Genomic DNA, 56,783 nt, shown 5'->3' with positions numbered 1-56,783 from the left:
AGGCGAATCTCCTGCGTTTCACCTGCAGCAAGATCGAACTCCCACGCCAGCACCCCGTGCTTGTCGTCAACGAGCTTCTCGGTCGGGACGGGCGTCGCTTCCCAGGCGATCTTCAGGTCTTCCTGCTCGGAATAGGGCACCCGGTCCAGCACTCGCAGCGGCCAGGCCTCGCCGGTCAGGTTCTCGACCTCGATGCGCACTGTCTCGGATATCCGGTTGGATTTCGAGATCACGCCGCGGTCACCCTCGGCCCGGTCCTCGACCGTGCGGGACAGGCGCAGCCCTTCGATCGGACCAAAGGACAGCTCCGCCTCCTCACCCGCCGGAATCATCTCAAAGTAACGCTGTCCCACGAACCGCCCATCCAGGTAAAAGCTCGCCTCGGCGGTGGGCAGGATCAACTCGCCCATGTCGTTGGTGAACTCCGCCACCAGGAAGGCGCTGGGGTCGTTCAGCGGCACCGCCTTGGCCACCGTTTCGGCCTGCGTCTCCAGCGTCCCCAGCGCAAGGCGCACGCGGTCCGCCCCGGTGGCGACCGACACCGTGCCCGGATAGCTGTAGGTCACTGACAGCCCGTCGAAATCGGCGGCGGCGGTGACAGGCTCGGGCATGACCGCCATCGCCTCTTCCTTGGCAGCCCCCGCCGTCATGTCGGACTCGGCGGCACCGCGCGCCAGCGGCATGGGCGGTTGCGGCACCGGCTCCTCGTAGATCCGGCGCAGCCATGGCCAGACCTCGCTGGGCGCGGTCTGCTCGCTGGGGCGCACGGTCGACAGGGTCAGTTCCGCCGCCTGCCAGTTCTCGCCGGTGGACTGCGCGACATACGCGCCGCGCTCCAGCGTCAACGCACCGCTGGCGCGGTCAAGGCGCAGGTCGTAAACCGGCTCCCACCCCGCCGCATCGGTATTGTAGGTGACGGTCACCACGCCGTCGGCTTCGGTGTCTGCCGTCACGGCCACGGCCAGCATCGCGCGGTCCTCGTCCTCGGGCACCAGCGCGGCTTCGGCCTGTTTCGCGCGCTCCAGTTCTTCTTTCAGATCCTCCAGAGACCGCGCCACGGCATCGGCCCGACGCTCGGCATCCTGGGCCGTGCGAAGCGCCGCCAGGGTCTCTTCGCCGATCATCGCGGACAGGTCGCGCAGGGCGGCAATGTCCAGCTCGGTCACGCCCTCGCCCTCGCCCAGCTTTTCCAGAAACGCCACGCGGGCCCGGGCCGCCTCGGCCTCCAGCCGGATGGTCTCGACCGCCGCGCGCGCGTCCCGCAACTCGTCCTCCAGCCGCTCCACCTCGGCGCGGGCCGCCTGCAACGCGACGGTTTCCTCTTCCGTGCGCGGCGGCACGAAATCGCGCCGCGCCGTGACGCTGCCCATCGCCGCGCCCTCGACCGACACGCGCACCGAGGCCAGTGGCGTCGACCGCGGCAGATCGGTCAGAATCAGCTGATGCTGCCCCGCCGGGATGCTGTAAGGCACCTGCCGCGTGATCGTGGCGCCTTTGGGGTACAGCGTGACGGCGTCCACCTCGCTTGTAAGCGCGAAGTCTTCGGCCAGTGCGGGAAACGGCAGGGCGGCAAGGATGATAAGGGAAAGAGAACGCATGGTGTCTACTCCAGGATAGTTGGCCGGATGATCGGTCTCTATTGGGACGCGTGCAAGCGCGGCGTTCTTGGGCGACGATCGAAACTTGTTTGCAAAAAGAAACCGCGCCACCCTTTGTCAGGGGCGGCGCGGCCGGAATTTCAAAGCTGCTGAAAGGGCTTAGCCCTTCTGAAGCACCCGGTTGCCCAGCGTTTCCGCGATCTGCACCGCGTTCAGCGCAGCACCCTTGCGCAGGTTGTCGCTGACGCACCACAGGTTGATGCCGTTGTCGATCGTGCTGTCCTGCCGGATGCGGCTGATGAAGGTGGCGAAGTCGCCCACACATTCCACCGGCGTGACGTATCCACCGTCTTCTCGCTTGTCGACGACCATGATCCCCGGCGCCTCGCGCAGGATGTCGCGGGCCTCGTCCTCGTCCAGGAACTCCTCGAACTCGATATTCACCGACTCCGCGTGCCCCACGAAGACCGGCACCCGCACGCAGGTCGCCGTGACCTTGATCGACGGGTCCACGATCTTCTTGGTCTCGACCACCATCTTCCACTCTTCCTTGGTCGATCCGTCCTCCATGAAGACGTCGATATGCGGAATGACGTTGAAGGCGATCTGCTTCTGGAACTTCTTCGGCGGCACTTCCTGGGTGGGGTTGTAGATCGATTTGGTCTGATCCCACAACTCGTCCACACCTTCCTTGCCCGCGCCCGAGGTCGCCTGGTAGGTGCTGACCACCACGCGCTTGATCTTCGCGCGGTCATGCAGCGGTTTCAGCGCCACGACCATCTGCGCGGTCGAACAGTTGGGGTTGGCGATGATGTTCTTCTTGGAATAGCCCGTAATCGCATCCGCATTTACCTCCGGCACGATCAGCGGCACATCCGCGTCATAGCGGTAAAGCGAGGAGTTATCGATCACCACGCAGCCCGCCTTGGCGGCGATCGGCGCGTATTTCTTGGTGGCCTCCGAGCCGATGGCGAACAGCGCCATGTCCCAGCCGGTGAAATCGAACCCCTCGATGTCCTTGGTCTTGAGGGTCTTGTCGCCAAAGCTGACTTCTGTACCGATGGAGCGGCGACTTGCCAAAGCCGCGATCTCATCGACAGGAAACTGGCGCTCGGCCAGGATGTTCAGCATTTCGCGGCCCACGTTGCCCGTGGCGCCCGCGACGACGATCTTGTAACCCATCTTGGGAAATCCTCTTCGTTTCGGGTTTCAATAGCGCCGCTCATACCGCAGTGCAGCGCGATGTTAAAGGGTCTGAACAAGGCGCGGACAGGCTGTCATTTCGATATTTCTAGAAATATGGCTTGCAAGCGGCCATAATTTCGATAATTCTAGAAACATGAAACAAACCTCGATTCCCGACCTCGATCTCGCCCTCACCGCCTCGACCTTTGCCGCACTGGGCTCCGAGCAACGCCTCGCCGTGCTGCGCACCCTCGTGCGCGCCGGTCCCGAAGGGCTGCGCATCGGCGAGTTGGGCGAACGCGCCGGGGTTGCGGGCTCGACCCTGACCCATCACATGAAGATTCTGGCGCAGGCCGGGCTTGTCCGGCAGGAAAAACAGGGCCGCAGCATCATCTGCGCCGCCGTCGCCTATGACGAGCTGCACGCGCTGGCCGACTTCCTGCTGCGCGAATGCTGCGCCGACAGGGACCACTGCGCCCACGAGGACACCGAGGACCACGACCATGGCTGACATCACCGCTCCCACCCTGCGCCGCAGATGGGCCAGCCTTGACAAGGCGTGGCTGGCGCTGGCGCTGATCCTCGCCGCCGTGGCCGTGCTCGACCCGCCGCAATTCTGGCCCACGGTCATCTTCACGGGGGACGCGCTGCTGCACACCGCGCCGTTCATACTCTTCGCCGTCCTCGCCGTGGCCTACATGAAGGCCACCGGGGCCGAGACCCTGCTGGCCAAGGCCTTCGAGGGCCGCCAGATCCGCATGATCTTCCTCGCTGCCCTGCTCGGCGGTCTCTCGCCCTTCTGCTCGTGCGAGGTCATTCCCTTCATCGCCGCAATGCTGGCCCTCGGTGCGCCGCTGGGGGCTGTCATGGCCTTCTGGCTGGCCTCGCCATTGATGGACCCGGCCATGTTCCTGATCACCTCCGGCACCATCGGCTGGGATTTCGCCGTGGCCAAGGCCATCGCCGCGGTGGGTGTCGGCCTCTTGGGCGGGTTCGCCACCATGGCGCTGGCCCGGTCACCCCTCTTCGCCGATCCGCTGCGCGAAAACCGCCGGACCGGCGGCTGCTGCAGCGCGAAGAAGCCGTTCCAGGGCCGGCCCGTCTGGCGATTCTGGTCCGACCCCGCCCGAAATGATACATTCCGCGAGACCGCCATCGACAACGGCATCTTTCTGCTGAAATGGCTGACATTGGCCTACGTGATCGAGGCGGTGATGCTGGAATACATTCCGGCCGACGCCATCGCCAAGGTGCTGGGCGGCGATGGGATCGGCACGATCCTCCTCGGGGCTCTCGTGGGCGCACCTGCCTACCTCAACGGCTATGCCGCCGTACCGTTGATCGACGCGCTGCTGGATCAGGGCATGAGCAATGGCGCCGCCATGAGCTTCGTCATCGCCGGCGGCGTCAGCTGCATCCCCGCCGCCATCGCCGTCTGGGCGCTGGTCAAGCCGCGGATCTTCTTCGCCTATTTCATCTTCGGCCTCTCAGGCGCCGTGCTTGCCGGCATTGCTTGGCACGCCGTCGCCTGACCCTGCGCGCACCGGCACCTCAACCATGCGGCGCGAGAGCTTCCCCGGCTTTCGCGCCACTTCCTCGTTTTTTCTCATCAAGCACACAAATTTGCCCCGATTTGTTGTCACATCGTGGACAATTCCGACATAATGCGCGGGATCAGGGCTAACAACGCCTTAAGAAAACCTCGATAAACGAGGGTAAGAGCAGCGACGGAGCTTTGAGATGCTCGAGTTCGACAATGTCAGCAAGTCCTTCTGGACGGGCACGCAGCGCAAGGTGATCCTTGACCGCGTCTCGTTCCGGGTGGAGCTTGGCCGCTCGCTCGGAATCCTTGCGCCCAACGGCACCGGCAAGACCACGCTGATCAAGATGATGGCAGGCCTTGAAAAGCCCGACGAGGGCGAGATCCGGCGCGGCTGCCGCATCTCTTTCCCGCTGGGCTTCATGGGCGGGGTGATCAGCCGCGTCTCGGCCAAGGAAAACGCGCGGTATATCGCCACGCTTTACGGGCTCGATCCCGACTATGTCGAGGCCTATTGCCGCTATGTCTGCAATCTGGGCGAATATTTCGACCAGCCGCTCGGCACCTATTCTTCGGGCATGAAATCGCGTTTCACATTCTCATTGATGCTGGCGCTCGATTTCGACATGTACCTCATCGACGAGGGTATGCCCAGTTCCACGGACGTGGAATTCAACCGGCGCGCGGGCGACATCCTTCGGGAACGACTGCGCACAACCACAGTGGTGATCGTATCGCACCAGCCTTCAACGCTTGAGAAATTCGCGCGCGAGGCCGCCGTCCTGATGGATGGCAAACTGCATCTTTTCGACACCTTGGAAGAGGCGAAACGGCTTTATGACTACGAAACCCAAGGCTAGGAAATTCCGCATCCGCCGCACCACCCCGGGGAGTGGGCAGGCCACCGCGCCCGACTCTGACACCCGGGCCGAGGAGGACGTGCAGCAGACGCCCGACACCACGCCGCAGCCGCCGGCAGAGGATACCCCACAGCACGAGACCGTGCACGAAGGCGAAGTATCCTCGGCGCGCGAGATGTCTGTGTCTCAGAACATCGACGAGATCCGCAAGGAGGGTCTGACCGGCCGACAGTTGCGCATGGCCCGCCGCATGGCCCAGAAACACGGGCTCGCGCCCACCTCGGACTTCGACGCGGTGCGCCTCCTGCGCGCTCGCGGCATCGACCCGTTCCAGCGCTCGAACATCGTCGAGCTTGTCTCGGGCGGCGAGAACACCCAGCCGGCCGAAACCCCGTCCGAACGCATCCAACTGCCCCAGACCGTGCCGGTAGGCCAGATCGCCTTGCCCTCGACCGAGCTCAGCCCGGCCGATCGCCGCGCCAAGGAAATCCATAAGATCCAGCGCGACATCGCCTCGCGCCGCCGCAAGAAGATGCTGCTGCTCATGTCGCGGCTGGCGGCCTTCGTCATGCTGCCGACGCTGATCGCGGGTTACTATTTCTACACCATGGCGACGCCAATGTATTCCACCAAGTCCGAATTCCTGATCATCACCGCCGACGGCGGTGGCGGCAGCCAAGGCGGCCTGGGCGGGCTCTTGCCGTCGCAATTCGCCACCGGGCAGGATTCCATCGCGGTGCAGTCCTACCTGGAATCCAAGGATGCCATGCTGCGCCTGAACGAGGATGTGGGTTTCAAGGCGATGTTCAGCGGCGACGAGATAGACCCGATCCAGCGGCTCGATCCCGATGCCACGAACGAGGCCGCCTACAAGGTCTACGAGAAATACGTGAACCTCGGCTATGACCCGACCGAGGGCGTGATCCGGCTGGAGGTCGCCACCGCCGATCCCGAGACCAGCCGCGAGTTCTCCGAAAAGCTGATCGAATATGCCGAGGAACGCGTCGACGCGCTCAGCCAGGAAAAACGCTTCGATGCCGTCAAGACCGCCGAGGCCGCCTTGCAAGAGGCCAAGGATGAACGCCGCGCCGCCCAGCGCCGGCTGGTCGAACTGCAGGAGGGCTCGATCCTCGATCCCGAGGGCGAAATCGCCAATATCCGCCAGCTGATCGGCAACGTGGAACTGCAATTGCAGGAAAAGCAGCTGGATCTGAACACTCAGCTCGCCAACGCCCGCCCCAACACTGCCCGGGTCGAGGCCCTGCGCTCCGAGGTGCAGGTCCTGTCACAGGAATTGGCCAATCAGAACGCCCGCCTGACCGAGGCGACCGAGGAAAACGCCTCGCTCGCCAGCCAGGCCGCCGAGATCCAGATGGCACAGGCCGACCTTGCCACCGCCGACCTCGTGCTGCAATCCGCGCTGGAAACCAAGCGCCAATCCGAGATCGAGGCGAACAAGCAGGTCCGCTACCTGACCGTCGCGGTGAAACCCGTCGCTTCGCAGGATCCCTCCTATCCGCGCAAGTTCGAGAACACTTTGCTTGCCTTCCTGATCTTCGGCGGTATCTACCTACTCCTGTCGCTGACCGCATCGGTGCTCAAGGAACAGGTTTCGTCGTAAGACATGAAAACAGTTGAAATCGCAGACCTGCGCGTCGGGAACGACGCGCCGCTCACCGTCATCGCCGGCCCCTGCCAGCTGGAAAGCGCCGACCACGCCCAGATGATCGCGGGCCAGATGCAAGAGGCCTGCGCAGCCGCCGGCGCGCAATACGTCTTCAAGGCCTCCTTCGACAAGGCCAACCGCACGTCGCTGTCGGGCAAGCGCGGTATGGGCATCGACGAGGGCCTCAAGGCGCTGCAATCCGTCAAGGACGCGCTCGGCGTGCCCGTGCTCACCGACATCCACCTGCCCGAGCAATGCGCCCCCGTGGCCGAGGTCGTGGACATCCTGCAAATCCCCGCCTTCCTCTGCCGCCAGACCGACCTCTTGCTCGCCGCCGGCGAAACCGGCGCCGCGATCAACGTCAAGAAGGGCCAGTTCCTCGCACCCTGGGACATGCCCAATGTCATCTCCAAGGTCGAGAGCACCGGCAATACCCGCATCCTGCTGACCGAACGCGGCACCTCCTTCGGCTACAACACGCTCGTGGCCGACATGCGGTCCCCTGCCGCAGATGGCCGCGACCGGCTATCCAGTGGTGATGGACGCCACCCACTCGGTGCAACAGCCCGGCGGCCAGGGCGGCAGTTCCGGCGGTCAGCGCGAGTTCGCCCCCGTCATGGCCCGCGCCGCCGTCTCCCTGGGCATCGCCGCCGTCTTCATCGAGACCCACGAGGCGCCCGACACCGCGCCCTCGGACGGCCCTAACATGATCCCGCTGGATCAAATGCCCGCCCTCTTGCAGAGCCTCATGCAATTCGACAGGCTCGCCAAGGAACACCCCTGCCGCATTGATCCAACGTAAAGGTATTTCCGTGACCAAACCCGCTGCCACCGTGACCCAGAACACTTGGGAATTCCTGCGCGACCCGATGATCACGCCCACGGGCTTTCGTGAATACGACGCCCGCTGGAAATACCCCGACGAGGTCAACCTGCCCGGCATCACCGCCCTCGGTCTCGGCCTCGGCACTCAGATGCGCCGCCGCGGCATCGACCCTGTGATCGCGGTCGGAAACGACTACCGCGACTATTCGCTCTCGATCAAGAACGCGCTGATCGTCGGCCTCATGCAGGCCGGCATCCACGTCAAGGATATCGGCCCGGCGCTCTCCCCCATGGCCTATTTCTCTCAGTTCCACCTCGACGTGCCCGCCGTGGCCATGGTCACCGCGTCGCACAATCCCAACGGCTGGACCGGGGTCAAGATGGGCTTCGACCGCCCCCTGACCCACGGCCCCGACGAGATGGGCGAGTTGCGCGACATCGTCCTGAATGGCGAGGGCGAGCCTCATTCCGGCGGCGGCTACGAATTCGTGAGCGGCGTGCGCGAGGCCTATCTCGACGACCTCGTCGGCGACTTCAAGATGACCCGCAAGCTGCGCGTCGTCTGCGCCACCGGCAACGGCACCGCGTCGGCTTTCGCGCCCGAATTGTTCGAGCGTCTGGGCGTCGAGGTCATCCCCTCGCACAACACGCTCGACTACACCTTCCCCAACTACAACCCCAACCCCGAAGCCATGGAAATGCTGCACGACATGGCCGCTTCGGTGAAGGAGTCGGGCGCCGATTTCGCGCTCGGTTTCGACGGCGACGGCGACCGTTGCGGCGTGGTCGACGACGAGGGCGAAGAGATTTTCGCCGACAAGATGGGCGTCATCATGGCCCGCGATCTCAGCAAACTGCACCCCAATTCCACCTTCGTGGCCGACGTCAAATCCACCGGCCTCTTCGCCGCCGACCCCGAACTGCAGAAAAATGGCGTGAAAGCCGACTATTGGAAAACCGGCCACAGCCACATGAAACGGCGCGTGAAGGAACTGGGAGCGCTCGCCGGGTTCGAGAAATCCGGCCACTACTTCCTGGCCGAACCCGTGGGCCGCGGCTATGACTGCGGCATGCGCGTCGCCGTGGAAATCTGCAAGCTGATGGACCGCAACCCCGACATGTCCATGTCCGACCTGCGCCGCGCCCTGCCCACCACGTGGTCCACGCCGACCATGTCGCCCCATTGCCCGGATACCGAGAAATATCAGGTCCTCGACCGGCTGGTGCAGAAACTCGTCGCCAAGCATGAGGCGGGCGAGACCTTCGCCGGCCAGCCCATCAAGGAAGTCGTCACCGTCAACGGCGCGCGGGTCATCCTCGAAAACGGCAGCTGGGGCCTGGTGCGTGCGTCGTCGAACACGCCCAACCTTGTCGTGGTCTGCGAAAGCGCCACCTCCGACGACGAAATGCGCGCGATCTTCAAGGAGATCGACACCGTCATCCGTACCGAGCCATCGGTCGGCGAATACGATCAGAGCATATAGGAGGGGCACTGCCCCTCCGGCCGAAACCGGACCCAACCACGCGCGCAGCGCCCGGACAATCAAGCGTCACATCCGCAGTTCGCCCGAAGCCGAGGCCAAAGGCCGTCGAGACAAACCTGCGCGGCAACGCCGTACCGCCTACCTGCCGTCATAACCTTTCTTCTGCGCCTGGTAGAGTCGTGCATAAAGTCCGTTTTCGGCCAACAGATCCTCGTGCCGCCCCTGCTCCACCAGTTGACCGGACTCCAGTACGAATATCCGGTCCGCGTCCGCGACCGAGCTCAGCCGGTGCGCCACCACGATCGTCGTCTTGCCTTTCGTCAGCCGCGCCAGTGCCGACTTGATCCGCTCTTCCGTCGCCTGGTCCAGCGCCGAGGTCGCCTCGTCCAGGAGCAGGATCGGCGCATCCCGCAGGAACGCCCGCGCAATCGCGATCCGTTGCTTCTGCCCGCCTGACAACTGCGCGCCCTTGGGCCCCACCGGCACATCGCCGCGGGCGCGGATCAGGTCGGCGATCTCGGCATCCTCGGCCGCCTGCCAGACCTGCGCCTCGGTCGCCGCAGGATTGACGTAGCGGATATTGTCCCAGATCGACGCGTTGAAGATGACGATATCCTGCGCCACCACCGAAAACGCCCCGCGCAGGGCTGCCACCTGCAACTCCCTTATGGGCCTGCCCCCAAACGTGATGTCACCGCCCTTCACATCGTATAGCCGCGACAGAAGCGACAGGATCGTCGTCTTGCCCGAGCCGGTCGAGCCGACGATGGCCGAAACCTTTGCACCTTCGAAACGCATGTTCAGCCCGTCGAACAACGGCTGGTCGTCGGAGTACGAGAACGTCACATCCTTCAGCACGATATCCCCGCCGGTGTCGAACGCGGTCTTCGCACCTTCGGCATCCCTGATGCTCGGCTCCTGGTCGTAAAGGTTCCGCACCCGGTCCAGCAGCACCAGATTCGATTGCAGCCCGCCAAAGAACTGCGCCAGCAGGCGCGCCGGGTCGAACACCATCACCATGCCCAGCAGGAAGGTGATGATCCCGGCCCCGTCCACCTCGAACTCCGGCGACAGCACCATGTATCCGCCACCGCCGATCACCAGCACGTAGACAAAGGCCGAGCTCAGGTCGATCGACGGCATTACCAGCGCCTGGGTCACCTGCACCCGGTTCATCAGCCGCCGGATCGCATCCGTGCCGCCCATCAACCGGTCCTTTTCGACTTCCTCCTGCCGGGCGATCTTGACAGTGCGCATTCCGTTCACCGTCTCCTCGATCCCGTTCATGTAGCCGCCCAGCGCCTCCTCGGCCTCGCCTTGCGCCTGCTTCACCCGGTCCGAGACGAAATTCATCACCATGATGATGAAGGGCAGCACCACGATGGCCGAAACGAACAGGATCGGGTTCTTCCAGATCAGGTAGCCCGAGACCACCACCACAGTCACCGCATCCCGCAGTGCCCCAGCCACACCCAGCCCCACGAACACGCCGATTGCCTGCGTCTGCGTGACCAGCTTCTGGATGATCTCGCCCGACTTGGTGCGCTCGAAATAGGCCAGATCCAGCGACATCAGGTGCCCGATCAGGTCCCGCCGCATCTCGTAAATCGCCTGGTTCGAGACCTTCACCGTGATCATCGGCGCAAGGAACGACACGACACCGCGTACCGCGAACAATCCGAACACCACGATGCAGACCTCGATCAGCTCCCGCATCGCGCCAGACTCGAAAATCACCCGCAGGCCGTCCTCGGTCATCGCCAGGAACTGCTGATAGACCAGCCCCTGCACCAGGATCAGCACCAGCACCAGCAACAGCTTGCCCGAATGCTTCCGCAGGTACCCCTGCCAGAACCACCGCATGTTCCGCTTGTCCGCCGCGCTGTAAAGCGGCTGACGTGTCTTTCTTGGGGTATCGCTCATGTCAGGTTCAGTCCGATCACTTCTCACCCGACGCCTATAGAGGCTTCATCACCAAAGGTCAGCCCCCCGCGCAGACGCCCCTTTTCCTCTGGCCAAAAATATCCTGGGGGAGGCCCGGGCCTGCCCGGGACGGGGGCAAAGCCCCCAATACCTTCAGCGCAACCCGTCCTCGCCCTTGACCTCGTCCACCGTCAGCCCGCCCATCCGGTCATGAATACGCCCGCCGCGGCTCATGGCCAAAACGAAAAGCAGCTCATCGGAGCGGGGTCCATCGGGCAGGCCCACTTCCATCCCGTCGAAATGGCTGCGAACATAGGCGGCATTGATATGGCCCAGCGGCACGTCGATCCGGGTGCCTGGCCCGCCCTGCTTCATCGAGGACGGTACGATCGCCTTCGCCTCGCCCAGCCGCGCGCGCATGGCATAGCCCCCCGGTACGTGCCACAGCGCCGTATGCTCCAGCTCCCCGGCCTCACCCGCCATGGCGGCCTTGCCATAGCCGTCGATGCCCTCCGGCCCGCTCATTGCCTCGATCAGCCGGTCGGTCATCATCAGCCCCAGGGGTTTCAGATCGTCCATCGCCGATTGCAGATCGGCGGCATAGGCGCCCGCGAACGGGTTCTTCACCAGCGCCGCCATTGCGGCGCGGCGGCGGGGCCGTTCCGCGACCGGCCCGCCGTCATGGTGGATCTCCTCGACAAAAAGCGCGGTCTTGCGCAGCGTAAATTCAGGCATGTTCAGGGTCACTTTCTTCGATCATCAAAGTCTCGCCGACGCTCACGCACTGCCCACGCAGCGTCAGGCAGGCGGCATGGACCACACCCCGCGCCACCAGTCTGTCGGCATAGGCGCGTCCCGCGTCCAACGCTTCGGCCACCTCGTCCGCACTTAGCGCACCGACTGCCCGGGTCACCGCGCGCGGCCCAAGGTCACTGTCCGGCGACACCTCGCAGGCCGGAACGCGGTCAATCGCCGGATGCCCCGGCAGGTCCACGGCATTGGCAATCATCGTCGCGGCGGCATCCGCGGGCGCGGCACCACGCGCCAGTACCGTCACCGCATCGGCGATCCCCAGCGAATGGCTGCGCCCGCCCGCGCCCGAGGTCGCCACGCCGCGTACCGGGTCACCATGCCGTACCGTCACATGCCCCGGTACCGGGCTTGCAATCGCCACCCGCATCACCTCTCCCGGACCGATGTGAAACGCCACGTCGCCGCCGTTGTTCACATAGGCTCTGCGCACGTCCGGCCCGTCCAGCACCGCCTGCAATATCGTCTCGGCCCCGGCCCCGGCCACCGCCGCCATCGGCGTGATGAACTCCGGCGCAAACGGCGCCACCGCCGACACCATGCGCCGTGCGGCCCCGCCCGTAACGCCGCTTCCATCGTTGCTGCGCAATCTCGGCAACTCCGCCACCAGTTCCTCCAGCAGTGTTTCGAACCGCGCCACCGCTCTCTGAAACGCCGCGTTGCGCCCCGCGCCCTCGATGCCCAGGATCATGTCGATCGGCCCGTGATGCAGGTGCAGCCTTTTCCCGTCGGGCAGCCACCGCGCCTGTGCCCTTTGCATCAGTCGCCCTCCAGCACGCGCACCGCGCCGCCGTATTCGCCGCCATGCTTCAGGATATCCGCGATGGTCCGCACCGCCGAATCATGCCCCCCCAACGCCCGGTAATCCTCCCGGCTCAACGTGAACTCCAGCGGCGCCACCAGCGCGGGCGTCGGCACATGTCCGAACGAGCCCTCTGGCATCTTCAGCACATCCACCATCAAAGTGATCCCGCCCCCGGGCCAGACAAACGCCGGCGCGCCGCCACAGGTCACCCGCGTCTTCAGCGCCTGCACCGACCGGGTCAGCTTCACCGGGTTCTGCGTCACGCCCGACCGCAGCGACCCGCCCGCGCCCGCCTGGAACATCACCGTGCACAGCGCCGGTTCGCAATTCTCCGCGATCAGGTCCACGGATGGGCGCAAAGCCTTCGGCAACGCAGCCTTGCGCGGCTGCAAATCATCGTCCAGCACATAATACCCGTGATGCTCGCCCGTGGTGCTGACCATCAACAGGGTCAGTCCCGGTCTTGCGCCTTTCTTCTCCAGCCACGGGTTCAGGATCGCCAGCGGATCGTCCAGATCGGTCCCGCCCCAGCCCTGGCCCGGCTCGGCCACCTTGAAATACCGCCCCGGCGTCGACCGACGCCCCTTGATGCGAATGCCGGTATCGGCCCAGCCCAGCACCTTGCCCGCCTGGTGTTCGCTGACCACGCCGGTGATGTGGTCGTCCACAACCACCACCTCGTCCACCAGCCCGTGCCACTGGCTGGCGAACATCCCGATCGTGGCCGAGCCACAGCCAACGCGCATCCGCTCCTCGCGCTGGCCATTCACCACAGGCGCCTGCCCCGCCTGCACCACCACCGTCGCGCCGTCGTCGATCTCCAGCTCCACCGCCTCGCGGTTGCACAGCCGCATCAGCGCATCGCAGGTCGCGCGCCCCTCGGGTTTGCCACCGCCGGTCAGGTGATCCACCCCACCCAAAGACAACATCTGCGAGCCATATTCCGAGGTGGTCACATGCCCCACCGCTTCGCCATTGCTGCGCACGGTGGCCGCCTCGTGGCCCAGGTGCCGGTCGGTGTCTATCTTCACCTTCACCCCGCAATAGGAATAGATCGCCTCGGTCACCACGGTGACGAAATCCGCGCCCTCCACCTCGCGACTGACGATGAAGGGTGCGGGCTTGTAATCGGGATAGGTCGTGCCCGCCCCCACGCCACTGACGAACACCTCTTCGCCACCCAGGATCTCGCCGTCCCATTCAGGCCCAAGAAACGGGTTCACCGCGTCCCCCTTGGCAACCCTACGATCAAGTATGGTCAGCGGATCACAGCGCACGATCCGGCCATCCTCGTTGGCATAGCGATCACATGCCCCGATCTTGCCCGGCGCGATGTAACACATCACCGGACACGCATCGCAGCGGATCTTCTCCTCGCGCCCGCGCTCAGCCATCTCGGGCCTCGCGGATCGCCGCCAGCACGCGATGCGGCAACGCGGGCAGGCGTGTGACCAGCGCCCCGGTCGCATCCCGGATCGCGTTCAATATCGCGGGCGCGGTCGGGATCAGCACATGCTCTCCCAGCCCCTTCGCGCCCATCGGCCCCTCGGGGTCAGGCACCTCCAGGAAAATCGTCTCGATTTCCGGCATGTCGCCCGTCGTCGGGATCAGGTAATCGTGCAGGTTCTCCGTCCGCCCCGGAATGAACTCCTCCATCAGCGCCAGCCCCAACCCCTGTGCGATACCGCCCTCGACCTGCCCTTCGGCCAGCTGCGGGTTGATCACCCGGCCCAGATCATGCGCCGCGGTGACCTTGTGAACCTCCACCGTGCCAAGACCCATGTCCACCGACAGCTCCACCAGTTGCGCGCCATAGCCATAGACGGCATAGGGCACACCCTGCCCGTCCTCGTCCAAGGGCTGCGTCGGCGGATCATAGCTTTCCTCGGCGCACAGGACATAGCCATGCGCCTGCTCGGAAAGCGTCGCCAGATCAATCGCTTGCTCCCGCGCGCCGTCACTCACGCGCAGAATGGTGCCCTCAAGGTGCAGAACCGCATCCGGCCCCATATTCGTCTGCTTCAGGATCAGCGCCCGCAACGCCTGAGCGGCGCGCAACGCCGCACTTCCGGTCACATACGTCTGGCGCGACCCGGATGTTTTCCCGCAATCCGGCGTCAACGCGGTATCCGCCCCGATGATCTGCATCTGCGCCAGCGGCAGCCCCAGTGCATCCGCCGCGATCTGCGGGATCACCGTGTTCGACCCCTGCCCGATATCCACCGCGCCCTGGTGCAGGCACAGACGCCCCTCGCGCGTCAGCCCGATCCGAATGGTCGACGGATTGGCAATCGCCGTATTCCCGCAGCCATACCAGCAGGACGCGATGCCAACCCCATGCCGCACGCGCCCGCCCCCGGCATTGGCCCGCTCGGCCCGTTCCAGCGCTTCTGTCCAAGGCCCGTCCAGCGCCTCCAGACAAGCCGCGATGCCAACCCCATGAAGAGTTTGGCCGAACACCGTCGCCTGTCCGTCGCGCAACGCGTTCAACTTGCGAAAGGCCAGCCGGTCCATTCCCAGCTTGTCCGCCATATCGTCGAACAGCGTCTCCTGCATGATCGCCGCCTGAGGCACGCCAAAGCCCCGGAACGCGCCCGAGATCGGCGCGTAGCTGTAATTCGCCCGCGCCTCGGCGTGGTAATTCGGGATGAAGTACGGCCCCGACGCGTGCACCGGCACGCGTCCCGCCACGGTGGGTCCCCAACTAGCATACGCTCCCGTATTGAAATCCCCGTCGAACTCCATCGCCACGATCCGCCCGTCGCCGTCGGCGCCAAGGGTACAGCGCATGTCAGACGGATGCCGCTTGGTGGTCGCGGCCATGCTCTCGGCCCGGCTATAGACCATCCGCGCCGGCTGTCCGGTCTTCAGCGCGACCAGACCCACCAGAGGCTGCAACGACACGTCCAGCTTCGATCCGAAACCGCCCCCCGTCGCCGCCGAAATGATCCGAACGGCCTCCGGCGGCAGGCCCAGCACGGCCGCGGTATCGTCGCGATCCATGACGGGCGCCTGCGTGCAGGCCCGGATCACCAGCGTCTCGCCATCCATCCAGGCGACACCGGCCTCGGGTTCGATATAGGCGTGCTCGACATAGCCCGTCTGCATCGCGCCACTGACAGTGACGGCGGCGTCCTGCATCGCCTGCCGCGCGGCCCCTCGTCGGACCTTGCCGGCGATCAACAGGTTGTCGGGATGCGCGTCATGCACGGGCCGATCCGCCGGGTCTTCGCGCCAGGTGATCGGAAAGTCCGACAGGTCCAGAGCCTCCACAACCGAAGGTTCACCGGCGACCAGCACCACCGCTTCGCCCGCCAACCGCGCCCGGTCCTCTGCCAGCGCCGGCTGGTCCCGAAACGCCGGGATCACGCCAAAGCGGTTGGTCCCGCCGATGTCCTGCGCCGTGAACACCTGTACGCCCCGCGCCGCGGCCCAGTCCGAAATTTCTCCAAACTGAAAGGATACGGGTGCGTATGGCACGCGTACCGCCCGCACCAGCAAGGCACCCTCCGGCACGTGATCCGCGCCATAGGCCTCGGTCCCATCCACCTTCGCGGCACCGTCCAACCTTGCGACGGCCGCGCCCACGGCCTGTCCTGCATCGGGCATCCTCGCCACGTCGCCGGGGGCGGCATCCAGCACCGCGTCGATGATCTTGGTGTACCCGGTGCACCGGCACAGCACGCCCCCCAGTGCCACCTCGACCTCGGCCCGCGTCGGCTCCGGCGTCTCGCGCAGGAACGCCTCTGCCGTCATCACCATTCCGGGCGTGCAGATCCCGCATTGCGCCGCCCCATGCCGCAGAAAGGCCTGCTGCAAAGGCGTGTGGACCTGCCCCTCGATCGTCTCGACCTTGCGCCCCATGGCCTGGCCCAACGGCGTCAGGCAGGCACAGACCGGGGCGCCGTCCAGCAGCACGGTGCAGGCCCCGCAATCGCCTGCGTCACAGCCCACCTTCGTGCCGCGCAGGTTCAAACCGTCGCGCAGCACCTCCGACAAGCGCCGTGCCGGATCGGCGGGCAGGACGCGACGCTGTCCGTTCACCATCAGAGTGCACGTATCCATCGGGCGGTTCACCACACACCCTCTGCGCCGACCGCATCCGTCACCGCCCGGCGCAACAGCTCCGTCGCCGCGTGCGCGCGATAGCCGGCCGTCGCCCGGATATCGTCCAGCGGCGACAGGGCCGCGCAAACCGCATCCTCGGAAATGACATCCGCCAGCGTATGGTCTGCCGCACACCCCGTCAGCGCAGCCGCCACCTGTGGCAACCGCGTGGCCACGGCACTGCACGCACCCACGGCTAACGCCGCGCTGCTGACGCGCCCGTCTTCCACCACCAACCGCACCGCCACCATGGCGATGGAAATCACCAAGTACCGCCGCGCGCCAAGCTTGAGAAACCGCGACCGTCCTTCCAGCGCCGATCGCGGCAGGTGAACACCTGTCACTATCTCGCCGGGGTTCAGCGTCGTGCGGCGCGGCCCCACAATGAAACTCTCCAGCGGCAATCGCCGCCCTCCCTGCGCCGAGGCCAGTTCCACCTCTGCATCAAGCGCCAGCAGGCACGGCACCCCGTCCGCCGCGGGCGAGGCGTTGCACAGGTTGCCCGCGATCGTCCCCGCGTTCTGTATCTGGACCGAGCCGACCTCCCGCGCCGCCTGTTTGAGCATGTCGCAGGCCGGGGGCAGCTCCGCTTTCAGGATATCCGTCCATGTGGTCGCCGCCCCGATACGCAAACCCTCATCGGTCACGGCGACCCCGCGCAACCCGGCCAGCCCGGTGATATCCACCACCGGCCCCTGCAACGCCCGCGCGCCCGTCGCCGGGAAAAGGTCGGTACACCCCGCCGCCACGCGCCCGCCTGTCTGCGCCAGCAGTGCCAGCGCATCGTCCAGGGTTTCGGGCCGTGTGTATCCGGTCACGCCGCTCTCCATGTCGGGGTGCGGGTATCGTGCGACGCGGCGTTTCGTCCTGTCAACTCAAAGCGTTTTGCCTTTGACCTGGGGCATCAGCGAAACGCGAAACACGTGCAACATTTGACTGATGTGCCGCCTTTCAGACCCCCACGTAGCGGTCCACGATCGAATGATCCTGCCGCAACGCCTCCGCGCTCAGCACCTCGCCGTTGCACCCGTTCTCGATAAACGCTACCCGGTCGGCCACCGACAGAACCGCGTCCACCCGCTGCTCCACCAGCAATATCGCCACGCCCTGCGCGCGCATCCTGACGATCACCTGCCGGATCGCCTCGATCATCGAGGGCTGCAACCCCTCGGTCGGCTCATCCAACAGCAGCGCCTTGGGCTGGATGCACAACGCCCGCGCCGTGGCCAGCATCTGCTGCTCTCCGCCCGACAGCGTTTGCGCCGGTTGGTCCATCCGCTCCCGCAACCGGGGAAAGAGGTCCAGCACCTCGTCCAGAACGTCCTTGCCCGCGCCACGCACCTGCAGCCCGATCTCCAGGTTCTGCGCCACGCTCAGGCCGGCAAACAGCCGCCGCCCCTGCGGGATATAGCCAATCCCGGCCCGCGGCACCTCGTGCGGCGGCAGGCTGCCGATATCCTGCCCATCCAGCGTGATCCGCCCCGACATCAGCGGCAACAGCCCCATGATCGTCTGCATCGTGGTGGTCTTGCCCGCGCCATTGCGACCCAGCAGGCACAGGATCTCCCCCGCCTCGACGCGCAGTGACAGGTCCCGCAGCACCTGCGCCGCGCCATACCCCGAATTGACCGCATTCAGCTCCAGCATCATCCGGTCCCCAGGTAAGCCGCCTGCACGTCGGCGTTCTCGTGGATCTGCTGCGGCGTCCCCTCGGCCAGCATCTCGCCGAAGTTCAGCACGCTCACGGTGTCGGCGGTCTCCATCACGACCTTCATGTTGTGCTCGATCAACAGGATCGTCGTCTCGCCCGCCAGCTCGCGGATCAACGCCTTGAACGCGTCGATCTCGCCTTCCGACAGCCCCTGAGTCGGCTCGTCCAGGATCAGCAGCCGCGGCGCCTGCACCAGCCCCATCGCGATCTCCAGCAGGCGCTGGTGTCCATAGCTGAGGTTCCCCGCCTCCTCGTCCGCCTGCCCCTCCAGCCCGACGCGGTCCAGCGCCTCCGCCGTGGCAGCCTCCACCGCGCGGCCCTGCAACCGCCGCCGCGCCGCCAGCGCCACGTTCTCCTGCACCGGCAGACGCGGAAAGATCGAGGTGATCTGAAACGTATAGGCCATCCCCTTCAGGATGCGCTTGTGCGCCGGCAGGCGCGTGATGTCCTCGCCATCGAACGTCACCGTCCCCGAGCTCGGCGGGATCCGCCCGCAGATCATCCCCACCAGCGTCGTCTTGCCCGCCCCGTTGGGACCGATCAGCGCCCGCACTTCTCCCTGCGGCAGGTCGAAGTCAACATCGGTCACCGCCTGCAACCCGTCGAACGACTTGGAAAGCCCCCGCACCTTCAGCAGCATCACGGCAACCCTTTCCACAGCCGCCGCCGCACTTCCCCGGTCAGACCCTGCGGCGCGAACAGCGTCAGCGCCACCAGCGCCACGCCCGCGATCAGCATATAGGCCGAGGTCACGCCGGAACTCAGGTCGATCAGGTAGAACATGAAGAGCGTGCCCACGAACGGCCCCAGCACCGTGCCAGCCCCGCCCAACAAAACCCACAAGAGCGGAAAGATCGAATACTGCACCGACCCGAATGTCGCCCCCGCATAGCCGAACAGCAGGCCATAAAAGGCCCCCGCCGCCGCCGAGATCGTACCAGACACCACCATCGCCCCCAGCTTGTGCGCATAGGTGTCGTACCCCAGCATCCGCACCCGCTCTTCGTTCTCACGGATGGCGATCAGCGTCCGCCCGAACCGGCTCTGCACCAGCCAAAGCGACAGCACGAAGCAGACCGAGAACAGCCCCCAAGCCGCGAAATACCGCGCCGTCGGGTCGCTAAGGTCGATCCCCCACAGCGCCCTCTGCGCCTGCTGGATCACGAACCCCTCGTCGCCCCGCGTGTATTCCCCGAAGTAGAGGATCGTCAGGTACCCCGCCTGCGCGAACATCAGCGTCACGATCATGAACGCCACGCCCGCCGTGCGCAGCGCCAACAACGCCAGCCCCCCGGCCACCAGCGCCCCCGCCACGATCCCCACGATCAACGCGGGCGCGGGCGTGAACCCCGCGTGCTGGATGGTCAGCCCCATCCCGTACATCCCCGCCGCAAAGAACAGCGCATGCCCAAGGCTCAACAGCCCCGTATAGCCAAAGAGGATGTTGTACCCGACAGCGTAGGACGCCAGCACCATGATCCGCGCAATATTCCCGTGATGGTACGCCGGCAGCACGAACTGCAACGCGAACAGCACCACCAGCAGACCCAGGTGCAGCCCCAGAACACGCCCGCCCATGCTCATGCCGTCCGCGTCCCGAACAGGCCCTGAGGCCGGAACACCAGCACCAGCCCCACCAGCAAAGTGGCAAGAATCTTCGCCAGTGTCGGCGAGAAGAAGACCGAGATGATCCCGTCACTCAGCCCGATGAACAAGGCCGCCAGCACCGTGCCCGGCAGGCTCCCCAGCCCCCCGATGATCACCACGATGAAGGCCAGCAACAACGGCTCGACCCCCATCAGGTAATGCGCCTGCTGAATGGGCACGATCAGCACGGCGCCAAGCGCCGCCAGCCCCGCGCCGATCCCGAAGACCAGCGCATAGACCCGCTCGACGGGGATGCCAAATGCCAGCGCCATGTCCCGATCCGCCTGCGTCGCCCGCATCAACAACCCGATCCGCGTCCGCGCCATCATCGCCCAGACGCCGCACAGCACCGCGCCCGCGGCGAAGATCACGAACAGCTTGTACGAGGTGATGCTCCACCCCCAGGGCTGCGCCATGCCGAACAGCGTCTCGAACCAGTCGAACCAAGGCAGCTCGACCCGGCCACTGAACGGCGCCTCCACGGGCCGCGCCTCGGGGCCGTAGGTCATTAAGGTCACTTGCTGAATGATATAAAGCAAGCCGATCGTCGCCACGATCGTCCGCTCCGGATCATACTCGATACGCTTCAGTATGGTCACATCCGCCGCCGCCGCGAGCACCCCCACGACCAGCGGCGCGATCACCAGTGCTGCGACAAACCCCAGCGCCGGGTGCCCGCCCACCATCTGCGCCACGTACCAGGCAATGACCGCACCCAGCATGTAGAATTCGCCATGCGCGATATTCACCACCCGCATCACGCCGAACACAAGGCTCAGGCCCACGGCAGTCAGCGCCAGCACCGCCGCCGTCACCGCGCCTTCCAGCGTGGCGAGGATAAGATGAGGTCCGAATTCCATCAGGTCAGGTCACACGCCCCAGCGCGCCTCACAATACGTCAAAGCGGCTGCGTGGTATAATCCACCTCGTCGGGATACATCGTGTCCTCGATCGACGTCGTGTGCACCTTCACCAAACGCCCGTTCTCGACCCGGCTGATATGCTGATGCCCGAACACCTGGTGCGTCTTGCCGTTGAACCGCTTGGCCCCCTGCGGATGCGCCCGGCTTTCGGGCATCTCCTCCATCGCCTCGACGGCCTCGATCAGCTTCGCCCGGTCGTCCGGCCCGGCATAGCCGGCCTCTTCCATCCCGGCCTTGATGATGTACAGCGTCTCCCAGCATCCGAACATATGCGCATAGGTCGACACGTCGTTCGGGTCGCTGACAGATGCGCCGTTCTCGTCCACGCCCACGGCCTCGCGATAGAATTTCTCGTGCTCGCTCTGATCCTCCTGCGCGTAACGCGGCATCCCTTCCCAGAAATACGTGCCTTCCAGAAATTCCAGGCCCGGGCTGGAAATGTCCACCGCCTCCAGGCTGTCGATGAATCCGAAAATCTCCGGACCCTGGTCGCCGAAGAATTCGCCCAGCTCCTTCACGAAGGTCAGCACCGCAGGGCCGACCATCACGTGGTACAGCACCTCGGTATCGCGCGGGATCTGCGGGAAATACTTGGTAAAGCTCGTCTCGCTCGGCGGGATCGCGATCTGCTCCAGCACCTCGCCCCCCTGTTCCTCGATCGCTGCGGTAAAGAAATCCCGGTGATCGTGACCGAAGGCGAAATCGGGAAATATCATCGTGACCTTCTTGCCAAGGTTCTCCGACACGTAAGGCGCCATCGCCTGCACCTGGCTCTTCACATCCGTGATGCCCGGCTGCAGCGTATAGCGGTTCAGCATCCCGCTCGCCACGTGATGCCCTTCCGACACCACGAAATAGGGCAGCTTTAACTCGCCTGCCCGAGGGGCGGACCCGATCACCACGTGGCTGAACAGCGTACCGAACCCCACGTCACACCCATGCTGGTTGGCGAATTTCTCCACCACCTCGGCGCCGCGCTTGGGGTCCGTGCCGTCATCCTCGGCGATGATCTCGATCATCCGGCCATTGATCCCGCCACCCTCGTTGATCAGCTTCACTGCCGCCTCGGTGGTGCGCCCGTACCAGCGGCCATAGGCGGCGCCGATGCCCGTGCTATGCTGCTGGAACCCGATCCTGATCGGCTCCGAGCTTTGTGCCTGCGCATACCGCGCCCAAAGCGGCAGGCTCGCCGCCCCCGCCGCTGCTCCGGCCAGTGTTTTCAACGCGCCCCGGCGCGACGTGCCCTTGATCAGCTTGGTCATCGCGAACTCTCCCCGTTCCTTGAAATGACTTTGGCACGATCCTGCGAAGCCCGCCCCGGTTTGTCCAGTGTTTTGACCGACGCGGCGTCACCCGCGCGGCGAGGCCAGCAACCACAACCCGAAGAACGTGTAGGCCACCATGAACACCGCCAGCGGCGCCTGCCCCAGCACGGCCCGCCGCCGGTCCGCCCCGTCCCGCATGGCCAGCGCGTGCGCCATCAGGATCGCCACAACATGCCCCACGACCACCGCGCCGGCCTGGCTCAGCCAGATCCGCCGCACGGTATCCTGCGTATTGAAGAACCCGGTGGTCACGTAAAACCCGTCCATGCCCAGAAAATGGGCGCCATTGGACAGCGGATCGTCCAGCATCTGCACCACGTACTGCACCTCTACAAGGAACGTCGGCAGGTAATGCGCCACGTGGTACCCCAGCGCGATCGGCAGGATCGACGGAGCGAAGAGGCACACCGCCTGCCGCAGGCTCTGCCCCCGTCCCGGCGATCCGCTCCCCCAGCCACAGGCAAACCGTGAACACCGCCAACAACCCGAGATTCGCCACCACCAACCCGATCAGGTTCGGCACCACCACCGCCGACCGGCCCGGAAACTCCAGCGGGTTGACCCCGATCACCCCCAGCCACCAGAAGGTCTCGTTCAGCCCGTCAAAGCTGCCCGTACCCAGCAGAAACACCATCAGCACGGCCATCCCCAGCGGCGGCGCCCGCCGTACCACGCCCTGCCAACCCCAAAGGCCAATTGCCAGCCGGCCGCGCGCTTGGGCAAGCAGCCCCATCCGCCCATAGGCCCGCATCATCACCGTTACCATCTCGCCCCGCAGCAGGAACGCGGGCCCGAACAGCAGCACTCCGAACAGCACCGCGTACCAGTAAAGCCCCACGGCACTCGCCAACCGCGCCGGATCCGCCGGCGCCGGGTCGCACAACAGGAACGCCGCAAAAGCCAGGAACAGCACAACAGCCGGCCAATACCCCCAGCCGCGCGGATATCGCATCAACGCCCGCATCCCCGTCCAACGGGCCAACACCGCCACCACCCCGGTCCACGGATTCGTCCAGCGCCAGTGATTGCCGACAAGCCCTTGCAGGCTCACCAGCGCCACCCACCACACCGTCCAGATCAGCAGGGGCACCGGGTTCTCCATCGGCGTGCGCGGCCCGGCAAAGCCCTGCCAAACACCGAATGCCAGAACCCCCGTCGCCAACAGGCTGGTCCCATGCCGCACCGCCCAGCGCGGCCGCCGCACCAGACCCACCGGCGCAAAAACCGCCTCTCCCGCCCACGAAGGCAGCATCGCCAGCAACAGCACCGTCAGGACGACACTCGCCACCCCTGCCGCGATATAGACGTCCGTCGGCAGCAACAGAACGAAGCTCTGCTCCGACGCGTGCGCCCACGCCATCCCGCCCCAGAACAGGACCAGACAGAACGGAACGAGCTGTCTCACGATCTCTTCTTCTGGCCCAAAATATCCCGGGGAGGAGGTCGAAACCCTGTTTCGACCGGAGGGGCTGGCCCCTCCTCACGACCGTCGAGCGTGGCGCAGCCACTCATTTCGGTCACCCCGGGTCGCGGATCAGGCTCTGGCACATGCAGTGCACGCCGCCACCCCCTTGGGTGATCATGGTCAAGTCCGGATCGTAAATCTCGAATCCCAACGCCTTCAGCTTCTCTTTCAGCGTTTTCGACCCTTCCGGCAACAGCACCCGGTCCTGCCCCAGCGCCACCACGTTGCAGCCCAGCGCGATCGTCTCCTGGAACGGCACCTCGACGATCTCGATCTTCTTGGCGCGTAGCCAGTCGACGATCTCGGGATCGGTGCAATCGGTGCAAACGGCTGCCAGCTTCGGCGCCAGCATCACCACCATCAGGTCGATATGCACATAGAACGGGTCGATATCGGCCAGTTTCACTTCCCAGCCCTCGGCCTCCATCCACGACGCGACCTGTTTCGCACCCTGCTCCATGGTCCGTCCTTCCTCGCCTTCCCAGCCGATCAGCACGCAGCCCGGCTCGATCACGTTGAAGTCGCCGCCCTCGAAGGTGCCCGCCGTGACGAAATCGTAAATCGGGATGCCAAGCCCCTGGTAGGTCTCGATCGCCCGGAAATTCTCGCCCCGGCGCCAGTATTGCGACATATGCGTGATGATCGCGCCATAGGGCGTCATCACCGAACTGTCCCGCGCATAGACCTGGTAGGGCAGCTCCGGGTCCGGCACATGGGTGTGCACCTCGACGCCCGCACTTTCATAGGCGCTCACCATCTCCGCATGTTGCTTTCGGGCAATGTCAGGGTCGAACTCAACGCCCCGCCGCAACGTCTTCTTGCTGACCGAGGATGTCTTCAGCCAGCGGTAATTTTCGATCGGCCCCAGCAGGACCGACCGCAACGTGCCATAATCACTATCCGCACCCCATTCGTTCAGCCTGGGCGTGCCCCCGCCCTCGCGCCGCGCACGCAGGGTGAAATTGTCAGCCGGTTGATCTTTCATGACAGGTCTCCTTTGCGCGAAAGGCTGAGCCGATGCCGCGCCCAAGTCAAGCGCGACCGCACCCGACCGTCCGCGCCACCCGCGTCATGCGCAAATTAGAGCCGTCCAAGCAAGACGCCTACGGCTCGAACCGCTCCGCCAGGTCCTCCGTGTCCCCGATCGACAGCAGTTTCATCTCCCGGATCAGCTTCAGCGTCGGCTTCAGGCAGAAGAATACCGATCCGAAGATAAACAGCCAGATCGCCGCAGTCTCCGTGTCCGACCAAAGGAACAGGATCGACCCCACCAGGAACGAGAACGCCGCGACGAAATCCGCGAGCGTGTGCAGCAGTTCGAAAATCGCATAAAGCCGCCGCGTCTTTGGGCTGATGTGGCGCTTGTCCTTGAACATCTGCATGGCGTTCTCTCCGGGCTGTCAAAAGACGGGCTCTAAAAAGACCACACAGTCCCTTTTGACAAGTAAAAGCCCCTAGCGCTGCGGAAAAGGCACCGCACCATCCGCCGCCAGCCGAAGGAAAAAACCCAGCACCTCGTCCTCGGTCGCCTGCTCGACGGCACCCGCGCGCACCGCTTCCCGGCTCCAGACCCAGGATTGCGCCGGATCGTCCCGCATCGCCCAGCCCGGAAACAGCCGGGTCCGGATCGTCCGCTCCACCAGCTTGCGCGGCTCCACGTGACGGTCATCCTGCCTGATCCGGGCGTAACACTCCCGAACCGCCTGTTCGGATCCTTCCAACAGTTGAAGGTACAGATCCGCCCGACAGATCAACGCCCCGGTGATACCGTCCCGCTCATTGCACCGCCGCGCATCCAGCAGGATGCCGGCGAGCATCGCGTCGTCATATCCGAATGGGCGGGAAGCATAGATCAACTGAATGAGCGCCATGGCAGGGCTCCTTTCACCCACACTCTATGTGCCGACGCTCACTCTGTCATTAGCTCGTCTTAGGGCTCTGCCCAAAGACGCCTAGCGGCTCAGGCCCCCATGCAGCGTCGGAACATCCAGCGCCGCGAAGCCATAATGCCGCAGCCACCGCAGGTCGCTATCAAAAAACGCCCGCAGGTCGGGGATGCCGTATTTCAGCATCGCGATCCGATCGATCCCCATGCCGAATGCAAAGCCCTGCCATTCATTCGGGTCGATATTCCCGGCCTCCAGCACCTTGGGATGCACCATGCCGGACCCGAGGATTTCCAGCCAATCATCGCCTTCGCCGATCTTCAACGTGCCGTCCTCCCACGAACACCGGATATCGACTTCCGCCGACGGCTCGGTGAACGGGAAATGCGACGCGCGGAACCGCAGTTCGACCTCGTCGACCTCGAAGAACGCCTTCACGAACTCTTCCAGAACCCATTTCAGGTTCGCCATCGAAATATCCTTGTCGATGGCCAAGCCCTCGACCTGGTGGAACATCGGCGTGTGCGTCTGGTCATAGTCGGCGCGGTAAACACGCCCCGGCGCGATCACCCGGATCGGCGCGCCCTGCGCCTGCATCGCGCGGATCTGCACCGGGCTGGTATGCGTACGCAGCACATGCGGCGGACGGTCGTCGCCTTCCGCGCGGTGGGTATAGAACGTGTCCATCTCGGCCCGCGCCGGGTGGTGGCTGGGAATGTTGAGCGCGTCGAAATTGTACCAGTCGCTCTCGATCTGCGGCCCCTCGGCCACGGCAAAGCCCATGTCGGCGAAGATCGCCGTGACCTCCTCGGTCACCTGGCTGATCGGATGAATGGTGCCCTCGCGGCGCGGCCGCCCCGGCAGGGTCACGTCCAGCCATTCGCCGCGCAGCCGTTCGTCCAGCGCGGCATCCGCCAGCGCCACCTTCTTGGCCGCCAGCGCGCTGTTGATCTCGTCCTTCAGCGCGTTCAGCTTCGGCCCCATCTCCTGCCGCTCTTCCGGCGTCATCTTGCCCAGCTCGCGCATCTTCAGCGCGACCTCGCCCTTCTTGCCCACGGCCTGCACACGCAGATCCTCCAGCGCGGCCTCGTCACCGGCCTCGGCAATGGCTTTCAGGTACTTGTCTCTCAGGTCATCCATGGCGTGTCACTCGTTTCCGGTTCGCAGGCCGGTTACCCCGACTGGCGCATCAGCGCAAGGTCGCCGCATAGTCCCGTGTGAACTGCACGTATCCGTCCGAGACGACACCGTGATGCCCCTGCATCATCCCGTGCAATTCCGGCAGGCGGTGAAACGGCACCTGCGGCAGGGCGTGATGCTCTGTGTGATAGGGCATGTTCCATGCCAGGAACCGCACGACCCGGTTGGTATATGTGGTGCGCGTGTTCCGGAACATGTCCGCGACGAAGGCACAGCGCCCATGCTCGGCCAGAAGGTACAGCCGCAGGAACGGTTGCCCCAGCAACGCCGGCAGGATCCAGACCCAGAAAAGCACCGGCGTCACCAAAAGGCTGGCCAGAGCGACAGCATAGACCACCAGCATCACCCGCGCCTCGTTCACCACCCGCGGCCGGGCACGCTGGGGCAGGTAGCGGCCCGGATCGCGTCCCGCCGCGTTGCGCAGGGTCTGGCCGATCATGGCCGTCCAGAACGGCAGGCCGGTGACATGCCACAGATAGGCGCGCCAACCCTCGGGTTTCGCCCGGCGGCCAAGAGTTCCGGGTCTTTGCCCGGGATGTTGGTATGCCGGTGATGCGCAAGGTGAAAGTACCGGAACCACTCGAACGGCTGCACGATCAAAAGGCCGCATAGCCGCCCCACCCATTCATTCAGCCATAGCGTTCGAAACGGCGTCTTGTGCGTGGCCTCATGTTCCAGCGTGAACAGAAAGCAGAGAGCAATCCCCTGTGGGATCAGCAGCGCCCACCAAAGCGGCCAGCCCAGCGCGATCCAGGCACCGAACAGCCCGATCAGACCGAAATGCCCCGCCAATCGGACCAGGCCGGGCGCATTCTCGGCCTTTGTCAGCCCGGCCAATTTGTCTCGCGGCAGGGCGGCGGTGAACTCCCGGTGATCCATGCCGAAAAGCCTAGGCTGCCCCTCGCGCTCCAGCAAGGGGAGATCGCCGGCCCCGCTCACGCACGGGTTACTTGACACCCCCAACGACGAACCATAGCGCAGCCGGGCAGGCTTTTTAATCAACATAAGCAGTTCCCCATGCGCAATCTTTCCCCCGCGGACCAGTTCCTTTTCGGGCTCATGAACGCCAGCCTCATCTTCACGTTGGTCTACTGGATCTTGGGCTTCGACACTCAGTTCGCCACCGGCTTCGCCATCGAGGACGGCCCCGTCGAATACGGCAGCGCCGTCATGCTCTTCGTGTCGGCGCTGGTGCTGGCGTGGCACTCCGCGCGCCAGTTCCGGAAAGGCCAGACACTTGCCGGGATCTGCCTGTCGATCTACGCGCTGATTTTCGTCTTCGGCATGGGCGAAGAGATTTCCTGGGGGCAGCGCATCCTTGGGCTGGAGACTCCCGAGGCGCTCCGGGAGATCAACTTTCAGGATGAGATCACGCTACACAACATAGTCGTGGGCGGCAAGCAGCTGACCAAGACGGTGTTCGGCAGCGGACTGACTGTCGCGATCCTGCTCTACCTGCTGGCGTTGCCGGCACTTTATGGCAAATCCCGCCTTGTCACGCGCGTCGCGGATCGTCTGGCATGGCCGGTGCCGTCATGGCGTCACGGCGTAATGGGCGTTATCGCCAGCGTGGTAATGCTGGTGGTCGATATCCCCCGCCAGTGGGAGGTCTACGAGTTCATCTTCAGCCTGCTGACCACGTCGATCTTCCTTGCGCCGGCCAACACCGCGACGTTCGGACGGCCAGACGCGGCCTGAGCCGCATCCACGCGCCCGCCCAGTGCCGGGCCAGTGGAAATCAGGCCGCTGACGTGCTGCGCAACTTGCGCACTTCGTGGTCATGCGCCGCCAGCAGCCGCTTGGCCTTTTCACTCAGTTCGGATTGCCCGTTACGGGTCTGCACGATCACGCGTACCATGTCTCTGCCTCCTGGTTTTCCACCCTTTTCGGGCCGTTGTGCCAGAAGGCATCGCACAACCTTGCGGAGAAAGTATGTCTGTTTTTAGAAAATTGTTAACGATCCCGGCACAATGACAAACGCCGCCGGGATGACCCGACGGCGCTGATCTTCTTGTCCCTCGAACGGCAGGCTTACGCGGTCAGCGCGCCTTTTGCCTGTTCCACGATGGCGCCGAATGCGGCGGGTTCGTGCACGGCCAGATCGGCCAGGACCTTGCGGTCCACTTCGACACCGGCCAGCGACAGGCCGTTGATGAACCGCGAATAGGTCAGCGATTCGTCATGCGCGCGCACGGCGGCATTGATCCGCTGGATCCACAGCGCGCGGAAGTTCCGTTTGCGGTTCTTGCGGTCGCGCGTGGCGTACTGGTTCGCCTTGTCCACGGCCTGTGCCGCCACCTTGAAGGTGTTCTTGCGGCGGCCATAGTACCCTTTGGCGGCGGTGGTGATTTTCTTGTGACGTGCGTGGGTAACGGTCCCACCTTTGACTCTTGCCATGTCTCGAACCTCCTCAGCGTGCGTAGGGCATCATCGGCTTGATGATACCTTCATCAGCCTTGCAAAGCGTCGTGGTGCCACGCGCGTTGCGGATGAACTTGTTGGTCCGTTTGATCATGCCGTGGCGCTTGCCGGCCTGGCCAGCCACCACACGGCCCTTGGCCGTCACTTTGAACCGCTTCTTGCAGCTCGATTTCGTCTTCATCTTGGGCATTTCCGGCTCCTCTTGATGGTCGGTCTTATGCGCGACTCGGCATGCCACTTCGGCCGGCCGCGCGAATGAGAGCGCCGTATAGGACGACAGCGTGCGTAAAGCAAGGGGGTTGGTGGCGGCGCACGCCTTTAAGTTCAGCCGCGCGGCCTCGCCGAAAGGGGGGCCTTGGACGGGCTGGCGATTTGGAACGTTGGCGCGTCGATTCACGTGGCTTCGGATCGCCTTCCTGCCGCACTCGCCGTCGTGCGGCCTCGGGGTCTCAGGTCAGGTATCTTGCCACCACCTGAACGAAGACGTCGGGTATCTCGTTGAATTCATAGCCGCCCGGATTGTTGCTGACCGCCCAGAAGATCATTACCGCCGACGCGATGATCGTGACCGCCGCCACCCGCGGCGCGTGCCCGTCTGACAGCGCCGACAGGATTGAAGGGATCGAAAAGACTCCCAGAACCAGGCCGATGACGAAAATAAGATCGGGATCCATTCAAAAGACCCTCCATGAACTGCTCTGACGCGCAGTATAGCGCAGTTCAGTCCTGGTCAGTCGAAGAAAGTTCCCTTTGGTTACAGGGCGCTACCCGCAGGATATTGGTCGTGCCCGGCACGTTGAACGGCACGCCGGCAGTCACGATCACAAGGTCCTCCTCGGTGGCATAGCCCTGTTTCAGCGCCGCGCGCGTGGCGTTCTGCACCGCCATCTTGAACCGCGAGAGTTCGGGCGTCATCACGCATTCCGTCCCCCAGTTCAGCGTCAGCCGTCGCGCTGTGTTGCGCACGTTCGTCATGGCGATGATCGGCACGCGCGGCCGCTCCCGCGCGGTCAACAGCGCCGTCGTCCCGCTCTGGGTATAACAGCAGATCGCGGCAACCTGCGTGGTCTCGGCAATCTCGCGCGCCGCGGCGACGATCCCGTCCGCCACCGTGGTCCGGTCAGCCTTGCGCGAGGCTTCGATGATCTCGGTATAGGTCGGGTCGTCCTCGACCTCGCGCGCCACGTTGTCCATCGTCTGGACCGCCTCGATGGGGTACTCGCCCGCCGCCGATTCCGCCGACAGCATGATCGCATCCGCCCCTTCGTAGATCGCGGTGGCCACGTCGCTGACCTCGGCACGGGTCGGCATCGGGCTTGAAATCATCGATTCCAGCATCTGCGTGGCGATGATCACCGGCTTGGCCGCCGCCCGGCACTTGCGCACCATCCGCTTTTGCAGCGGCGGCACGTTCTGCACCGGCAACTCGACGCCCAGGTCGCCGCGTGCCACCATGATCCCGTCGACCTCGTTCAGGATGGCGTCGAAATCCGTGACCGCCGAGGGTTTCTCCACCTTCACCATGATCGCTGCCCGTCCGCGCACCAGCGCGCTTGCCTCGATCACGTCCCGCGCCCGCTGCACGAAACTCAGCGCCAGCCAGTCCACGCCCAACTCGCAGGCAAACTCCAGGTCATCGCGGTCCTTCTCGGTCAGCGCGGCCAGCGGCAGCACCACGTCGGGCACGTTCACACCCTTGCGGTCGGAAATAGTGCCGCCGGTAATCACCTCGGTTTCGGCAAAGTCAGTGCCGCATTTCGTGACCCGAAGCCGGATCTTGCCGTCGTTCACCAACAGCCGCGCCCCGGGTTTCAACGCCTGGAAAATCTCGGGATGCGGCAGGTTCACCCGGTCGATCGTGCCTTCCGCCTCGTCAAGGTCCAGCCGGAACGCCGCGCCTTCTTCCAACTCTTCCGAGCCGTTCTTGAACGGCCCCACACGCAACTTCGGCCCCTGCAGGTCAGCCAGGATCGCGATCGGGCTGCCCAGGTCTTCCTCGACCTGCCGGATGATCTCGTGCTTGGCGCGGATATCGTCCTGCGTGCCATGGCTCATGTTCAGCCGGAACACGTCCGCCCCCGCCTCGTGCAGCGCCCGGATTGTCTCGTAGGTCTCCGATGCCGGGCCCAGCGTGGCCACGATCTTCACGTTGCGATAGCGTCTCATGTCTGTCCTTACCTTTATGTTCAGCCGGCGTTAGCGCTAAACTTACGCGGAGTTTATTACCCAATTCCCATTCCCTGACAACTGACATAAAAGTGGCGGGCAAGAGATGACATCAGCATGACATACCACCCGTTTTTCACAGAAGGGACAAATCGTCCCTCCCGATGGCTCGTCACCTGCGACCATGCCGCCAACACCGTCCCGGCTTTCGTGAACGATGGCTCATTGGGGCTCGATCCTGCCGACATGGCCCGCCACATCGCCTATGATCCGGGCGCCGCAGGGGTGGCCCGGGCACTGGCGGCAGCGCTTGATGCGCCTTGTATACTGTCCAACTTCTCTCGCCTCGTGATCGATCCAAATCGGGGCGAGGATGACCCGACCCTCGTGATGAAGCTCTACGACGGCACAATCATCCCGGCCAACCGCCATGTCGGCCCGGACGACATCGAACAGCGGCTGAATCGGCTGTATAGACCCTATCACAGCGAATTGGCCCACCTGGCGGCGCGGCAGGAGGGCACCATCATCGTGTCCATCCACTCCTTCACCCGGCAGCTTCAGGGCCGCCCGCCCCGGCCTTGGCATATCGGTGTGCTCTATGCCACGGACGAACGTCTCACGCGCCCCTTGATCAACCGGCTCGCAAACGAGCCCGATATTTGTGTCGGCGCGAACGAGCCATATGGCGGCCACCTGCCCGGGGACGCTATTGCCCGTCACGGCATCGCCTACCAGCGCCTGAACGCGCTGATCGAGCTGCGAAACGACCTCATCGTCACCAAGGACCAGCAAACCGCCTGGGCTGCCCGCCTTGCTCCCATGCTGCTCGAGGCCGCAGAACATGCTGGCGCCGGATTAGAGACTGTTTCACCCCAATCCGGTTGATTTTCCCCGAAATCCACCGCCACAATCCATCGTCAGGACAGGAGACCCCGTGCCGCACATCATCATCGAACATTCCCGCGGACTGGAAGACAGCCACGACCTTCAGGCTCTGTGCGACGACCTGTGGCAGAAATTCGCGAACCATCCCTCCGTCACCAGCCCCGACACCGTCCGCACCCGCACCATCGCCGCCACCGCTTCACGCATCGGGGTCGAACCGCGAAGCTTCGCCCATGCCACGCTCCTCCTCCTGCCCGGCCGCAGCGACGAGACGCGCGCCGAGCTGGCGCAGATCGTGCTCGACACGCTCGACAGCCATTTGCCGGACATCGGCAGCCTGACCGTCCGCTTAGATGACATTCATCAGCCCTATATGAAACGTATGCTCTGACCGAAAAAGGAGACCCGAAAAATGGACGACCAGACCCGCATCGAACTCGAGGCCGCCGCGTTCCGCACCCTGCGCGAGCACCTGATGGAAAAGCGCACCGATGTGCAGAACATCGACATGATGAACCTCGCCGGCTTTTGCCGCAATTGCCTCAGCCGCTGGTACCAGGAGGCCGCGAACGCGCGCGGCATCGACATGACCAAGGACGAGGCCCGCGAGATTTTCTACGGCATGACGATGGACGAGTGGAAGGCCAACTACCAGACCGACGCGTCGGACGACAAGAAGCAGGCCTTCGACAAGTCCTTCGCCGAGAATGTCGGTCCGAAAAGCTGACGGCGCAGGATGGCGTAAAACCCACATGAGGCCGCCCGTGCAGGCTGACGAGCGCGCGCCCTGTTAACCCGGCCAACCCAGGAAACTCGCACCGACGTCATACCACTCAAATACCGACGCGATACCGACGTCGCGTTTTCGGCAGAATCGGGCCGCGTTGACCTTCGATTCGCTCAGACCGCGACTTTCCGGCTTTCCTCGATGTAGATTTCCCGCAGCCGCGTCGCGACCGCCCCCGGCGTTCCGTCGCCCAGACGGGTCCCGTCGATCTCGACCACCGGCATCACGAAGGCGCTGGCCGATGTCACGAACGCCTCATCCGCTTCTCTGGCCTCCGCGACGCTGAAATTCCGTTCTTCCACCTGCATTTGCGCCTCTTCGGCAAAGCGCAGTACGGCGGCGCGGGTGATCCCGTGCAGGATGTCGTTCGACAGCGCCCGGGTGATGATCTTGCCGTCCTTGACGATATAGGCGTTGTTCGACGTGCCCTCGGTCACGAACCCGTCCTGGACCATCCAGGCATCGTCGCAGCCCGCTTTCTTGGCCATCATCTTGCCCATCGACGGATACAGCAACTGTGTTGTCTTGATGTCGCGACGGCCCCAGCGCATATCCTCTATGCTGATGATTTTGATACCTGTTTTGGCCGCCGGCCGGTTCGCGAGGTCCGGCATCGACTGGGTGAACAGCACCACGGTCGGCGGCGTGTCCGGATCCGGGAAAACGAAATCCCGGTCCCCCGGCGCGCCCCGCGTGACTTGCAAGTAGACAAGGCCATCCTCGATCTCGTTCACCCGCACCAGCTCGCGGTGGATCTCCAGCAGGTCGCCCATCACCGCCGGGTGCGGCATGTCCAGCTCGTTCAGCGACCGTTCCAGCCGGCGATTGTGCCCTTCGAAATCGATCAGCTTGCCGCCCAGCACGCTGGTCACCTCGTACACCCCGTCCCCCATCAGGAACGCCCTGTCGAAGATCGAGATTTTCGCTTCGGTCTCAGGCAGGTAATCGCCATTCACATACACGGTCCGCATCGTCATCCCCATAGTTTTGCGGTGGGCGGATGCACCCCGGCCGCGTCGAAAATCAAAGGTTCGTCCCGGTCTTCCGCCAACAACAGCGGCCCGTCAAGGTCGGTCACCGTCGCACCCTGCGCCACCAGAACCGCGGGCGCCATCGCAAGGCTCGAGCCGATCATGCAACCCACCATCACGTCATACCCTTCGGCCAGAGCAGCCTCGCGCAGCGCCAGTGCCTCGGTCAACCCGCCGGTCTTGTCCAACTTGATGTTCACCATGTCGTACTTGCCCTTCAGATTGGGCAGGCTGGCACGGTCGTGACAACTCTCATCCGCGCAAACCGGCACAGGCCGCTCCACGCCCAGCAGCGCTTCATCCTCCGCCGCCGGCAAGGGCTGTTCCACCAGTGCCACGCCCAAGCGTACCAGATGCGGCGCAAGGTCGGCATAGACCTCGGCACTCCAGCCTTCATTGGCGTCGACGATAATCTTGGCACCCGGTGCGCCCACGCGCACCGCCTCCAGACGCGGCATGTCATCGGGCGTGCCCAGCTTGATCTTCAATAGCGGGCGATGCGCATTCTTCGCCGCCTGCTCCTGCATCTTTTCGGGGTCGTCCAGCGATAGCGTATAGGCCGTGATCTCGGGCCCCGGCGCAGGCAATCCGGCCAGGTCCCACACCCGCGTTCCGGCCTGTTTCGCCTGCAAATCCCACAGCGCGCAATCCACCGCGTTCCGCGCCGCACCCGCGGGTAACAAATCGTAAAGCTTTTCGCGGGAAACTTCCTCGGGCAGGCTCTCGATCTGCGCCGTCACGCTGTCCAGCGTCTCGTCATACCGCGCATAGGGCACGCATTCGCCCCACCCGGTGACGCCGTCTTGGGTCACGCGCACGGTCAGAACCTTCGCTTCGGTGCGCGAACCTCGGCTGATGGTGAACACCTGCGCCAGCCGGAAGACATCGCGCGTCACGGAAATATGCATGAATCCGGGCCCTTCCTCTGGCCAGAAATATCCCCGCCGGAGGCATCCGCCAGACGCCACCAGCCAGGACGGTTGGATCAGAAAGCTTCCAGCGCGTCCACCAGCTTGGCCGCGCCAAAGCGATACGGGTCCGTCGCGGGCAGGCCCATCTCGTCCTCGACCTTGGACAGGTACGCCTTGGCGTCACCCTCGCTCATGTGCTGGGTGTTCACCGAAATGCCGACAACGCGACACTCCGGGTTGGCGACCTGCGCCAGCGGCAGCGCGGTGTCCCGCAGCGTCTGAAGGCTGGGCAGGCTGTAATCCGGCAGGCCCCGCATATGCGTGCGCGTCGGCTCGTGGCACAGAATCAGCGCATCGGGCTGACCGCCATGGATCAAGGCCATCGTTACCCCGGAATAGGACACGTGAAACAGGCTCCCCTGCCCCTCGATCAGGTCCCAGTGATCGTCGTCATTGTCCGGCGTCAGGTACTCGATCGACCCGGCCATGAAATCGGCAATCACCGCGTCCAGCGGCACGCCGTCGCCCGTGATCAGGATACCCGTCTGCCCGGTGGCGCGGAACGTGGCCTTCATGCCGCGCTCCTGCATGTCCCGCTCCATCGCCATCGCCGTGTACATCTTGCCGACCGAACAATCGGTGCCGACGGCAAGACAACGTTTGCCGCTGCGTTTCTTGCCATCCGCGATCGGATAGCGCACCGAGGGCACCCGCACGTCATGCAGCGTGCGTCCATGCGCCTCAGCCGCTGCCACAAGGTCCTCCTCGTGCTTCAGCAAGTTGTGCAGGCCCGACGCGATGTCATAGCCCATGCCGAGCGCCTCCAGCAGCACTTCCTTCCATTTCTCCGAGATCACGCCGCCCCGGTTCGCCACGCCGATCACCAGCGTCTTGGCCCCCGCCTCGCGCGCCTCACCCAGCGTCATGTCTGTCAGGCCAAGGTCGGCCCCGCATCCCGGCAGCCTTATCTGCCCCAGTGCGTATTCCGGTCGCCAGTCCCGAATGCCGATGGCCACCTTGGCCGCCAGCATGTCAGGCGCATCGCCGAGAAAAAGCAGGTATGGGGTCTCGATCATCTCGCAATCCTTTCCGGAATCAGGTTTGCACAATCGTGCGCTGAATGGCGGTGCATGTCATACCAAATTGGCCACCAATGACGATAGCGCGGAAAGATTCTCTGTCATCCTGCGAAATTTTTAGCAGATTCTTGCGCCGCCACTTCGGCCTCTCCCGCGCGCTCCTCCATCTCTTCCGACAGCGCCTCGGCTTGCAACAGCCCGGGCTGCGGCACACCGAGAACGCCCATGGCCTGCACCGTTCCCGTTTCGTCCGGCGGCTCGGAAGTGACACGCCGTGCGACGGCAATGCCGGCCACCACAAGGCTTGTCGCGCAGATGAAAGCCTGCAGCCCCCTCCCGTCCAGCATCGAAACAAGGTTGGGCCCCAGCAACATCCCGCCGAACTGTCCCAGTTGCAGCAGGAAGGCCATGGTGCCACTGGCCGCCACGATCTGGCCGGGGCTGAGGTGGTCGTTGGCGTGGGCCGCCAGTACGGAATAGACGGGCAAGGACACCGCCGCGATGATCGAAAACCCCAGAACCAGCCGCGAAGGCGACGTATCCACTATCATCCAGAACGCCGCCGCGCCTGACAGCAGCGCCAGCCCCATCACCACGAACCGTCGATCCACATGGTCGGCGACCCAGCCCACGGGGTACTGCACCGCCGCCGCTGCGATCATGGCCACGACCAGCGCCCCCGACGCCTGCGCCTCGGAGAACCCGCTGCGCAGGGCGTAAAGCGGCAACGCGATAAACCACGAGACGACGCCCGCTCCCATGATCACGATGCCCAGCACCGCCATCGGCGACACACGATAGAGACGTGCCACCGGCATCCGCTCGGGCGCGGTGTAGTCGGGCGCGCGGTTGTTCGACAAGAGCAGAGGTACGATCCCCACCGACAACAGGATCGAGGCCAGCCCGAACAACATGTTGCCCGTCGGGTCCGGCAGGCCGACCATCGCGGTGCCCAACGCCGGCCCTGCGGTCTGGATGATGAAATAGACTGAAAGGATCTGCGCCCGTAGCCGGTTCTCGGCCTTGGCGTTCAGCCAGCTTTCGGTAATCACGTAAAGCCCCGGAAAACAGAACCCCGCCAACAGGCGCATGACGCTCCAGCTGACCGGGTCGCTGGTCAGCAAATGCGCGATCGCCGCCACCGACACCATCGACGCCAGTGCCGAGAAGACTCGAATATGCCCGACCTTCTCGATCAGCCTTGGCGTAAGGACCGTCCCGGCCAGGGCACCCAAAGGATAGCAAGCCTGCATCAGCGCGATGGAGAAGTCGGAAAACCCGATTGCGGCGCCGCGGATCGTCAGCAGTGTCACCAACAACCCGTTGGCCACCATCAACATCATCATGCCCAGGAAAAGGGCCCAGTTTTCAAGAAGTGCGCGTCTCATGCGGCCCAAGGTAGCAGCCGCGTCGCTGCACGAACGCGCGTTTGCGACGCATGCAGGTCGTTGTCATCTGCTTGCCATTTCCCGCGCAATTTTATAGCTGGTCAGCGACGTGGATTCGCAACAATCTGACCAAAGGATCACAATATGAGTTTCCGCCCGCAACCCCCGCGCCCGCGCGGCCCAACCGTTGCCAACTTTTTGGCCCGGCATCCAATACCAGCCTGTTCGAGAAGATGGCCGCCTCTAAGGCTGACGTCATCAACCTCGATCTCGAGGATGCCGTGGCGCCGTCGGACAAGGACCAGGCGCGAAAGAACGCCATCGAGGCGATCAACGACATCGACTGGGGCAAAAAGACCCTCAGCGTACGCATCAACGGCCTTGATACCCAGTACTGGTACCGTGACGTGGTCGACCTGCTGGAACAGACCAACGGCCGTCTCGACATGATCATGATCCCCAAGGCGGGCTCGGGTGATGACATCTACGCTGTCGACGCGCTGGTCAGTTCCATCGAGCTTGCCAAGGGTCACAAGAAACGCATCGCGTTCGAATGCATCATCGAAACCGCGATGGGCATCTGCCATGTCGAGGATATCGCGCAAGGCAGCCCCCGGATGGAGGCGATGAGCCTCGGCGCGGCCGACTTCGCCGCCTACATGGGCATGCAGACCACCGGCATCGGAGGCACGCAGGAAAACTACTACATGCACCGCAAGGGCGAGAACTACTGGGTCGATCCGTGGCACTGGGCCACGGCCAAGATCGTCGCCTGCTGCCGCACCCATGGCCTGTTGCCGGTCGACGGCCCGTTTGGCGATTTCTCCGACCCCGAAGGCTTTCGCGCGCAGGCGCTGCGCGTGCTGACGCAAGGCATGGTCGGGAAATGGGCGATCCACCCCAGCCAGGTCGAGGCCTGCAACGAGATTTTCACGCCGACCGAGGAAGCCGTGACCGAGGCGCGCGAGATCCTTGAAGCGATGGAAGAAGCCAAGAAAAAGGGCCTGGGCGCGACCACATACAAGGGCCGTTTGATCGACATCGCCTCGATCAAGCAAGCCGAGGTCATCGTCAAGTCGGCGGAAATGATCGAAGACTGAACCGGGGCCGCTTGGCACGGAACGGCCCCCGGCGCGTCTGGGGGCCGTTTTGATTTGCAGTTTCCGGGTTCTGACGCAGCCGTGAATACGGTTGTGCAAATGGCACGGGACAACACTTTGAAACTGCGGCTAGGGTTCGGGGCAGGATAAATGCCTCAGGGACAGACAATGACCACACCGCCACTGCGTGCCGCCGACATCCTTGCCCAGCGTCTATACCGGGCGGGCTGTCGCCACGCCTTCGGTATGCCGGGCGGCGAAGTGTTGACCATCGTCGATGCGTTGGAGGCCGCGGGCATCAGGTTTACGCTGATCAAGCACGAGAATGCAGGCGGCTTCATCGCCGAGGGCGTTCACCACCGTGATGGGGCGCCGGCGATTCTTGTCGCCACCGTCGGGCCCGGCGCCATGAACTGCGCCAACGTCGTCGCCAACGCCGAGCAGGACCGTGTTCCGATGATCGTGCTGAGCGGTTGTGTCGACGCGGACGAGGCGCTGACCTATACACATCAGGTCCTCGACCACCGCGCCGTGTTCGCCCCGATCACCAAGGCGACATTCCAACTGACCGCGGCTGGAGCCGGCATCATTGCGGACAAGGCGGTGTCGATCGCGACGGAGCCGCGCTGCGGTCCGGTGTTGATAGACGTCCCGATCACCGTCGCGGATGCGCCCGTGGCCAGCGATATATCCCGCCCCCTACGGCCAACCGCATCTCGGTTTGCGCCCAGCGGCGCCGACGCGGCGCGCGCGCGCAAGGCTTTGGCCGACGCCACCCGTCCCATCGCCATTGTCGGGCTGGACGTGCTGCAGGAAGAGTCCCAGACAGTCCTGAGGGCCTTTCTCGAACAATTCGGCATCCCCATGATCACGACCTACAAGGCGAAGGGCGTGCTGCCGGAAGACCATCCGCTATGCCTCGGCGCCGCCGGCCTGTCGCCCTTGGCCGACACGCATCTGCTTCCCTTGGTCGCGCAGGCGGACCTTGTCCTTTGCATCGGCTATGACCCGATCGAGATGCGCACGGGCTGGCGCAATGCTGTCGATCCGGCCCGACAGACGGTGATCGACATCGCCGCTGTGCCGAACACGCATTACATGCACCAGGCGACGCTGAACTTCGTCGGGCATTGTGGTGAAACGCTCGAGATGCTGGCTCGGAACACGCCGGTGGCTGAAACCTGGGCAGATGGTGCCCCCGCCCGAACGCAAAACGCTCTTTTAGAAGCCTTTCCGGCGTCGGATAGGTGGGGGCCCGCAGGGGTCATCGCGGAAACCCGTGCCGTAATGCCCGACACCACGCTTGCCACCGCCGACAGCGGGGCGCACCGCATAATGATCAGCCAGATGTGGCGCTGCACCGAACCCCGCGGCCTTGTCCAGTCGTCTGCGCTTTGCACCATGGGGTGTGCGGTACCTCTGGCCATGGGCCTGAAGATCGCCGAGCCGGACCGTCCGGTGATCGGCTTTTCCGGCGATGCCGGTTTCCTGATGGTCGTCGGCGAACTGGCCACGGCGGCGGAACTGGGCCTGACACCAATCTTCCTCGTCTTCGTCGATGCCAGCCTTGCGCTGATCGAACTCAAGCAGCGCCAGCGGCAGATGGCGAACCGGGGCGTCGATTTCGCCCGGCATGATTTCGCGGCGATGGGCCGGGCCTTTGGCGGAGCCGGCCACACGGTGCGCAGCCGACCCGAACTCCGCGAGGCCCTGAAAGAGGCTATGAACTGTAAAACGTTCACGGTGATCGCAGCCGAAATCGAACCGGGCGGGTATGACGGCCGGATTTGACCCCAACGTCGGCTGACCTTGTAACATTCGCCCAAAAAAACGGCGAATCCCTACCCGTATCGGGGTAATTCCGCCGAGCGTCATGATTTTTAGGCGATTTTTCGCAGCCGTGCCCCAGACTCCATACACGAAGCTTCACCAATACGTTAGCGCGAACGATACGGTTACATGCCTGCCCTAACTGTTTGTTAAACAGGTTCAGCGGGCTGGACCCGCGTCAGTTACGGAAGAGTTCATGAAATTCGATATATTCGACCAGCCCATAAGCCTGTCCCGGGACAATGCCGTTGACGCGTGGAACAAGACGATGCTGGGCTTTTTAGCGCATGCTGCGGTCACGCCCAAACTTCTTGGCGAAGTTCTGGAGATCGAGCCCGACTTTGCGCTCGGGCATGCGGTCAAGGGGATGTTTTACGTCCTGCTGGGACGCCGTGAGCTTATGCAGACAGCGCGGGAGGCCCATATCACCGCGCGTAGAGCACTCAAGAACAGCGGCGCGACGCCCCGCGAACGAAGTTACGTCGATGCGCTCGGGGTCTGGCTGGACGGAAGCCCGAGCGGTGCAGTGGCGCACTTCGAAGAGATCCTTGACGGCCATCCGCAGGACGCTCTTGCGATGAAACTCGATCACGCGCTGCGCTTTGTCTTGGGCGACGCGAGCGGAATGCGCCGCTCTGTCGAAAGGATTCTTCCGGCCTATGGCCACGACCATGCGGCACGGGGGTATCTTCTGGGGTGTCATGCCTTCGCGCTGGAGGAAACTCGGGAATTTGAGAAGGCCGAGATCGCCGGGCGCCAGGCGCTGTGGCTGTCTCCTGACGATGCGTGGGGCCTGCACGCGGTTGCCCACGTCCACGACATGACGGCGAATGCCGCGAAAGGCCTGGAGTGGCTAACTGGACGCGAGGACGCCTGGGCGCATTGCAACAATTTCCGGTATCACGTCTGGTGGCACAAGGCGCTGATGCATCTCGATCTTGGGCAAGCGGATGCTGTCCTGAACCTGTACGACACCCAGATCCGCAGCGAACAGACCGACGATTACCGCGACATCTCGAACGCGACCTCGCTGCTGATGCGGCTGGAACTGGAGGGTATAAATGTCGGTAACCGTTGGGAGGAACTGTCCGAGATTTGCGCCAACCGGACCGAGGATGGCTGCCTGATCTTCGCTGACCTGCATTATCTCATGGCACTGACCGGCGACAAGAGACCCGGCGCTACCAACCGGCTGCTGCAACGGATCGCGCAGGATGCCAAGTCGAACTGCGAGATGGGCAGCCGGATGAGCGACCCCGGCGTCGCCGCGGCGCAGGGTCTCGAGGCGTTCGGCGAAGCGCGCTATGACACCGCCTTCGCCAACCTTGCCCGGGCCCGTGCCGGGATGCAGCGCGCAGGTGGCAGCCACGCGCAGCGCGACGTGTTCGAGCGCATAACAATCGACGCCGGAATCCGCGCCGGGTACTTGGATCAGGCCGAAGCAATACTAGATGATCGACAGTCCAAGCGTGCGGGGCGCGAAGACGGATATACCGCAGCCCGCCGTGCGCTGATCGCGTCGGGGCGTGGCGGGTACGATGCAACCTCACTGCCGGCCGAATAGATCAAACTCGATTCCCGGATACTGAATAGAAAGACGAACGCCATGGCGACAATTTCGCCATCATCCGACTACCAGAAGACCGTCGAGGCGCCGGCCGTAAGTGCAACGCCCGTCGCCACGCTTCGCGACCCACGGCTGGATTTCTTCCGCGGCATCGCGATGTTCATTATCCTTCTCGCCCATACGCCAGGCAATCTGTGGACCAAGTGGATTCCGGCGCGGTGGGGGTTCTCCGACGCAACCGAGATGTTCGTGTTTTGCTCCGGCATGGCCTCGGCCATCGCGTTCGGCAAGCTTTTTCAGACCAAGGGACTGGCCATCGGCTCGGCCCGTATCGCTTTTCGGGTCTGGCAGGTCTACTGGGCGCATATCGGCCTTTTCTTCGTGGTTCTGACCTGCATGTTGGCGCTGCCCTATCTAGGCTTCACGCTGCGCGATTATGTCAGCCAACTGAACCTGCCGCCGTTCCTCGACAACATCGAGGGAAACCTTATCGGCCTGATGACGTTGACGTACGTCCCTAACTATTTCGACATCCTGCCCATGTACCTTGTCATCCTTGCGATGATCCCCCTGATGATGGCGCTTTCGCGTATTCACCCGATGGTCGCACTGGGGGCCAGCGTTCTGATCTGGTGCACCGCCAATGTCGAGATAATGGAGCTTTTCGGAAGCGCCGACGTCACGCCTCTGCAACTGCCCGCGCAGTTCTGGTTTCCCGAGGGACAGGACACCCGCCCGTGGTTCTTCAACCCGTTCGGCTGGCAGCTGTGTTTCTTCACGGGCTTCGCGCTGATGATCGGCTGGCTGCCGCGGCCGCCGGTCAACCGATTTCTGATCGGAGTTGCGGTGGCCTATGTACTGTTCGCTTTCATCTTTTCGTCAGTCGGCATGCGTTCCTATGACTGGCAGCCGGAATGGTGGACCGGCATCCGCGAGTGGCAACGCGAAACCTATGGCGACATGGGCGTGCTTCGCAACAAGACGGAATTCGGCCTCTTTCGATACCTTCACCTGCTGGCGCTCGGGTATCTGGCCTGGGTTGCAGTGGGCGAGGGCGGCAGCAACCTGAAGATCGGCCAAACATGGTCGTGGGTGGTCAACAACATCATCATGAAGGTTGGACAGCAGTCGCTTGCCGTGTTCGTCTTCTCGATGCTGCTGGCGCGGTTCCTCGGGGTCTGGCTGGATGAAACCTCGACCTTGGTCGGTGACGACCTTGTACGTGACCCCTGGACCAATGCTTTCATCAACCTGTGCGGCTTCGCCCTGCTTGTCGCCTGCGCGTACACGGCGGCCTGGTTCAAATCCACCCCATGGAAACCGCGCAAACCTGCGAGGGCTGCAGCATGAGCCACGCCATCTCTCTTTCGCGCCGCGGTCTTCTCGGCGGGGTTGCGGCGTCGGCGCTTTCGTCCGCGTTGCCGCGCCTTGCCGCCGCAACCGACGGCCCGCTTGCCTTCAGCCGCGACATGATCGTCGAGAAAGCCCGCGCCTTGTCTCGCAGCGATTTCACGCCGCGTGATACGGTACCCGAGGACTGGCGCGCGCTGAGTTACGACCAGTATCGCGATATCCGATTTCCGATTGAGCATGCGCTCTGGGCAGACACCGACCGTTCCTACAACATAGATTTCTTCGCGCCGGGGCTTTATTTTCCCCGCGCCACCAAGGTGTCCGCGGTCGAGGACGGCACCGTGCGCCCCGTGCCTTTCGATCTTGCCATGTTCGACAAGGGCGACCTTGTCCCGGATCTGACCAAGACCGCCGAAAGTCTGGGATTCTCCGGCATCCGCCTGCGCACCGATCTGGGGCATCCGGAATACAAGACCGAATTCTGCGTCTTCCAGGGCGCCAGCTATTTCCGGGCGATCGGGATCGGCCAAACCTACGGGTTGTCCGGGCGGGGGCTGGCGCTTAGAACCGCCGATCCCGAGGGCGAGGAATTTCCGGAGTTCATCGAGTTCTGGCTCGAGGCTCCGGGGCCCGATCAGGCTAACATGGTCGTGCACGCCCTAATGGACAGCCCCAGCGTGACCGGGGCCTACCGCTTTGACATCGCCCCCGGGCCAGCCAGCGTGATGGAGGTCGAGGCAACCCTGTTTCCGCGGGTCGAGTTGGACCACGTGGGCTTGGGGCCATTGACCTCCATGTTCCTTTTCGATCAAACCAACCGCAACCAGTTCGACGACTTCCGGCCAGCCGTACACGACAATGACGGCTTGCTGATGCTGAATGGCAACGGCGAGGTGATCTGGCGTCCGCTGGCCAACCCCAGCCAGCTTCAGGTGTCCAGCTTCGTCGACACCAATCCGCGCGGTTTCGGGCTGATGCAGCGCGCCCGGAAGCTCTCCGATTTCGCCGATCTAGAGGCGCTTTATCACAACCGCCCCGGACTTTGGGTGGAACCCAAGGGGGACTGGGGCCGAGGCGCGGTGACACTGGTCGAGATTCCGACCCGGGAAGAGATCTACGACAATATCGTCGCCTATTGGCGACCGGCAGACCCCATGCCGGCGGGTCAACAGGTTGACCTATCGTACCGGCTGACCTGGGCAGCAGAGGCGCCGGTGCAGCGTGACGTGCCCCGCGTGCTGAACACTGCGATGGGCAAACGGGCCTTTGGCGAAGGTCGGGTCGTCGTGATCGATTTCGAGGATAGCCCGCTCTTCGATGACGGACCGGACGAGATCGACATGCACATCCACTCGCCACATGTCGAGGTCAGCGATGGCGTCCTGCAACGCAACCCGGCCACGGGCGGACTGAGACTGGCGTTCAATTTCGACCCCGGCGAACGCGGGCATGTCGAACTGCGCGCGCAACTGCGCAAGGACGGACAGGACGCGTCCGAAGTATGGCTTTACAGGTGGACAGCATGAGTATGAACGATCTGCGCGTAATGCCTCCGCTTGCCCCGCTCGACATGCCTGAGCAGGACCTTGACGCGTATTATGCCGACCCCAAGGCCCCCCCGGCCCGACCGGAAGAGCGCGTCGCGCTTTGGCGTTGTGTGGTCTTTATTCCGGCGATCCTGGCCACCATAGGCTTTGTCTGGTTCATGTGGGACTGGTTCGGCGCCGATGGCATCACCTGGGTCGAGGGCGTGTTGCTTGGCCTGATGTCGTTCAACGTATTCTGGCTTTGCCTGACGGTCACCACCGTTCTGTTGGGGATCGGCTCTCTGACACAAGCGCTGAAACGTCCCGGGCACCCGCGGCCGCTTAAGGTGGCGCTGCTGATGCCGATCTACAACGAGGTGCCTTGGTATGTCCTCGGCAACGCGCGTTCCATGCTCGAAGAACTGAGGGCGCGTGGCGGTCCGCATGATTACGCCATGTTCATCCTGAGCGATACGCGGGACGACTCCATCGCGCGGGCCGAACAGGACGCAATCCGCTCGCTACAGGCCACGCTGTCGCCGGGGCTGCGCATCTATTATCGCAGACGGGCCGAGAATATCGATCGCAAGGTCGGAAACATCACCGATTGGGTCCAGAACTGGGGCGCCGACTGGCCCGCCATGCTGGTGCTGGACGCGGACAGCCTGATGTCCGGCCGCGCGATTGGCCGCCTGACCGATGCGCTGGCGCAGGATCCCGGCGCCGGCCTCATCCAAAGCTGCCCGCAATTGATCGGCGCCAACACCGTCTTTTCCCGGATGCAGCAGTTCGCCAACGGGGTTTACGGCACCGCACTGGCCGAAGGTCTGGCCCGCTGGACCGGGCAGGAAGGCAACTACTGGGGTCATAATGCGATCATCCGCACCGAGGCTTTCGCCGCCAGTGCCGGCCTACCTCGCCTGCGTTCGCTGACGGGACGCCACCAGTTGATCATGAGCCACGATTTCGTCGAAGCCGGCCTTTTGCGCCGCGCTGGGTGGAGCGTACGGGTTTTCCCGCGCATTCGCGGCTCCTACGAGGAAACGCCGCCGACGCTGATCGACCACATTCAGCGGGACCGCCGCTGGTGCCAGGGCAACCTGCAACACCTGCGCCTTTTGTCGACGCGCGGCCTGCGGACCGCGTCACGCTTTCATATGTTTCACGGCGCCATGAGCTATCTCGCGTCACCGATCTGGTTCGCACTCCTGGTGATGTGGGCGCTGATGGGACAAGGCGGCGACAAGTCGGTGCTGACCTATTTCCGCCCCGACAACCCGCTGATGCCCGCCTGGCCCGAGATGACCGAGGCGCGGCACATCCTGATCATCGCGCTGATGTATTCGCTGCTCTTGCTACCCAAGCTTCTGGGCATCCTGGTGGTGCCTCTGACACGGTCGCGCTTTGCCGAATATGGTGGGCCATGGCGTTTCGCGCTGTCATTTCTGTCCGAACTCGCGTTGTCCGTGGCCTACGCGCCTATCCTGATGGTGCAGCAGATGATCGCGGTGTTTCGCACCGTCTTTGGCTTGCAAAGCGGCTGGAGCCCTCAACAGCGCGAGGGCGGTCGTTACGGGCTAGGCACCTTGCTGATCTGCCATGCGCTGGAAACGGTAAGCGGCGTGCTTCTGGTTGCGGGCATGGCGGCGGGGCTGGTCTCCTTGTGGCTGCTGCCTATCGCGGTAAGCCTTGTGCTGGCTGTGCCCCTGTCGGCGCTCAGCGGCGTGTCGTTGAAGGGGCTGGTCTCAAAGTGGATGGGAACCAAGGAGTTGTGGCGCGAACCCCCGATCACCCAGGCCGCCCGACACTACCGCGCGGAACTGAAGCTGGCGCTGGAGGGCAAGCCATCTCCGCAGCCAGCCGCGGAATAGGTGCGCCTCAGCCGTCGAAAGGGGTCACGGGCAATCCCGTCTCGATCCAGCCCGGGCCAGCGTTCGAGCCCAACATCCCTTCGGGTACGTTGATGACCCGTGTGTAACCTGCCTCGGTCAGCGCGATGCTCAGCCGCGCGGATCGGACGCCGCGTGCACAAATCAGGGCGATCGGCACGTCCTTGCGCGTGCCAGTCAATGCATCGAGCTTTGCGGTGAACCCGGTATGTCGCATGTCGATCGGATGGGCGCTTTGGCCGATGCCGGTGCGCGACCACTCATCGGGCCGGCGGATATCGACAAGGATGATCTCCCCCGCTTTCGCTGCCTCGAACGCGTCGCGCGCCGAGTAGGCAGGGCCGTCAAATTCCGCCATCGGCCAGACAGTCCAACCTGCCGCGGCCGCTGCGGCAACGACCAGGCCGGCACCAAGCATAGCGCGGCGGGAAAACGGCGATGGGGATTTGCGTGGCATCTATCGTCCCGGCAGAACCGATCCCAGTTTATTCCGACCCGTTGCACATGTCATGACACCTTGCCTCACCGCATCACACGTTCGCGGGACCGCGCCTGTGCAAGCCAGCCAAGCGATGCCTTGGTTTCACCCGCGGGCCTGTACTCAGCGCCCAGAGGGTTGGTCCAGCCAAGCGCGTCTATCTCGCGGAAGACCATGTCATAGTCCACGTCGCCGTGATCCGGCGCACCACGGTCCGGAACCGCGGCGAACTGGATATGTCCAACATCCGGCAGGACCGCCCGCAAACGTGCGATCACGTCTCCCTCGACCCGTGCCACATGGTAGCAATCGAACATCAACTTAATGTTCGGCGCGCCAACTTCAGCGATCACTTCTTGCGCCTGGGCAGTGGTGCGAAGAAAATAGCCCGGCACGTCGAACGGGTTGATCGGTTCGATCAGAATCGTACGATCGGGGGCAATGTCGCAGGCATAGGAAAGGTTCTCCAGGAATGCCGTCTTTGCCGCCGGCCCCTCGGCCTTGCCGGCCATGACGTGAATCGCACCGGCACCGGCCACGCGCGCATATTCGGCAGCGGCACCAATCGCCGCGCGCGCTTCCGCGCCACGATCAGGCAGGGCGGCGAGGCCAAAGTCCCCGGCATCGGCATTGCCCCACGCGGTATTCAGGCTCAACAAGGGCAGGCTCGTCTCGTGCAGCGCGTCGCGTAAAACGTCGGGGGCTGTATCATACGGGCAATGGCATTCCACCGCGTCGAAACCGGCTCCTGCGGCGGCCCGGATGGCCTCCGGCAGAGCCAGCTGGGCCCAGAGAAAACCGAGATTGGCGGAAAACCTTGGCATGAAACCTGCTTCAACCCGCTTTTGCAGACAGGATGACCCTGCTAGATCGCAATCATAGACGACAGTTTGACCGAAGGGAAAACACGATGAAGGCCGTGATGTTCGAGCGGTTCGGCGAAACGCCCAAAATCGCGACGCTGCCGGACCCGACGCCGGATGCCAAGGGTGTCGTGATTGAGGTTGGCGCGACGGGCGTGTGCCGCAGCGACTGGCACGGCTGGATGGGACACGACCCCGACATCACGCTGCCGCACGTCCCAGGGCACGAGCTTGCCGGGCGGATCGCGGCAGTCGGAAATGAGGTGCGCCAGTGGCAGGTCGGAGACCGGGTAACGGTGCCGTTCGCCGGCGGCTGCGGCGCTTGCCCGGAATGCCACGCGGGTCATCAGCAGGTCTGTCACAACCAGTTCCAGCCCGGCTTCACCCATTGGGGTTCCTTTGCGCAGTTCGTCGCCATCGGACAGGCCGATCTGAATTTGGTCGCTCTGCCCGACACGATGTCATTCGAGACCGCCGCGAGCCTGGGTTGCCGATTTGCCACGGCCTTTCGCGCGGTTGTCGACCAAGGCCGCACCCGGGCCGGAGAATGGGTCGCGGTGCATGGCTGCGGCGGAGTCGGGCTCTCCGCGCTGATGATCGCGCGGGCCATCGGAGCGAATACCGTGGCCATCGACATCTCGGACGACAAGCTTGCTCTCGCCAGGGGCTGCGGCGCAACCGCGACGGTGAACGCCAACATGGTGGCTGACATCGGCGAAGCGGTGCGCGACGCCACTGGCGGCGGCGCGCATGTCTCACTGGATGCGCTCGGTCATCCGACGACCTTTTTCAATTCCGTCTCCAGCCTGCGCAGACGCGGGCGTCACGTGCAGGTCGGCCTGCTTCTCGCCGACCAGGCCACCCCGGCCACGCCAATGGCGAAGGTCATTGGCGAAGAGCTTGAAATCCTCGGCAGCCACGGGATGCAGGCGCATCGCTACGATGCCATGCTTGCGATGATTCAGTCAGGCCTCGTGTCCCCCGACAAGTTGATTGGCAATCGGATTGCACTCGAGGCATCCATCGATGCGCTCACATCCATGGACAGCTTCGCAGGCATCGGCGCGACGGTCATTACCGGGTTCTGACAGATATCTGGTTCAAGGCCGCCGGTCGGGCCGCCATGTGAGCTTACTCTGAAGTAATCAAAAATACAGAGAACAAGTCGTTTTGGAGGCTCAAAACCGTTGAAGCTCTCCAGCAGACCGTTTTGCATTGGCTTGCCTGGCGGGCCCTTGTTTTATTGGTCGGAGTGAGAGGATTCGAACCTCCGGCCCCTGCCTCCCGAAGACAGTTCGGAGCTTTCAAGGTCAATTAAACAAGCATATTTTTCATACTTACGAGGCAAAAGTACCCAGAAAATTCCACGATATCTGGGACCGTCCCTAAATCGTTCTACTCCGAAAATGAGAACCACCAACGCTCAAAACATGACCAAGTAGACATGCTCATCTTGCGTTTTTCGAGTTCGTCAGTTCATTTCGGAATATTTATTGGCAATACCTTGGAGTGAATGTGCAATTCGGTCAGGCGTCGTGTGGGTGAGCAAGAACGACTCGGATCGTTGACCAGACGTCACGGCCCAGAATCGCACACCTGCATTGGCAGCGCTACGACCATCGACTTCGGTGTCGCCACAATGTGCGACGGCGCCCGCAACACTTAGATAGCCGGCCTTTTCAATAACTGCGCCGGAACCCGCCGGGACGACTTTAACATTCGCAAAGAAATCAGAAATCTTAAGACGTGAAAGGGTACTGTGTACGCCTTCTGAATCTTGACGCGCAGTGATTAAGTGCAATTCAGCGAACTTAGAAAGTGTGTTCAGTGCTGTTTCAACGCTTGGAAGCAAATGATCAAGGGCAAGGTAACGCGGGTGCTCGATTAAATTTATCCAGTGATGGTCAAAGCTTTCTGGGACAGCAATATCCAGTTTCTCAAGAGCTATTCGAGTGGCGTAACCTTCCCGCTTCAGTGTCCACAGCGCGTCGGCGTATGGTTCTGCTTCGGGTAAAAGCTTCAACGTGACAGCTTGTTGCCGCGGGCGACAGTCCAGCACAGTGCCGTCGAGGTCGATGCCAATTACGGGTTTTTTTGCCATGCGACATGTTCGCGGAATGAGCGTGTAACAAAGACATCGCTGTTGGGTAGGGTCGTGAAGAATTCAGTTGGGTCGTGGCCGAGAAAGTGTGCTGCATGGGCTGAAGGGAAATCCAGCCCTGCGGCCACGGACATTGCCGTTCCACCTCCGACCCGAGGATTTACGTCTATTACTTGCCATCCTTCCGTGGCCGTGCCGCGTACTTGGTGGCAAAAGCTGCCCGTTAGGCCGAGTGCCTTGGAGAGCGCCCCAGTGAGATCGGTAAGTTCCTGGTCAACAAAGATGCGCGCTTTTGTCGAAACGCCGGCCTTCACCTCGACCCTTTCCCGGCAAACAATTGCTTGGACCTTGCCGGGTTCCGGGCAGAAGGCGTCTATTGTGATTTCGTCGCCCGCTATAAATGGTTGCGCAATCAGAAGTTCAGCGTCACTGGAAGCCTGGTACGAGGCGAAGCTATCCGCATCGTGGATCGCTATCGCGCCGTGGCTACCAACGCCGGTGCGGGGTTTGATATGCAGCGCGGTACCATCCCACTGTGCGAGATCAAGACGTGTCGTCTTTGGCGTAGGCACGTTCGCGTCGATTAAAACTTCGGCCATGCGCAGCTTATCACGCACGATTGATATTGAGTCGTCGCGCGGCGCCAACAAGGTAATTCCTCGAGCCGCGAATAGAGCGCGCTCAGACGAGGCGGCCGCAATTTCGACATCGTGGATTGGATAGTACGCCTTTATACCTTTCCAAGAAAATTCATCCGCAAGTGTTTCAGCGAAATCTGCAGAGGTAGCTGGCAAAACCCGCAAGAATTCGAATTCTGTTGCCGCAGCCACAAGGTGAGACGGGTTGATGTCGCAGGCAAGACACGAGGCCACTCTGTCCCAACAGGCCAACGAACGCAGAACGCCCAGCCCTGTGGCGGAACCTGCCGAACCCACAGCGATTGCATACTCTTCGCTTGACATAAAGACCGCCATCCCTCCATTACGAGCGCGACTTCTGGCAGTAGGGAATACAATTTTGGCATTTGCAAACGAAGAACGAAAGCGTATTTCCGAGATTGCCAAGGACAGTTGGTACGAGAAGCCAACTGCACTCGCGACCATTCGCTACAGCTTCGATATTTTTCGTCGTTTCATGAAGGATGATGACAAGATCCTGGAAATGGGGCCGGCCGAAGGCACGATGACGAAGCAGTTGATCGAGGCCGGCTGTGACATTGAGTGCCTGGAAGGTTCGCCGGAATTTGCGGAGATCCTCAGATCGAAGTTTCCCGATCTTAAGGTACACGTGGCGCTTTTCGAAGATTGGGAGTGTGAACCTACCTACGACGTCATCCTGCTTGGCCATGTCCTGGAACACGTGGACAATCCCCCGGCTATTTTGTCACGCGCGAAAAATTGGCTTCGGCCCGGCGGGCAAATCGTGTGTTCGGTGCCAAATTGCCGATCGCTGCACCGCCAGGCGGCGGTCATCATGGGCCTGATGGAAACCGAGCAAGACATGTCGGAAAAGGATGTGCATCACGGACACCGCCGAGTCTACAGCCCCGAGACGCTCAGGGCCGATTTCACAAAGGCGGGCATGACGGTCGATTTTTTCGGGGGCTATTGGATGAAGCCCATATCAGATGGCCAGATCGAGGAGCAATGGACGCCGGAAATGCTGGAAGCGTTCATGAAGTTGGGCGAGCGCTATCCGGATATCGCTGCGGAGCTTGTGATCGTGGCGTCGGACAAGTGACAAAGTCTGAGGAAAACTGCTTGGATTTCCGATATGTACGCGGGAAAACGATACCGTAAACTCGTTTCACGAACCACAGGTCCGGGTTGCGGAAATTAGTGCTTTCGCCCTATTGAGGAACGTCAAATCCAGCGAGTTACAAGTTCTCGGGTCACCGTATTCTTGCTGGTCTTGGAAAGTTTAGATTTTCGCACCATACCCAAAAAGCGAATCCTCGCGAATGGAGACAAGTCCCTCCAAATGCGCTTTGGTAGTCTTACTTCGACCGCTTCGATCCATCTCTTTGCATTGTAGTCGGGGTCTCTCCGTCCAGTTCTTTCCAAGTAGTCGAAAGGTTGAACGAAATTGTTCTGAATAGCGGCCAGTACCCGTGCTGCGACCGCAGCTTCAGAGAAATCCCGACGGAGCCTCCGTTGAGTTGCATTCAAGTCGAAGGGATATGGTTCTCCGTGGAGAAACTTCACCACTTCATGTTCAAGCTCATCAACGGTCTCAAACCTCAATTCTTCGACAGGGGTAATCCCTGAAGCTTCGTTCGCGTTCGGGGCGAAGCATGGAACGCCCGCCATAACAGCCTGAGGATATGATGTGCCTCCCTCGATGGGAAAGCTGTCTATATAGCAGGATGCTGATTTCAAAATGCGGTCAACCTCATTCGTCGGCAGCAGGCCACACAAACGAATCCGCCCCGGGAATGCATCCATCACCTCTTTCCAATATCCGTCTTTTTCTGAAGGCCCAATAAGAACGACATCATTCTGGATCTTGGGTAGAAGTCGCATCAGGAAATCCGGAAAGCTCAACTGTTGAGCCGGATCGTATTTCCAAGAGTTCCCCATTGACACAATGGGACCATCTCTGGGGGCGACGTGTGGAACCTGCGGTTTGCGGTCAGTCGCAATCGGGATACCCATAAAGCTTTGAGCTCGGAAGGAACGGTGACCGCTGGTGGTCTTCCAGCCGGTCATACAGATTTCCAAGACGACATCTGCGGCGCCTGTTGCCAACGAGAAAACATGATCCGCGTGATTGACAAACAGCACCCTTTTGCCTTCTGCGCGCAAAACGCGAGCCGCCAGTGCTGCTGGACTGTCGTCAGGATGTATGTGCAGGAGGACGGTCTTCGCATTGCGGGATGCGGCAACAATTCCTGCGGAGCGAGCCGCGAGTGGTCCCTCCAAACGAGATACCGGACCCGGGAAGTCGTCTACAAAATTCCTTTTGCGCGCGTCGGTGAGCAGCAATGCCTGCGTACCATAGTCGCGCAACCCTTCACTTAAGTTCCAAAGCAGGCGTGTGTGACCACCCTGTCGATGGGTTTGTGTTGCGATGTGCAAGAAGTCCGCTTGTGGAAACGAGTTATGGTCGGAGCAACAAAGCGATTGCCGCCATTCATTGTATATCGCGTCTTCCAAAGGCTCATTTGAAAAAAATCCTGAGATGTTCTCCCAATTCAAGCGAGCGTACAAACGCAAGAACGCGAGCGCATCGTTTATACTTGTGCTGGACAAGGCCGCCGAACTCAAGAGATCTGACAGAAGCTTCAGTTCCAAGAGTGATTGCGATTTCATACAGTCAATTCCGCCTTCCGTTCACAAGCAGGCGGAAGTCGGCGCAACGATGCGCATTGAAGAGCTTCGCTTGTTGGTCAAGAGATGTCTTACCCAGAGGTCAGATGTGATTAGTAGACCCAAATCCTTACGTTCCACCTCGCTTAACGCATCGAGTAAAATTGACATGCCGTAGATCGCTATCGCAAAAATGTGTCTGCATGCCAAGGGTCTTCAACCTCGCGCATGTAACAGCACAAAGATTGCTCAAGCGCGCGTGTTTGGTTAGGAAACCATGTATCTAACTGGGATCAATACACCATGCCGCTCGCTGATTGCCGTATCATTGACCTGCCCAAAATCATGGATCAACGTGGCAACCTCACGTTTGTGGAAGGTGGTAACCACGTCCCTTTCGACATCAAGAGAGTTTATTATCTTTACGATGTTCCCGGCGGCTCGGACCGGGGAGAGCACGCGCACAAAACCCTTCATCAATTTGTAATATGCATGTCGGGTAGTTTCGACATTCTTTTGGACGACGGTTTCAAAACGACGAAATACCACCTGAACAGATCATATTTTGGCGTCTACATCTGCCCGATGACGTGGCGCTATCTCGACAACTTCTCCTCCGGGTCGGTCTGCATGGTCTTGGCCTCCGCGCCTTATGACGAGACCGACTATATCCGCGACCGCGACGAGTTTCTCAAAGCGGTGGGGGCGGCGTGAACGTCCCCTTCTTGGATCTTGCGGCGGCACGGGCGGGCATACAGGCTGAGCTGGACCGCGAATTGCTGCGGGCCGCGCATTCCGGCAGCTATGTCATGGGACCCGAACTGGAGCGTTTCGAAGCCGCCTTTGCGGCCTATGTCGAAGCGGGCGCCTGCATCGGGACGGCAAACGGGCTGGATGCGCTGCACCTGGGGCTTCGCGCGCTGGGTATCGGGCCGGGCGATGAGGTGATCGTGCCCTCGAACACCTATATCGCGACCTGGCTTGCCGTCAGTCAATGCGGCGCGGTGCCGGTGCCGGTCGAACCCCTTGAGGACACGCACAACATCGACCCCGAGGGTGCCGCCGCAGCGGTCACCGGCCGAACCAAGGCCATCCTGCCGGTGCACCTTTACGGGCAGCCCGCTGACATGGACGCGCTGAATGCGGTGGCAGACTCGAACGGGCTGAAAATGCTGCAGGACGCCGCACAGGCGCATGGCGCACGCTATAAGTCGCGCCGTGTGGGCAGCGACGGCACCGCCGCGTGGAGCTTTTATCCCACCAAGAACCTGGGTGCGCTGGGCGATGCCGGGGCGCTGACGACATCGGACGACGATGTGGCGCAAACTGTCAGGTTGCTGCGGAACTACGGCTCGGAACGGAAGTACGAAAATGACATCCTTGGCTTCAACAGCCGCCTGGACCCTCTGCAGGCAGCCCTGCTATCGGTGAAACTACGGGTTTTGGACAGCTGGACCGAGCGTCGCCGCGCCATCGCGCGCGACTACACCGATGCCTTTTCCCGCGCTGGGCTGCACGTTCCTTACGTGCCCGACTGGGCCGAGCCGGTCTGGCACCTTTACGTGCTGCGTCATCCCGACCGGGACCGCTTTCAGGCGCGCCTGTCGGAGGCCGGCATCGGAACCGTGATTCACTATCCCATCCCGCCCCACCTGCAGAAAGCCTACGCCGACCTTGGCCATGGGCAGGGCGCCTTTCCGCTGGCAGAGCGGCTGGCGAACGAGGTCATCAGCTTGCCCATGTGCCCCGGACAGACGACAGCGCAGACCGAGTACGTGATCGAAAAGGTATTGGACCTTGCCTGAAGACCCGCGCCGTTTTAGCTATCTGCCTGGCGCAGGGCCGCGATCATCCCCGAGAAACGCGCAAAGTACTTTTGTCGGCGCCGGGATGAAAAGACCGTTGCAGGTGACAGGGCGCGCATCCCGGTCTTGAGGATCGCAGCATAGCAGTTGCGGCGCATGCCGTGCTTGCGTGTGGTGTAGATCTGGGAATGGCCCCAATGCCAGTTCTTGATGCGCTCGCTTTTCAACGACCCGCCCGATGACGCGCCACCAGCGTGGTGGACCACGGCATCTGCCACGTAAACCAGGGAGCCCTGAGATCGGGACAGACGAAGGCTGAGATCGTCATCCTCGAAGAACAAGAAAATCCCGGAATCGAATCCGCCCACCGCCTCGAAGGCGCGCCGGCGAACGAAGAGCGCGGCGCCGGAGAGGACCGGGACGACCGTGTCCTCTGTCAGTTCGCGTTTTGGCAACCACATCGAGCGATCGACGAGGTCACTGCGACGCTTAACGACCGTCCTGCCTGTCTCGTCCAGAATTCGTGGGTTGAAGGCTGACGCATCCGAATGCCGTTCGGCCGCATCGATCAGCTTTTGCAACGTGTCAGAGACAAGCGCCGTGTCTGGGTTGAGGAACAGGAGAAATTCCGTGTTCGCCTGTTCCGCACCTTTGTTGCACCCGGCACCGAAGCCAAGGTTGCGCTCATTCTCGACCAGGCGTGTCGTGTTCGACCGTGCGGCGACGATCCGTTGCAGCTGGCCGCGATCGTCCGAGGCGTTGTCGACGATCACAACAGGTGTGCCTTGCGGCACAGAGGCCAGCATATCAGGCAACACACCCGTGCTGTTATACGCGACCGTGATGATCGTCACGCGGTCTTCGGCGCTACTTCGGGGCATTCAGATGCTGCCTCGCCATTGCACGAATTCTGCGCCGGTAGAAGGGGCGCAGGATCTCGCGGCGCAGTTTTTGCCAAAGGCCCTCTTTCCGCCCGATCATGCTGCCACCAAGCTCGGCAGACACTTCGCGCACACCGGAAGGCCAGACCGTCAGCACGCGGACGTCGTGAACCCATTGCATCTGCAGGAAGTTATCGACGGGCCTGTCGAACTGTTCGGACGCGGAAAGGAGCGCGCGTGCCGCATCACGGGTGACAAGCTGCGCGACCATGCCAAGGGCGATCCGGTCATAAAGGTGCAACCCAAGTTCACCCGATGTATCGACCTCTTCCGTCTTCTCCTCGCGCAGCTTGATGGGAAAGCGTATGAACTCCCCCGGCTGGATGTTCGAGAGCGCCAGGTTCAGGGCCTTGGGGAAAACATCTTCCTGAAGATGCAGGTCGTCTTCGAG

The 56,783-nt window shown here is 63.0% G+C and carries 52 protein-coding genes and 3 pseudogenes (2 of these 55 running past the window's edge); 20 read left to right on the top strand and 35 right to left on the bottom strand.

Annotation, left to right across the window (positions count from 1 at the left end; translation table 11 throughout):
- A protein-coding gene (locus tag ACSQ76_RS01375; protein WP_437155164.1) for a mucoidy inhibitor MuiA family protein crosses the window boundary here: on the bottom strand, positions 1-1,598 show its 5' portion. It extends 43 nt beyond the left edge of the window; 1,598 of the gene's 1,641 nt are visible here — the first part of the coding sequence; it begins with the start codon at positions 1,596-1,598; its stop codon lies off the left edge, out of view.
- A gap of 159 nt (positions 1,599-1,757) precedes the next feature.
- Positions 1,758-2,780 (bottom strand): aspartate-semialdehyde dehydrogenase, encoded by a 1,023-nt coding sequence (locus ACSQ76_RS01370; RefSeq protein WP_437155163.1) that lies wholly within the window; start codon positions 2,778-2,780, stop codon positions 1,758-1,760.
- Between the two features lie 157 nt (positions 2,781-2,937).
- Here ACSQ76_RS01370 and ACSQ76_RS01365 point away from each other — a divergent pair, with 157 nt between their 5' ends.
- The 6 genes and pseudogenes from ACSQ76_RS01365 to ACSQ76_RS01340 all read left to right on the top strand — a co-directional run bounded on the left by ACSQ76_RS01365 (position 2,938) and on the right by ACSQ76_RS01340 (position 9,158).
- Positions 2,938-3,294 carry an ArsR/SmtB family transcription factor gene (locus tag ACSQ76_RS01365; protein ID WP_437155162.1) on the top strand — a complete coding sequence of 119 codons (357 nt, stop codon included), beginning with the start codon at positions 2,938-2,940 and terminating at the stop codon, positions 3,292-3,294.
- Entirely contained in the window at positions 3,287-4,315 is a 1,029-nt protein-coding gene (locus ACSQ76_RS01360) for a permease (protein ID WP_437155161.1), read from the top strand. The genes ACSQ76_RS01365 and ACSQ76_RS01360 overlap by 8 nt, the downstream gene beginning before the upstream one ends.
- Before the next feature lie 208 nt (positions 4,316-4,523).
- On the top strand, positions 4,524-5,183 hold the full coding sequence (locus ACSQ76_RS01355) for an ABC transporter ATP-binding protein (RefSeq protein ID WP_306128674.1): 660 nt from the start codon (positions 4,524-4,526) through the stop codon (positions 5,181-5,183).
- On the top strand, positions 5,161-6,804 hold the full coding sequence (locus ACSQ76_RS01350) for a capsule biosynthesis protein (protein ID WP_437155160.1): 1,644 nt from the start codon (positions 5,161-5,163) through the stop codon (positions 6,802-6,804). Before ACSQ76_RS01355 ends, ACSQ76_RS01350 begins: the two co-directional genes overlap by 23 nt.
- 3 nt (positions 6,805-6,807) lie before the next feature.
- Positions 6,808-7,651 (top strand): annotated as a pseudogene (gene kdsA, locus ACSQ76_RS01345) (3-deoxy-8-phosphooctulonate synthase).
- Between the two features lie 10 nt (positions 7,652-7,661).
- The gene (locus tag ACSQ76_RS01340) at positions 7,662-9,158 is read left to right on the top strand and encodes a phosphomannomutase/phosphoglucomutase (RefSeq protein WP_437155159.1); all 1,497 of its coding nucleotides are present in this window, start codon (positions 7,662-7,664) and stop codon (positions 9,156-9,158) included.
- 138 nt (positions 9,159-9,296) lie between these two features.
- Here the strand turns inward: ACSQ76_RS01340 and ACSQ76_RS01335 are convergent, their stop codons facing one another.
- The 18 genes and pseudogenes from ACSQ76_RS01335 to ACSQ76_RS01250 form a co-directional block, all read right to left on the bottom strand.
- Positions 9,297-11,081, bottom strand: coding sequence for an ABC transporter ATP-binding protein (locus tag ACSQ76_RS01335; protein WP_437155158.1), 1,785 nt, complete (start codon positions 11,079-11,081; stop codon positions 9,297-9,299).
- A 153-nt stretch (positions 11,082-11,234) separates the two neighbouring features.
- Positions 11,235-11,816 (bottom strand): amino acid synthesis family protein, encoded by a 582-nt coding sequence (locus ACSQ76_RS01330; RefSeq protein ID WP_437155157.1) that lies wholly within the window; start codon positions 11,814-11,816, stop codon positions 11,235-11,237.
- Positions 11,809-12,651 (bottom strand): UPF0280 family protein, encoded by an 843-nt coding sequence (locus tag ACSQ76_RS01325; protein ID WP_437155156.1) that lies wholly within the window; start codon positions 12,649-12,651, stop codon positions 11,809-11,811. The genes ACSQ76_RS01330 and ACSQ76_RS01325 overlap by 8 nt, the downstream gene beginning before the upstream one ends.
- Positions 12,651-14,090: a 6-hydroxynicotinate reductase gene (locus tag ACSQ76_RS01320; RefSeq protein WP_437155155.1), complete on the bottom strand. Its 1,440-nt coding sequence runs from the start codon at positions 14,088-14,090 to the stop codon at positions 12,651-12,653. The genes ACSQ76_RS01325 and ACSQ76_RS01320 overlap by 1 nt, the downstream gene beginning before the upstream one ends.
- Entirely contained in the window at positions 14,083-16,761 is a 2,679-nt protein-coding gene (locus ACSQ76_RS01315; protein ID WP_437155154.1) for a molybdopterin-dependent oxidoreductase, read from the bottom strand. Before ACSQ76_RS01315 ends, ACSQ76_RS01320 begins: the two co-directional genes overlap by 8 nt.
- A gap of 8 nt (positions 16,762-16,769) precedes the next feature.
- The gene (locus ACSQ76_RS01310; RefSeq protein ID WP_437155153.1) at positions 16,770-17,621 is read right to left on the bottom strand and encodes an FAD binding domain-containing protein; all 852 of its coding nucleotides are present in this window, start codon (positions 17,619-17,621) and stop codon (positions 16,770-16,772) included.
- Positions 17,622-17,754: 133 nt separating this feature from the next.
- Positions 17,755-18,450: an ABC transporter ATP-binding protein gene (locus ACSQ76_RS01305; protein WP_437155152.1), complete on the bottom strand. Its 696-nt coding sequence runs from the start codon at positions 18,448-18,450 to the stop codon at positions 17,755-17,757.
- Positions 18,450-19,157, bottom strand: a complete 708-nt coding sequence (locus ACSQ76_RS01300) for an ABC transporter ATP-binding protein (RefSeq protein WP_437155151.1) — start codon at positions 19,155-19,157, stop codon at positions 18,450-18,452. The genes ACSQ76_RS01305 and ACSQ76_RS01300 overlap by 1 nt, the downstream gene beginning before the upstream one ends.
- Positions 19,154-20,098 carry a branched-chain amino acid ABC transporter permease gene (locus tag ACSQ76_RS01295; protein ID WP_437155150.1) on the bottom strand — a complete coding sequence of 315 codons (945 nt, stop codon included), beginning with the start codon at positions 20,096-20,098 and terminating at the stop codon, positions 19,154-19,156. Before ACSQ76_RS01295 ends, ACSQ76_RS01300 begins: the two co-directional genes overlap by 4 nt.
- Positions 20,095-21,021, bottom strand: coding sequence for a branched-chain amino acid ABC transporter permease (locus ACSQ76_RS01290; RefSeq protein ID WP_437155149.1), 927 nt, complete (start codon positions 21,019-21,021; stop codon positions 20,095-20,097). Before ACSQ76_RS01290 ends, ACSQ76_RS01295 begins: the two co-directional genes overlap by 4 nt.
- A 38-nt stretch (positions 21,022-21,059) precedes the next feature.
- Positions 21,060-22,346 carry an ABC transporter substrate-binding protein gene (locus ACSQ76_RS01285; RefSeq protein ID WP_437155148.1) on the bottom strand — a complete coding sequence of 429 codons (1,287 nt, stop codon included), beginning with the start codon at positions 22,344-22,346 and terminating at the stop codon, positions 21,060-21,062.
- 87 nt (positions 22,347-22,433) lie between these two features.
- On the bottom strand, positions 22,434-22,817 hold the full coding sequence (locus ACSQ76_RS01280; RefSeq protein WP_437155147.1) for a hypothetical protein: 384 nt from the start codon (positions 22,815-22,817) through the stop codon (positions 22,434-22,436).
- 1,109 nt (positions 22,818-23,926) lie between these two features.
- Positions 23,927-24,859: a dimethylarginine dimethylaminohydrolase family protein gene (locus ACSQ76_RS01275; protein ID WP_437155146.1), complete on the bottom strand. Its 933-nt coding sequence runs from the start codon at positions 24,857-24,859 to the stop codon at positions 23,927-23,929.
- A 118-nt stretch (positions 24,860-24,977) separates the two neighbouring features.
- Entirely contained in the window at positions 24,978-25,256 is a 279-nt protein-coding gene (locus ACSQ76_RS01270) for a YrhK family protein (protein ID WP_306128690.1), read from the bottom strand.
- A gap of 72 nt (positions 25,257-25,328) precedes the next feature.
- Positions 25,329-25,745: a BLUF domain-containing protein gene (locus tag ACSQ76_RS01265; protein ID WP_437155145.1), complete on the bottom strand. Its 417-nt coding sequence runs from the start codon at positions 25,743-25,745 to the stop codon at positions 25,329-25,331.
- An 81-nt stretch (positions 25,746-25,826) separates the two neighbouring features.
- Complete coding sequence (gene pheS, locus ACSQ76_RS01260) at positions 25,827-26,900, bottom strand: phenylalanine--tRNA ligase subunit alpha (RefSeq protein WP_437155144.1); 1,074 nt, start codon at positions 26,898-26,900, stop codon at positions 25,827-25,829.
- 49 nt (positions 26,901-26,949) lie between these two features.
- Complete coding sequence (locus tag ACSQ76_RS01255; protein ID WP_437155143.1) at positions 26,950-27,570, bottom strand: fatty acid desaturase; 621 nt, start codon at positions 27,568-27,570, stop codon at positions 26,950-26,952.
- Positions 27,570-27,839 (bottom strand): annotated as a pseudogene (locus ACSQ76_RS01250) (fatty acid desaturase); the annotation flags it as partial. The gene ACSQ76_RS01255 and the pseudogene ACSQ76_RS01250, both read right to left, overlap by 1 nt.
- Positions 27,840-27,977: 138 nt before the next feature.
- Between ACSQ76_RS01250 and ACSQ76_RS01245 the strand changes: the two are divergent.
- On the top strand, positions 27,978-28,658 hold the full coding sequence (locus ACSQ76_RS01245) for a hypothetical protein (RefSeq protein WP_437155142.1): 681 nt from the start codon (positions 27,978-27,980) through the stop codon (positions 28,656-28,658).
- Between the two features lie 333 nt (positions 28,659-28,991).
- On the opposite strand, the gene rplT is transcribed toward ACSQ76_RS01245, so the two are convergent.
- The 4 genes from rplT to pyk form a co-directional block, all read right to left on the bottom strand.
- On the bottom strand, positions 28,992-29,357 hold the full coding sequence (gene rplT / locus ACSQ76_RS01240) for a 50S ribosomal protein L20 (RefSeq protein ID WP_306128695.1): 366 nt from the start codon (positions 29,355-29,357) through the stop codon (positions 28,992-28,994).
- Positions 29,358-29,370: 13 nt separating this feature from the next.
- Positions 29,371-29,571 (bottom strand): 50S ribosomal protein L35, encoded by a 201-nt coding sequence (rpmI, locus tag ACSQ76_RS01235; RefSeq protein ID WP_103763596.1) that lies wholly within the window; start codon positions 29,569-29,571, stop codon positions 29,371-29,373.
- Positions 29,572-29,830: 259 nt separating this feature from the next.
- A complete protein-coding gene (locus ACSQ76_RS01230) occupies positions 29,831-30,055 on the bottom strand; it encodes a hypothetical protein (RefSeq protein WP_306128696.1) in 225 nt (74 codons plus the stop codon).
- A gap of 46 nt (positions 30,056-30,101) precedes the next feature.
- Positions 30,102-31,547: a pyruvate kinase gene (gene pyk / locus ACSQ76_RS01225; RefSeq protein WP_437155141.1), complete on the bottom strand. Its 1,446-nt coding sequence runs from the start codon at positions 31,545-31,547 to the stop codon at positions 30,102-30,104.
- 117 nt (positions 31,548-31,664) lie between these two features.
- Here pyk and ACSQ76_RS01220 point away from each other — a divergent pair, with 117 nt between their 5' ends.
- From ACSQ76_RS01220 to ACSQ76_RS01210, 3 genes are read left to right on the top strand one after another with little or no spacing between them, the layout of a single operon-like run.
- On the top strand, positions 31,665-32,435 hold the full coding sequence (locus ACSQ76_RS01220; protein WP_437155140.1) for an N-formylglutamate amidohydrolase: 771 nt from the start codon (positions 31,665-31,667) through the stop codon (positions 32,433-32,435).
- A 49-nt stretch (positions 32,436-32,484) separates the two neighbouring features.
- Entirely contained in the window at positions 32,485-32,826 is a 342-nt protein-coding gene (locus tag ACSQ76_RS01215) for a 5-carboxymethyl-2-hydroxymuconate Delta-isomerase (protein WP_437155139.1), read from the top strand.
- 21 nt (positions 32,827-32,847) lie between these two features.
- Positions 32,848-33,162 carry a DUF1244 domain-containing protein gene (locus ACSQ76_RS01210; RefSeq protein ID WP_306128700.1) on the top strand — a complete coding sequence of 105 codons (315 nt, stop codon included), beginning with the start codon at positions 32,848-32,850 and terminating at the stop codon, positions 33,160-33,162.
- 173 nt (positions 33,163-33,335) lie between these two features.
- Here the strand turns inward: ACSQ76_RS01210 and ACSQ76_RS01205 are convergent, their stop codons facing one another.
- The 4 genes from ACSQ76_RS01205 to ACSQ76_RS01190 all read right to left on the bottom strand — a co-directional run bounded on the left by ACSQ76_RS01205 (position 33,336) and on the right by ACSQ76_RS01190 (position 37,631).
- Positions 33,336-34,193: a D-amino-acid transaminase gene (locus ACSQ76_RS01205; RefSeq protein ID WP_437155138.1), complete on the bottom strand. Its 858-nt coding sequence runs from the start codon at positions 34,191-34,193 to the stop codon at positions 33,336-33,338.
- 2 nt (positions 34,194-34,195) lie between these two features.
- A complete protein-coding gene (gene dgcA, locus ACSQ76_RS01200) occupies positions 34,196-35,161 on the bottom strand; it encodes an N-acetyl-D-Glu racemase DgcA (protein WP_437155137.1) in 966 nt (321 codons plus the stop codon).
- A gap of 77 nt (positions 35,162-35,238) precedes the next feature.
- Positions 35,239-36,240 (bottom strand): N-acetyltransferase DgcN, encoded by a 1,002-nt coding sequence (gene dgcN / locus ACSQ76_RS01195; protein ID WP_437155136.1) that lies wholly within the window; start codon positions 36,238-36,240, stop codon positions 35,239-35,241.
- A gap of 104 nt (positions 36,241-36,344) precedes the next feature.
- Positions 36,345-37,631, bottom strand: coding sequence for an MFS transporter (locus tag ACSQ76_RS01190; RefSeq protein ID WP_437155135.1), 1,287 nt, complete (start codon positions 37,629-37,631; stop codon positions 36,345-36,347).
- Between the two features lie 144 nt (positions 37,632-37,775).
- On the opposite strand from ACSQ76_RS01190, the pseudogene ACSQ76_RS01185 reads away from it, so the two are divergent.
- From ACSQ76_RS01185 to mdoH, 6 genes and pseudogenes are all read left to right on the top strand, one after another.
- A pseudogene (locus tag ACSQ76_RS01185) lies at positions 37,776-38,731 on the top strand (HpcH/HpaI aldolase/citrate lyase family protein).
- 168 nt (positions 38,732-38,899) lie between these two features.
- Positions 38,900-40,522: a thiamine pyrophosphate-binding protein gene (locus ACSQ76_RS01180; protein ID WP_437155134.1), complete on the top strand. Its 1,623-nt coding sequence runs from the start codon at positions 38,900-38,902 to the stop codon at positions 40,520-40,522.
- Between the two features lie 235 nt (positions 40,523-40,757).
- Entirely contained in the window at positions 40,758-42,125 is a 1,368-nt protein-coding gene (locus ACSQ76_RS01175; protein ID WP_437155133.1) for a tetratricopeptide repeat protein, read from the top strand.
- Positions 42,126-42,167: 42 nt separating this feature from the next.
- The gene (locus ACSQ76_RS01170; RefSeq protein WP_437155132.1) at positions 42,168-43,478 is read left to right on the top strand and encodes an OpgC family protein; all 1,311 of its coding nucleotides are present in this window, start codon (positions 42,168-42,170) and stop codon (positions 43,476-43,478) included.
- Positions 43,475-45,007, top strand: a complete 1,533-nt coding sequence (locus ACSQ76_RS01165) for a glucan biosynthesis protein (protein WP_306128709.1) — start codon at positions 43,475-43,477, stop codon at positions 45,005-45,007. Before ACSQ76_RS01170 ends, ACSQ76_RS01165 begins: the two co-directional genes overlap by 4 nt.
- Before the next feature lie 2 nt (positions 45,008-45,009).
- Positions 45,010-46,878 carry a glucans biosynthesis glucosyltransferase MdoH gene (gene mdoH / locus ACSQ76_RS01160; protein ID WP_437158137.1) on the top strand — a complete coding sequence of 623 codons (1,869 nt, stop codon included), beginning with the start codon at positions 45,010-45,012 and terminating at the stop codon, positions 46,876-46,878.
- Between the two features lie 7 nt (positions 46,879-46,885).
- Here mdoH and ACSQ76_RS01155 read toward each other — a convergent pair whose 3' ends face one another.
- Entirely contained in the window at positions 46,886-47,254 is a 369-nt protein-coding gene (locus ACSQ76_RS01155) for a rhodanese-like domain-containing protein (protein ID WP_437155131.1), read from the bottom strand.
- Positions 47,255-47,418: 164 nt separating this feature from the next.
- Positions 47,419-48,198 (bottom strand): hydroxypyruvate isomerase family protein, encoded by a 780-nt coding sequence (locus ACSQ76_RS01150; RefSeq protein WP_437155130.1) that lies wholly within the window; start codon positions 48,196-48,198, stop codon positions 47,419-47,421.
- Between the two features lie 86 nt (positions 48,199-48,284).
- On the opposite strand from ACSQ76_RS01150, the gene ACSQ76_RS01145 reads away from it, so the two are divergent.
- Complete coding sequence (locus ACSQ76_RS01145; protein ID WP_437155129.1) at positions 48,285-49,325, top strand: zinc-dependent alcohol dehydrogenase family protein; 1,041 nt, start codon at positions 48,285-48,287, stop codon at positions 49,323-49,325.
- A 383-nt stretch (positions 49,326-49,708) separates the two neighbouring features.
- Here ACSQ76_RS01145 and ACSQ76_RS01140 read toward each other — a convergent pair whose 3' ends face one another.
- Positions 49,709-50,338 carry an HAD family hydrolase gene (locus ACSQ76_RS01140; RefSeq protein ID WP_437155128.1) on the bottom strand — a complete coding sequence of 210 codons (630 nt, stop codon included), beginning with the start codon at positions 50,336-50,338 and terminating at the stop codon, positions 49,709-49,711.
- On the bottom strand, positions 50,320-51,312 hold the full coding sequence (locus ACSQ76_RS01135) for an ATP-grasp domain-containing protein (RefSeq protein WP_437155127.1): 993 nt from the start codon (positions 51,310-51,312) through the stop codon (positions 50,320-50,322). The genes ACSQ76_RS01140 and ACSQ76_RS01135 overlap by 19 nt, the downstream gene beginning before the upstream one ends.
- 43 nt (positions 51,313-51,355) lie before the next feature.
- Between ACSQ76_RS01135 and ACSQ76_RS01130 the strand changes: the two genes are divergently transcribed.
- On the top strand, positions 51,356-52,078 hold the full coding sequence (locus ACSQ76_RS01130; RefSeq protein WP_437155126.1) for a class I SAM-dependent methyltransferase: 723 nt from the start codon (positions 51,356-51,358) through the stop codon (positions 52,076-52,078).
- A 122-nt stretch (positions 52,079-52,200) separates the two neighbouring features.
- Here ACSQ76_RS01130 and ACSQ76_RS01125 read toward each other — a convergent pair whose 3' ends face one another.
- Positions 52,201-53,631, bottom strand: a complete 1,431-nt coding sequence (locus ACSQ76_RS01125; protein WP_437155125.1) for a hypothetical protein — start codon at positions 53,629-53,631, stop codon at positions 52,201-52,203.
- A 318-nt stretch (positions 53,632-53,949) separates the two neighbouring features.
- Here ACSQ76_RS01125 and ACSQ76_RS01120 point away from each other — a divergent pair, with 318 nt between their 5' ends.
- The gene (locus ACSQ76_RS01120; RefSeq protein ID WP_437155124.1) at positions 53,950-54,360 is read left to right on the top strand and encodes a sugar 3,4-ketoisomerase; all 411 of its coding nucleotides are present in this window, start codon (positions 53,950-53,952) and stop codon (positions 54,358-54,360) included.
- Complete coding sequence (locus ACSQ76_RS01115) at positions 54,357-55,451, top strand: DegT/DnrJ/EryC1/StrS family aminotransferase (RefSeq protein WP_437155123.1); 1,095 nt, start codon at positions 54,357-54,359, stop codon at positions 55,449-55,451. The genes ACSQ76_RS01120 and ACSQ76_RS01115 overlap by 4 nt, the downstream gene beginning before the upstream one ends.
- A 14-nt stretch (positions 55,452-55,465) precedes the next feature.
- Here ACSQ76_RS01115 and ACSQ76_RS01110 read toward each other — a convergent pair whose 3' ends face one another.
- Both ACSQ76_RS01110 and ACSQ76_RS01105 read right to left on the bottom strand, forming a co-directional pair.
- Positions 55,466-56,305 carry a glycosyltransferase family 2 protein gene (locus tag ACSQ76_RS01110; protein ID WP_437155122.1) on the bottom strand — a complete coding sequence of 280 codons (840 nt, stop codon included), beginning with the start codon at positions 56,303-56,305 and terminating at the stop codon, positions 55,466-55,468.
- Between the two features lie 13 nt (positions 56,306-56,318).
- On the bottom strand, positions 56,319-56,783 hold the 3' portion of the coding sequence (locus ACSQ76_RS01105) for a glycosyltransferase family 25 protein (protein WP_437155121.1). 258 nt of this gene lie beyond the right edge of the window; the window shows 465 of its 723 coding nt (coding positions 259-723); its start codon lies beyond the right edge, outside the window; it ends in the stop codon at positions 56,319-56,321.

The sequence above is a fragment of the Roseovarius sp. B08 genome (genome assembly GCF_051417955.1).
In the GTDB taxonomy this organism is placed as follows: domain Bacteria; phylum Pseudomonadota; class Alphaproteobacteria; order Rhodobacterales; family Rhodobacteraceae; genus Roseovarius.
The sequence above is the reverse complement of the archived record's forward strand: the minus strand, read 5'-3'. Positions and strand labels throughout refer to the sequence as shown.

What these genes read in the sequence shown, in the direction of transcription:
- ACSQ76_RS01270 (WP_306128690.1), bottom strand. Translation starts at nt 25,256, where the DNA reads ATGCAGATGTTCAAGGACAAGCGCCACATCAGCCCAAAGACGCGGCGG.
- ACSQ76_RS01180 (WP_437155134.1), top strand. Translation starts at nt 38,900, where the DNA reads ATGACCACACCGCCACTGCGTGCCGCCGACATCCTTGCCCAGCGTCTA.
- ACSQ76_RS01335 (WP_437155158.1), bottom strand. Translation starts at nt 11,081, where the DNA reads ATGAGCGATACCCCAAGAAAGACACGTCAGCCGCTTTACAGCGCGGCG.
- ACSQ76_RS01140 (WP_437155128.1), bottom strand. Translation starts at nt 50,338, where the DNA reads ATGGCAAAAAAACCCGTAATTGGCATCGACCTCGACGGCACTGTGCTG.
- pheS (WP_437155144.1), bottom strand. Translation starts at nt 26,900, where the DNA reads ATGGATGACCTGAGAGACAAGTACCTGAAAGCCATTGCCGAGGCCGGT.
- ACSQ76_RS01210 (WP_306128700.1), top strand. Translation starts at nt 32,848, where the DNA reads ATGGACGACCAGACCCGCATCGAACTCGAGGCCGCCGCGTTCCGCACC.
- ACSQ76_RS01230 (WP_306128696.1), bottom strand. Translation starts at nt 30,055, where the DNA reads ATGGATCCCGATCTTATTTTCGTCATCGGCCTGGTTCTGGGAGTCTTT.
- rpmI (WP_103763596.1), bottom strand. Translation starts at nt 29,571, where the DNA reads ATGCCCAAGATGAAGACGAAATCGAGCTGCAAGAAGCGGTTCAAAGTG.
- ACSQ76_RS01155 (WP_437155131.1), bottom strand. Translation starts at nt 47,254, where the DNA reads ATGGCGGAATTTGACGGCCCTGCCTACTCGGCGCGCGACGCGTTCGAG.
- ACSQ76_RS01245 (WP_437155142.1), top strand. Translation starts at nt 27,978, where the DNA reads ATGCGCAATCTTTCCCCCGCGGACCAGTTCCTTTTCGGGCTCATGAAC.
- ACSQ76_RS01350 (WP_437155160.1), top strand. Translation starts at nt 5,161, where the DNA reads ATGACTACGAAACCCAAGGCTAGGAAATTCCGCATCCGCCGCACCACC.
- ACSQ76_RS01190 (WP_437155135.1), bottom strand. Translation starts at nt 37,631, where the DNA reads ATGAGACGCGCACTTCTTGAAAACTGGGCCCTTTTCCTGGGCATGATG.
- rplT (WP_306128695.1), bottom strand. Translation starts at nt 29,357, where the DNA reads ATGGCAAGAGTCAAAGGTGGGACCGTTACCCACGCACGTCACAAGAAA.
- ACSQ76_RS01360 (WP_437155161.1), top strand. Translation starts at nt 3,287, where the DNA reads ATGGCTGACATCACCGCTCCCACCCTGCGCCGCAGATGGGCCAGCCTT.
- ACSQ76_RS01170 (WP_437155132.1), top strand. Translation starts at nt 42,168, where the DNA reads ATGGCGACAATTTCGCCATCATCCGACTACCAGAAGACCGTCGAGGCG.
- ACSQ76_RS01285 (WP_437155148.1), bottom strand. Translation starts at nt 22,346, where the DNA reads ATGACCAAGCTGATCAAGGGCACGTCGCGCCGGGGCGCGTTGAAAACA.
- ACSQ76_RS01325 (WP_437155156.1), bottom strand. Translation starts at nt 12,651, where the DNA reads ATGCAAAGGGCACAGGCGCGGTGGCTGCCCGACGGGAAAAGGCTGCAC.
- ACSQ76_RS01365 (WP_437155162.1), top strand. Translation starts at nt 2,938, where the DNA reads ATGAAACAAACCTCGATTCCCGACCTCGATCTCGCCCTCACCGCCTCG.
- ACSQ76_RS01175 (WP_437155133.1), top strand. Translation starts at nt 40,758, where the DNA reads ATGAAATTCGATATATTCGACCAGCCCATAAGCCTGTCCCGGGACAAT.
- ACSQ76_RS01320 (WP_437155155.1), bottom strand. Translation starts at nt 14,090, where the DNA reads ATGGCTGAGCGCGGGCGCGAGGAGAAGATCCGCTGCGATGCGTGTCCG.
- ACSQ76_RS01255 (WP_437155143.1), bottom strand. Translation starts at nt 27,570, where the DNA reads ATGCGGCCTTTTGATCGTGCAGCCGTTCGAGTGGTTCCGGTACTTTCA.
- ACSQ76_RS01275 (WP_437155146.1), bottom strand. Translation starts at nt 24,859, where the DNA reads ATGAAAGATCAACCGGCTGACAATTTCACCCTGCGTGCGCGGCGCGAG.
- ACSQ76_RS01290 (WP_437155149.1), bottom strand. Translation starts at nt 21,021, where the DNA reads ATGGAATTCGGACCTCATCTTATCCTCGCCACGCTGGAAGGCGCGGTG.
- ACSQ76_RS01145 (WP_437155129.1), top strand. Translation starts at nt 48,285, where the DNA reads ATGAAGGCCGTGATGTTCGAGCGGTTCGGCGAAACGCCCAAAATCGCG.
- ACSQ76_RS01120 (WP_437155124.1), top strand. Translation starts at nt 53,950, where the DNA reads ATGCCGCTCGCTGATTGCCGTATCATTGACCTGCCCAAAATCATGGAT.
- mdoH (WP_437158137.1), top strand. Translation starts at nt 45,010, where the DNA reads ATGAACGATCTGCGCGTAATGCCTCCGCTTGCCCCGCTCGACATGCCT.
- pyk (WP_437155141.1), bottom strand. Translation starts at nt 31,547, where the DNA reads ATGAGACGCTATCGCAACGTGAAGATCGTGGCCACGCTGGGCCCGGCA.
- dgcN (WP_437155136.1), bottom strand. Translation starts at nt 36,240, where the DNA reads ATGATCGAGACCCCATACCTGCTTTTTCTCGGCGATGCGCCTGACATG.
- ACSQ76_RS01295 (WP_437155150.1), bottom strand. Translation starts at nt 20,098, where the DNA reads ATGAGCATGGGCGGGCGTGTTCTGGGGCTGCACCTGGGTCTGCTGGTG.
- dgcA (WP_437155137.1), bottom strand. Translation starts at nt 35,161, where the DNA reads ATGCATATTTCCGTGACGCGCGATGTCTTCCGGCTGGCGCAGGTGTTC.
- ACSQ76_RS01165 (WP_306128709.1), top strand. Translation starts at nt 43,475, where the DNA reads ATGAGCCACGCCATCTCTCTTTCGCGCCGCGGTCTTCTCGGCGGGGTT.
- ACSQ76_RS01265 (WP_437155145.1), bottom strand. Translation starts at nt 25,745, where the DNA reads ATGGCGCTCATTCAGTTGATCTATGCTTCCCGCCCATTCGGATATGAC.
- ACSQ76_RS01370 (WP_437155163.1), bottom strand. Translation starts at nt 2,780, where the DNA reads ATGGGTTACAAGATCGTCGTCGCGGGCGCCACGGGCAACGTGGGCCGC.
- ACSQ76_RS01205 (WP_437155138.1), bottom strand. Translation starts at nt 34,193, where the DNA reads ATGCGGACCGTGTATGTGAATGGCGATTACCTGCCTGAGACCGAAGCG.
- ACSQ76_RS01150 (WP_437155130.1), bottom strand. Translation starts at nt 48,198, where the DNA reads ATGCCAAGGTTTTCCGCCAATCTCGGTTTTCTCTGGGCCCAGCTGGCT.
- ACSQ76_RS01330 (WP_437155157.1), bottom strand. Translation starts at nt 11,816, where the DNA reads ATGCCTGAATTTACGCTGCGCAAGACCGCGCTTTTTGTCGAGGAGATC.
- ACSQ76_RS01315 (WP_437155154.1), bottom strand. Translation starts at nt 16,761, where the DNA reads ATGGATACGTGCACTCTGATGGTGAACGGACAGCGTCGCGTCCTGCCC.
- ACSQ76_RS01220 (WP_437155140.1), top strand. Translation starts at nt 31,665, where the DNA reads ATGACATACCACCCGTTTTTCACAGAAGGGACAAATCGTCCCTCCCGA.
- ACSQ76_RS01135 (WP_437155127.1), bottom strand. Translation starts at nt 51,312, where the DNA reads ATGGCGGTCTTTATGTCAAGCGAAGAGTATGCAATCGCTGTGGGTTCG.
- ACSQ76_RS01305 (WP_437155152.1), bottom strand. Translation starts at nt 18,450, where the DNA reads ATGCTGGAGCTGAATGCGGTCAATTCGGGGTATGGCGCGGCGCAGGTG.
- ACSQ76_RS01355 (WP_306128674.1), top strand. Translation starts at nt 4,524, where the DNA reads ATGCTCGAGTTCGACAATGTCAGCAAGTCCTTCTGGACGGGCACGCAG.